The following is a 57,671-nucleotide window of genomic DNA, read 5'->3' as shown; positions in this document are numbered from 1 at the left end:
TGATCGTCATGAAAAAGAGCATTACATTTTTTGTGCTTTGGCAAAAAACATGCGACGTCCAATTTTAGGAACTCCATTGGCATCGTAATAGGCTTTGAGTATAAATTTAAAATTTGCTTTAAATAATGCCAATTCAATATTTCGATTGAAATGGCAGCCATCTGCAATCACCTTTTGTAAGGGAGTAAAAATATCTTGCAGTTTTTTTAAGGTGTTGTTGTCATTATATTGAACGTGTTCAACTAAATGCAGTGTGCCCTCTGGTTTTAAGACCCGATAAATTTCTGAGATCGCTTGGTCTAAATCGGTAATGCTACACATTGTCCATGTGCTGACAATATTATCAAGTGAGGCATCAGCAAAAGGCAGTTTTTCCGCACTGGCTTGAATGTGTTGAACTTGAAAAGGGGCCTTTTGAACACTTTGGTGTGCCAATTGATACACATCAGAATTGGGTTCAAGCGCATATAATTTATCAATGTTTTGATAAAAAGGAAGGTTTAATCCAGTGCCAAAGCCAATTTCAAGTACTTCACCTTGAAGATTTGAAAGAAGTTGATGCCGACTTTGCATCAAGCTTGGGGTCTGCATGATTTGATTGAGTAGATGGGGGAAAATATGTTGTTGGTAAAATTTATAGATCATCAGTTAAACTTTTTTTAATTGTAGTGCTTTGATTCTAACTAAAAATATACGCAGAATATAAGACAAAAAAGTGACGAAATTTCTGTATTTTGTTACTTAATCTTGATTTTATTATAAGATTTTAAGTCCATACTAAAATCAGATGAAATATTGACTCGATGATTTTGGAGGGATCTATGACCAAAAGATTAATTTTTGCTGCTTTATGCGCATTTACTGCCTTACATGCCAGTGCGAATCCATCGGCTGAATACAATATTGCCAAAGGCTTAGCACCGAGTGTGAAAGATCAGAAAATTTCAGTCTTAGAGCCATTTCAAGGTGAGTTTCGGATTTTAGGTTCAAAAGAATATTTTTCTGATGAACAGGCCAAGTTTTCACCGATTGATTATGCCGTCACTCGTGGTTTATTTACCGAACCTGAAATTGCTCGTCAAATTTCAATTAACCAATATGATCGTTACTTAAACTGGAAAATGGCACGTACTCCTGTTCCACCTCAGTTGGCGACTCAATTGGTCAGTAATATGCATATTATTCCTGCTAATCCTGAAATTGCTAAAGAAATTAAAAAAGTACGCCGTGGTGACTTAGTTCGTTTAAACGGTGATTTAGTTCAAGTGAATGACAAGAATTTAGTATGGACATCTGCTTTAAACTGGAACGGTGTTGGAGATGGTGCATGTAAGTTGATTCGTGTGCATTCAATTCAATGGATTGAAAAACAAAATATTTAAATAGATATTGAGAAAAATAGAGACTGTTTAAAAGATTGCTGTAATTATAAGCAGAACTAAATCAAACCAATGAGATAGATTGATGAAAATTTTTGCCAGTATTGCCGTGATTCTATTGGGCGTAGGCTTATCTGCTTGCCACAATCCAAGTTCAACTGTGATGGCTAAAACTCATGTCTATACATTAAAGCAAAAGTGTCCAGCTTTAATGGAAATGAAAGTGGGTGAAAGCTTAGTATTTAATGCATCAGAGAATCCGAGTACTGGTTATCAGTGGCAACTGGCTCAGCCTTTAAAAATTTTTAAAACCGAAGAGACTTTTCTACAGAAAGATGCAGAGAATGGTGCTGTTGGAGAGGGAGGAATAAAAACCTTCCAATTTACCGCCGAAAAACCTGGCCAAGATTTGATTGAATTGGTACATGTACGTTCTTGGGAATCGTCTAAGCAGCCTGATCAGCGGTGGCAATGTCGAATCCGAGTTTCCTAAATTTATCTATATCAAAGGCTTTGATAATAAATAAGACTTTGTATTCAGGTTCGCTATTTAAAATGCCAGATTTTAAGATATCATCTAATTTTTGCGTAGCTAAAATCTTTTGTGGGCTTGAATGGAATACTCGGATTAGCCAGTTTAGAGGTAGCATTAATACTACCTCTTGCCATTTCAGAATAATGCTTGGTTTTTAGGATTGTTTCTGGTTCTTTTCTTTCCAATGATTTAATTGCTCTTGTGCCGTAAATAGGTCCCCCATACCTTTTACTGCATCAGATGGCTGTTTCAGTTCACCATCAGGTGACTGTTTTTTCTCAGCATAAACTTTGGCTTGATTTTCCCAATATTGGTATAGCAAACCTTGGATATAGCGTCCTTGCTGAGTTTTCAAATCTAAATCTTTTAACATATTGAGTGAAGATCGAATGCTATCCTGTTTCAGTTGCTGCGTTATTTCAGCGCTGAGCTTACCTTCAACTGCTCTCTTTTGTAGATCAGCTTCTAATTCATTGTTCATTTCATTAAATTTTTGATCGTATTCAGTTAGCAGGGTAATATCATGCGCATCATCGGGTGTTGCTGGAAACTCTTGGATCGGTCTAGTTTTGAGCTGATCTAAAACTTTGGGTGAGGCATCTGTCGCTTGATGATTATTATGACTTTGTTCGGGCTTTGGTGTACATGCAGTCATGAGGAAGGTGACAAACAGTACGCTAGTCAACAGCACAGGATTTGATAATCTATTCATGAAAAACATTCTCCAATGGGTGATTTAATTTTTAATCTTTCTAAAGTGATAAGCATAGGTGACATAAGGGAACTCAATCTGATCTTGAGGGGATTTACCCGTATGTTCAAAAATAATCTGTTCAAATTGCTGCTGTAACTTTAACTGTTCAGCTTGTGGCATTGCAGCGATAAAACTGGTGGACAGTAAGCGCTTACTGACCACATCTTCCACTGTTCCTTTTTGCAGTTGAGAAAAGAGTTTGACACTTTCTAACCGAAATAAAAATTGATGTTCAAAGACTTTTTTCCATGCGCCGCTATGATAGCGTGGGGTATCGCCTTCATATGAAGCGAGCAGATCTGCCAATGCTTTGACCCAGCTCACCTCCTCATCACGTTGGTTCCAAATTAGACCCAAATGTCCTTCTGGTTTTAGAATATGGTGAATTTCATTTAAGCTTTCAATCGTGGCAAACCAGTGAAAGGATTGAGCACACAAAACTGCATCTATACTTTCTGAAGGGAGTGGAATATTGTCACTAGATGCGTGTAGCACTTGTACATCAGGATGTACTATCTTCAATTGTTCGAGCATTTCTGCAATGGGTTCGATGGCAATGCTATGCGGTGTCACTTGTTCTAGATAAGTAAGGAACTTGCCTGTGCCTGCGCCTAAGTCCACCACGCTAGATTGGGGCGTAAGTTGAAGTTCGTCTTTTAACCAAGCGATGATCTGCGGTGGATAGTCTGGACGGACTTGTTGATACAATTCAGCAGCAGAGCTGAAGCCTTTTTGTGCAGCAGGATGTAAGGAATGTGTCATATTTTGCGCTTTTCTATCTGTGTGCAGTATCTATAAAATATGACACTTGATGCGATGAATAGGCAAGTTATCTATTTGTTTAATTTTTGTACTAAATATGAGAGAGCCTATGTCTCGGTGTTGCAATGGATAAGCAGATAATTTTTGAAGATGAACAAATCAGAGTCATTTATTTAAAAGGTAACTCTGATACTTTAGTGTTGTCTTTTGGTGATTTAATCTCCCGTGCCAAAGGTCTCTCGATTAATGCTGAAAAATCATTAAGTAAATATGATTACAGCGTGGTCGGAATTATGCCAAAAGAAAAATCATGGTTTCCTGCATCAAGTATGGCGGCACTATTACCCCAGCTACAACCAATTTTAGCGCAATATCAACGCATTGTTGGCTATGGTGGTTCAATGGGGGGCTATGCAGCTATAAAATATTCAAAGCTTTTTAATATGCAGCGTGTTGTGGCGATGGTACCACAATATTCGATCGATCCAAATGAAGTAGAAGATCGTCGTTATACTGATTTTTATGATGCAAAACTGAATGCTGATATGCGTATTCAAGCGCAGGATATTGCATCGGAATGTGAATATATCATTGTTTATGATCCATATTTTGAAAATGATAAGGAACATTACTTAAAGATTAAACCGCTTATTCCCCAGTTACACACGTTACATCTTCCGTATACTGGTCATGATGCGATTGCTGTTTTGGCAAGTTCATCTTTATTACATGATTTTATTGAACATCCATACGATCAAACCTATTTTTATAAGCAAATACGTGAGGTGAAAAAGAACAGTAAGTTTTATTATCGCAGCGTGATTGCACATTTATTAGGAACGCATAATGAAGCTTTGGGAAAAATTTTAAAAACGATTGATTTACAATTGGATAGTAGTTTTTTTGATGCCAGTTTAAAGCAAACTATTACCCGAATTTTATTGACCAATAAACGGGTAGATGAGCAAGATCTGAAAAAATTAGGGATTCAGGTTAATTTACCCTTTGAAAATAAAACCCAGCTACAAGATTGTTTTGGTAATGTGTTAGTTTTCAATGTAATCACTCAAAAACTTGAAAGTTATGATCAACAAGTAATTGATATAAATGGTAAATACATTATTCCCTTACATGTTGAAAATAGTGGCTTGGCACAAGTGGAAATTAAAAAGCAGACGTATTTAATTTGTATGAATGACCGCCGTGTTACCAAATTATTTAAAAAAGATGATGCACTCTCTTTGGATATGAATCCGATCATTATTAAGAAGTGTGCTGATTTTTATGTCTTAAGTTATAAAAATTTATATATGAGTTGTGATGTGCAGGGCAATTGTAGTTTTGAGACAGATTCACTGCAAGACACTGAAAAGTTTGTTGTTATTTAAGTATAGGTTCGTTTGTGAGCAGTGTAGTTGGGATTGAAAAAATTTCGCCGTGATCAGTAATAGGGATAAAACATGAGAGCTGTCTTTTTAGATTATCAATCTTTAGATAAAAATGACTTGGACTTTAGTCAGCTAAAAGCAGCATGTGATGAGCTGGTACTTTATCCATCTACCGCAAGTGAACAGGTTTTAGAACGTATTCAAGCTGTCGATGTGGTGATTAGCAATAAAGTTGTGCTCAATGCCGAAATTATTCAACAGTGTCCAAATTTAAAACTGATTTTGATTTCAGCCACTGGAACCAATAACGTTGATTTAAAACAAGCACAGCAGCAAGGGATCATCGTCAGTAATTGTCAGGGTTATGGTACAGCAGCTGTGGCACAACATACACTGTCGTTGATGTTGGCTTTGGCAAATTCTTTGTTGCAATATAATCAAGCCGTGAAACAAGGGGCATGGAATAAATCATCCAGTTTCTGTTTGCTAGATTTCCCTATCATTGAGCTATCGGGTAAGACTTTAGGCATTCTGGGTTATGGAGAGCTGGGTAAAGCGGTCGCAAAATTGGCCAAAGCATTTGGGATGAACGTTTTGGTTGGAGCATTACCACATCGCTCCATTGATGCAACACGTATACCATTTGATGAGCTTTTATCACAAGTCGATTTTCTCAGTTTACATTGTCCCTTGAGCGATGAAACACGTGATTTAATTGCAGCTAAAGAATTTACTGCTATGAAAAAGTCTGCGTTCTTAGTCAACTGTGCTCGTGGCGGTATTGTCAATGAACAAGCGCTAGCAGATGCTTTACGCCAAGGGGAAATTGCTGGAGCTGCCACAGATGTACTCAGCGTTGAGCCACCGCAACAAGGCAATCTTCTACTGTCTGAGGATATACCTAACTTAATTATTACCCCACATAGTGCGTGGGGTAGTGTGGAAGCTCGGCAAAGAATGCTGAATCAGTTGGTTGAAAATATACAAGCCTTTAAACAAGGGCAGCCGATACGACGAGTAAGCTAAAAAAATCCCACCGCTCGGTGGGATTTTTTTACTGAATTAACGCGGAATATCTGCTGAAACCCCATCTTGCATCATCGCTTGCTTTGAGCTGTTGTTATTGTTTGGTGGAGCTTGTTGGGTGATTGTAGGCGCTGTAACAGCATTTTTTGCTGGTATTGTAGTATCTTCCGAGCTTGACGTTTGACTTAAGTGGTTACGTTGAATGGGTACACTACCACCACTTGTACCAATCAGCACATCTTTGGTTTCATTGACCTTCTTTACTGCCGTATCGATGCCTTTTCGGGTAGTATCCTTTGCAATTTCTGCCTGTTCAGTAGTGTAGTTCTTCGTATTGTCCCAAGTCTTATCTACTTTGGGTTTAATTTTATGAATCCCTTTTTCTGTGGCTGCTCCGACTTTTTCAGCAGTATTTTGAATTTTTTCACCAGTTTTATACGCTAATACCCTAAAAATATTCGGGTTATCGCCGTAGGGTTGAGATTTTATTTCATTTGCTGTTTGAGCATATAGAGAGGGTGCTGCCACAATTGCTGTTGTAATACAGAAAGTTTTAATCATATTCATTATGGGTTTTCACCTTCATTTTGTGTAGCGATGTATTGGCTATATAACTTTAAGCCCATCATACGTTTAAAAGTATTTTTATAATTGATTTCGTCAGTAAATTGATACAGCAAATTATCAAAATGAAACAAAGCTGAAAGATTATGAAGAAAAATATTCATAATCTTTCTTCTTCCTATCATATTGTGTACTTTAGGTCGCTGGTGGTATCACCTATATTAATCACATTGTTTTAGATTTGAAGCTTTAAAGTGATTTTTGAGTGCATTGAAATTGCTTTGTTGCACTGGATTTTGCACATTAAAAATAGTTTGTTTGGTTTCAATTGTGGCATTTACATTTGAAACTGCTGAAATCAGTTGATCACCTTTAAAGATCCAATGTTCAGTGGCTTTTCCTGTTTGGAAGTTGCCAATGAATTCAATGACACAGTTATCTTTCTGCTTAATGAGGCGAGCAAGATTGTCGTTGGTTTTTGGTTCAGCAGATATGTTTCTGTATTGTTCTAAAATGATGGATATATTTGGGTTAGTTAGTGTAGTTGAGCAGGCAGTGAGCGCTAAAGTTACAACAGAAACAAATAGTATATTTTTTTTCATTTTAGTCTTTAAATAAAATAATAAGTTATTAAGAAGTATAAATGACCTAATTTATATGTTCTGTCAAAAAATCATGCAGATATAGATATTAAGGTAAGTAGTAAGAATCTATTAATCGCTTACTTAATACAGATGAAGAGCGAATAAAAAAACCCGCTTTAAAGCGGGTTTTTAAAAAATAGGAGCTTAGTGTTGTAACACTGAAATATCCGCCACACTGGTAAACAAGCCACGCAATTGCGCCAATATACGTAAACGATTGGCTTTCAATTCTGCATCATCAGCCATCACCATAACGCCTTCAAAGAAAGCATCAATTGGTGCACGTAAAGCAGCAAGCATAGACAATGCTTCTGTGTAGTTCTTCGTATCAAGCAGCGGTTGAACGACAGGCGTTACTTTAGCAAGTTCAGCGAATAATGCTTTTTCAGCATCTTCAACCAAGTTTGCTTCAACCACAGCACCCGTTGGTTCAGCTTCTTTCGCAAGAATATTGGCAACACGTTTGTTGGCAGCAGCAAGCGCAGCAGCTTCAGGTAATGCACGGAAGTGATTCACCGCAGTTACACGCTTATCAAAATCTAAAGGAGATTTTGGTGACAATGCTTGAACCGCTTGAATCACATCAACTGCAACACCTTGGTCTTCATATTTGGCACGGTAACGACCTTCAAGGAATGCAACAGCATCCGCTAAAGTTTTCGCATGATCCGCAACCACATCACCATAAGCATTCAATGCAAGCGTAATTAATTTTTCAATCGACACGTCAAGATTGTTTTCAGTCACTAAACGTAAAATACCAATTGCAGAACGACGTAATGCAAATGGATCTTTAGAACCTGTCGGTGCTTGGCCAATACCGAAAATACCAGTGAGCGTATCTAAACGGTCTGCAAGGGCAATGGTTGTACCTGTTTTGGTTTTCGGTAAAACATCACCTGCAAACTTCGGTAAATACTGCTCGCCTAAAGCTTCTGATACTTCATGGTTCTCACCTTCAAGACGAGCGTAATATGTACCCGCAATGCCTTGAAGTTCAGGGAACTCACCCACCAATTCCGAAGTTAAGTCGCATTTTGCAAGTAACGCTGCTTTTTCAGCATCAGCAGGGTTTGCACCAGTGATTGCAGACAAAGCCACAGCGAGTTTTGCAATACGTTCAGACTTGTTCCACAGCGTCCCAAGTTGCGCTTGGAAAACCATATTTGCCAATTTTTCTTTACGAGATGCAAGCGGTTGCTTTTGATCTTGTAAAAAGAAGAATTCAGCATCAGACAAACGAGGACGTACAACTTTCTCATTTCCTTCAATAATTTGAGCAGGATCTTTAGACTCAATATTAGAAACGGTAATGAAGTAAGGTTGTAATTTATTCTCTGCATTCACTAAGCAGAAATACTTTTGGTTATCCTGCATGGTGGTGATTAACGCTTCTTGCGGCACAGCAAGGAAACGTTCTTCAAAGCTGGCACGAAGCGCAACAGGCCATTCTACCAAGGCAGTTACTTCATCACGAAGATCAGCAGGCACAATCGCAATCGCATTGACTTCATCAGCTAATGCTTTGACTTGACCATCAATAATAGTTTGACGCTCTTCAAAATTTGCAATCACATACGCTACTTTTAACTTCGCTAAGTATTCATCTGCATGCGTTAAAGTAATGGCTTCAGGCGCATGGAAACGATGACCAAAAGTCACATTACCCGCTTTATGATCCTGAATAGTTGCATCAACAACATCATTGTCTTTCAACAACACCACCCATTTTACAGGACGAACAAATTCAGTACGGCTTGCCGCTGAACGCATACGTTTCGCAATAGGTAGGTTGTCTAAAGCAGTTTGTAAAATTTGTGGCAATAAAACGTCTAAGCTTTGACCTTCAACATCTTTTAAGAAACAAACTTTTTCAACTTTACCTGCTTGGAATGTGGTTACTTGATCAGCTGTGATGCCTTGACCACGCATAAAGCCTTCTAGGGCACGTGTAGGTTTGCTTTCCGCATCATAAGCTGCTTGTAGCGCAGGGCCGTCAAAACGTTTCTGTGTATCAGGCTGAGCGCCATCCACATTGACAATTTTTAAAGCCAAACGACGCGGTGCTGCATAAGCTTCGATTGAATCGAATGCAAGACCTGCATCTTTTAAGCCTTTAACCGTTTCAGCTTGCAGCGCATCACGTAATTTTTTTAAGCTTTTTGGTGGAAGTTCTTCACAGCCCAATTCGAACAAAACGGTATGTTTAGACATTATTTGCTCTCCTTGTTGGCTTCTTTCGCTTCTGCTTCAACTTGTGCTTTTAACTGCGCTAAGACTTCATCACGCAGTTCAGGCTCTGCCATTGGGAAGCCAAGCTTGGCACGTGCAGCCACATAACTTTGTGCAATAGAACGTGCCAAAGTACGCACACGTAAAATATAACGCTGACGTTCAGTCACAGAAATTGCACCACGTGCATCGAGTAAGTTAAAGCTATGTGATGCTTTAATCACTTGTTCGTATGCAGGCAATGGAAGTTCGGCTGCAATTAAACGGCTTGCTTCGGCTTCGTAAAAGTCGAACAATTCAAACATTTTTTCAACGTTGGCATATTCGAAGTTATACGTTGATTGTTCAACTTCATTTTGGTGGAATACATCGCCATAGGTGACTGTACCGAATTGACCTTTTGTCCAAACCAAATCGTAAACTGAATCTACACCTTGTAAGTACATCGCAAGACGTTCAAGACCATAGGTGATTTCACCTGTCACTGGATAGCATTCAATACCGCCGACTTGCTGGAAGTAGGTGAACTGTGTCACTTCCATACCGTTGAGCCAAACTTCCCAACCTAAGCCCCAAGCACCGAGCGTTGGAGATTCCCAGTTGTCTTCAACAAAACGAATGTCGTGTACAAGAGTATCAATCCCAATGGCTTTTAAAGAGTCTAAATACAGTTGTTGGATGTTGGCTGGGTTTGGCTTTAATACCACTTGAAATTGGTAGTAGTGTTGCAAGCGGTTCGGGTTTTCACCATAACGACCGTCTTTAGGACGACGAGAAGGTTGTACATAAGCCGCGTTCCACGTTTCTGGCCCTAATGCACGTAGGAAGGTTGCCGTGTGGAATGTTCCCGCACCCATTTCCATATCGTAAGGTTGTAAAATGACACAACCTTGTTCAGCCCAGTAATTTTGTAAGGCAAGAATTAAGCCTTGAAATGTATCAATATGCGATATGGCGCGACTCATGCAGAATCCACTATAAGTATTAGAAAAATTGGCTCTAAGTATAAGGATTTTGCAGGAGAGTGGCAAAGGTTCTCTAGAAAATAGATAGCAGTTAAATCTAACTGTTTTAGACTGATGAAAAATTATTTTTGAGTATTATAGTTTAGTAAAATTAGGTGCAAATTTTAGAAGTTTGATATCTCTCTAAGTGATAATCTTTTTTATGATTAATGAAAATATTTGGCTATACCTGGTTTAGATTTAAGCTTTTTTTTGCATTTAGTAGTGTTTAAGGTTTTCAAAATTTTCCAATCATAACACCCAACAAATAACACTGTGCAGTAGAAAGAATGAGCTGTAAATATTTACCACTAACTAATAGCATTGGTAATCTGTTATTAAAAATTAGATGTGTAAGGATAGTCACTGATTAATTCTAAGATAGGGAATAAATACATCTTATGGCAACATCAACGTATAATGAGCACTTCTTGAGTGCGTAAAAGTGAAAGGCTTACTGTGTTTCATACTAAACTTGAATGGCTAAATACCTTAAAACCTAATTTTAAAGTGTTACCGCTAAAGGAGAGAATCCTCTGTGGTCTTGGTGCATTACTTGGTTTAATTCTATCTTCTTTGATTAGTTGGTATGTACTGGGGGACTTCAATGCATGGTATATCGCACCCATGGGGGCATCATCAGTATTGTTGTTTGCTGTACCTGCAAGTCCTTTAGCACAACCATGGAATATGGTGGTCGGGAATATCATTGCAGGTATTATTGGTGTGACTTGTGCGCTGTATATCTCGAATTTTACAGTCGCTTTTAGTATTGCAGTAGCCCTATCTATCTTTCTAATGATGACGACAGACTCATTGCATCCCCCAAGTGGGGCAGTGGCTATTACTGCGGTATTGGGTGGAACATCCGTACATGAGTTGGGATACGTTTTTATTTTTTATCCCGTCTTACTGAATTCAGTTTTACTTTTGATTGTGGCTATTATTTTTAACCGTTTGCTTGGAAAACAATATCCACAAATCGCACAACTGAATACACGCTCTAAAGACCCAACACCAACGCAGAAAGTCACCATTCAACCGCAAGATATTCAAGATGTTCTAGAGCATCAGACAGAGCTTTTGGATATTAGTGAATATGACCTACAGAAAATTATCTTAGAAGCACAAGATAAAGCCAACGCACGTATAGTGAGTGCATACTTGTGTCAGGATATTATGAGTAAGGATGTCATTAGTTTGCATGAACAAGATAATATTCACGATGCGCTCGCTAAATTTAAACGGGTTAATTTAATGAGTTTACCTGTTGTGAATATTGAGAATGAATTGGTCGGTACTTTAGCGTTATATGATGTTGTAGAGTGGTTTAAACGTGCAGCTGACCCACATACATCATGGGAACACTTGGTTCAGCAGATTATGAATCGTCAGGTAGTTACAGTGAGACCTTCACAAATGATTCAAGATTTAGTGCCATATTTTGTAGAGAAATCGTTTAACTATATTCCAGTAGTTGAGCAGCATAAATTAGTCGGTATTATTAGCCGTGCCGATATGATTGCAGCGTTACAACAACAGCTAAATCGCATCTGAAAATACAGATTTTAAGCATAAAAAAAGCTACGACAAATTAGGGAGAGTATGTCGTAGCATAAAATTGTTAGTCAATTTTAATAAAAATACTTAACGCGACTGTCTTTGATCTTCATAGATATTCTTAATAGGCTGTTGATAGCCTGTTGGCGCATTTAGCTGTAGTTCTTGCTTAGGAATTAATAACCACAAGATCAAATACACTAAGATCCCAGGAAATGCAGCACTCATACAAGAAACCACAATAAAAATAATGCGCAGTAATGTCACATTCCAACCAAAACGTTCAGCAATACCGCCCATAACACCGGCGATCATATTATGTCGGTTAGAACGATATAAACCAGAATTGGCCATTAAACTCTCCTTAAATAAAATTATGAGATCTATCTACTTCTGTTACTTCTGTATAGAAATAATCTTGCTACAACACAGTATATGGTGGGTATTACTACATTTTTAAAGCTATATCGTCACATAAAATTGCAAAAATCATATCTCCAGCATAAATGAATAAAATTAAAGCATTTTAGATAGAAGTATTAGTATTCTTTATCATTTAGAGTTGAAGATGTATTTTTTTTATACTTTTGTAAAAAAGTTCTAACTTTAGTATTTTGTCAGTGAGGAACACCCTAATATATAGCCAGTATTTGCTTGAAGATGAAGTTTCATTTTGCATGGTTATTCGCTTATGTTTTTAATGTTGGGTCGAGTGGGTTCATTACGGATCGGGTGTTTGAGTCTATGTCTCAGTTTTTTATTGAGTGCGTGTGGTCAACAACAGCAAGATTTTACAATGGATTCAGAACCTAGTGATGACGATAGCCAAACCAGTACCGCCACACTTCAAGCTGATCAAGAGTCTATCGTTTCAGGCACATTTGATGAGGGTGAGGATCAAGGGAAAAAACTCACAGATGTGGCAGGACAGGCAAGTATTCCCATGCTAGGAAATCAACGCTCCAGTCATAAATCATCTCAGCTATCAGAACAGCAACTTAAGTATGTCGGGCGCTACAGTACTCAAATTAATTGTAGTGATCATTTTGTCGATTGTGAAAAAGGTACAGTTGAATATATCTTAAATTTATTACCCGATGGAACAGCACACCGAACCATTGTATATTCGGGGCGGATGCATTTAGATACAGATAATCAAGGCAATACGATTCAACCTTATCGAAAAGATACTTGGTCATATGAAAACAATGAAATTGTTATCCATTTGGCTGAGGGAGCAGAGTTTTATTATACGATCGATGAGCAACAAAATTTAGTGATGAATTTGGAGAAGATCTTAGAATCAAACAAGCGAAAAAATCATGTCTTTGCGAATAAAGATTCAATACCTGATCAGGCTTATGTTTTGATGAAATCAAAGAGTTGATTTCAATAATGACTTAATAAAACCACTGTGAAGTATTTTAGAGTATTTCATTAATCTCAATGAACCAGTTAGAACTGAACTATGATGATGGATTGTTTTGATTTAGAGATCAGTGATTTAATATTCAAGATGCTTACAATTGGGGAAATTAGAGTATCCCTCTGAATGCTTTAAAAGACTTTTTCTACTTATTAGTATATTGAGCGTTGCCAAGAGATGATGCATATTATTTTCTATAATAAAAAAGCCTATCAAAAAATGATAGGCTTTTTTAAGAATCTTGGTGGGTCGTCCGCGATTCGAACGCGGGACCAACGGATTAAAAGTCCGCTGCTCTACCAGCTGAGCTAACGACCCATAGGGGTTTCAAAATACAAGATGGTGGGTCGTCCGCGATTCGAACGCGGGACCAACGGATTAAAAGTCCGCTGCTCTACCAGCTGAGCTAACGACCCATCTCGTTTTGATGTTGCGTATTTTAGCAAGATCTCAACGAAGCGCAAGTGGAAATTAATAAAAATTAAAACGTTTGCTTATAAATGCGGCAAAATTGCCACATTTAGTCAAAAAATAAGCAAAAGTCAGTTAAAAACGATATTTATAAGCTTCGATGTTGTCACAAATTTCTGTATTTACGTCACTATATGCGATTGCGCCTGGCAATAAAACCAGCAAACGATCAGAAGTTTTCGTTGGATCGAAGCTTTCTTCTTTCAATTTATTCTTTTGATATTTAAATGTTCCTGTAGTTTCGACGGTTTTTTGAACACGCAAGAAGACTGGAATAGCATAGGCAGGTAAATGCTTTTTAAATTCGATCACCATGTTGCCTAAATCTTGTTCATTCAGTGCATTACCATTATGCAAGGTAATGGCTGCCATGCCTGCACGACCATTAGTGTTCGGGATTTCAACCCCATAGACCACTGCTTCTGCGATTTTTGGATATTCGCTGACAATATTTTCTACTTCCGTCGTCGAGACATTTTCGCCCTTCCAGCGGAAAGTATCACCGAGGCGATCAACAAATTGAGCATGCCGGAAACCAATATCACGAACCAGATCACCGGTAATAAAGTAAGAATCGCCTTTCTTGAACACGTCTTTCATGATCACGGATTTGTTTTTTTCAGAATCGGTATAGCCATCAAAAGGTGAGCGGCTGGTAATTTTCCCAATCAACAGACCAATGCCGCCTTTCTTCACTTTAATACAATCGCCATTTGAATCTCGAATCGCTTCATTTTTTTCTTTATCAAACTCAACGATGGCATAAGGTGTTGGAGAGAAGCCGACTGTATTATCAAAGTTAAAAATATTGCTAAAACCGACATTCCCTTCACTCGATGCGTACAGTTCTAAAATTTCTTCGATTCCAAAACGCTCTTTAAATTTTCCCCAAATATTCGGACGCATACCATTGCCAATCATTTTGGTGACACGATGAGCACGGTCGAGGTCAGATGATGGTGCATCCATTAAATAGCGGCAAAGCTCTCCAACATAACCAATCGCAGAGGCATTAAATTTTTGCACATCTGACCAAAATGCCGAGGTTGAAAATTTACGTCGTAGCGCAAGGGTACTGCCTCCTGCAATCACACCACACCAACAGACCACCATTCCAGTTGCATGGTAAAGCGGTAGGGTGCAATACATCACGTCATCTTCACTTAAGTTCAGGATGTGACCGTAGGTGCCGTATGCAAGTGTCCAGCGACTATTACTAAAAATAACGGCTTTCGGTAAACCCGTTGTTCCTGAGGTATAAATATAGAATAAACCGTCTTTACCTTTGACTTTATGCGTGGTTGGTACATTAAATTTTGGGAACTGAATGATTTTTTCAGCGAGGTTAATATAGCCCTGTGGCGCTGTACCGACATCTTTACGGGTAATTTGATCTGCAAACCAAAAGAAACGATCTTCCGTAATATTTAAATCCTGACGTATTTCGTCAACTGCGTTACGGCATTCTTCACCGGCAATAATGGCAACAGATTTGACTAAGTTAACGCTATGTGCGAGTACTTTTCCTGTTTGAGAGGTATTCACCAGTGCAGAAGTTGCCCCAATTTTAGCCAGTGCAATGACTGTGGCTAAAAGTTCTGAACGATTTTCAATCATGACCGCAATCACATCACCCTTGCAGACTCCAAGAGACAAGTAATAGTGAGCAATTTGATTGGCCCAGTCATTCAGCTCTTGATAAGTATAGCGTTGCTCTTCAAATAACAGTGCATTGCCATGAGGATTGCGTTTTACTGCTTTTTCAAAGGCTAATGCTAAGCCCGTGGGTGTATTTGGGGTACGAAGATAGGCTTGTTTCAGACCTGTGAGTAGATTAGGAACTTTATTGAGGAATTTAGGTAGTCGTGTAACTACATCAGCAATACCAATTAAATCGGTTTGTAGCATTTGGCTCATATTAATCCTATTTTTTTTCGTAATCCGATAAGGTTTATTTGTTCGTAATTTACTTGGCAATGGGGCTGTAGATCATGTCTAGTCAGTTCAAATTAAGCCAGCAAGAGATGTCATATCCATAATCTCTCATTTACTGTTGTCTTTTTATAATCTTAGCTCTAGTGCAATCAACCTAATCTGACAAAAGTATTAAAAATTTTAATTAAAATAACAAAAAAACCTAGCCACCGGAATGACTAGGTTTTTAATTTTAGCTGCAGTTATGCAACTTATTCAGCAGTAGTCGCTTTCTTTGGAGGGCGACCACGTGGACGGCGTGGACGGGCAGGTTTCTCATCCGTATCTACTTGGCTGTCTGTAACATCTTCTTGAGCTGTCTCCAAAGCTAAGTCATCTTGAGCTTCAGTTTTGACCATATTTTTAACAGCTTTCGTGACTTCTTTTGTTGGTGTACTAATGACTTGTTCAATAGTAACGGGCTCAACGATCGTTTCTGTCACGACTTTAGCTTCAAGAGCTGTAGCAGGCTTACTTTCCACTGTTTGTGTTTCTACAGAGGTAGGTGCAACAGATTGCTCCGTTACAATTGCATCAGCAGTGACTTCTGTTGGTGTTTCTACAGTTGCTTGCTCTGTAACTTGAACTGTCTCAGCCTGAACTTGTTTTGCTTGTACAAAAGCTTGTTCAGCTGCAAGTTTCGCTAAGCGACGACGTTCACGTGGGTCGTTGGCAACACGGTTGTCAGATACCGGCGGTGGTGGTGTTAGATCTAACACAGGTGCTGGTTCTGCTTCAGGTGCTGGTTTCGATACAACAGCATCACGTGTAACAGGTTTTTTCTCAGCCTCAGCAGCAACAGGTTTAACAGTGAGTGTTGCAGCAAACTCTTCAGTAAACTTCACCAGTGCACGGTTAAATGTTGGAATTAAACCAAACTGCTCAATGAGGACTGAACAATCTTCACCATACACATGGCGAATTAAACTACCTACGCTATATTGCGCTAATGTAGGTACTTGTGATGGAGTGAGTTTAGGCACTTCAGTTTTTACTGGAGTTACTTCACGTTGCTGGCGACGACGTTGACGCGGATCATTGTTCGCACGTTGCACAGGTTGTTGAGGCTCTTGTTGCACGACTACTTCAGCGGGTTGAGTCGCTTCAGTAACATCTACTTTCACTGATTTTTCAACTGGAGTTTTCTCAACAGGCGGTGTCACAACAGGTGCAACATTGGCTGGTGGTGTTACTACAGGTGTTGGAGTATTTAATGCCAAAATTTCGCTTTGTGCATTATCGATATTTACTACAAGCGCAGTAGTCATTGTTTCTTGACGAGGAGCATCAATCACATCAACTTTAACGGTTTGAGTATTTTCAACTGGACGTTGTTCAACTGGAGTAGCCACTTGATTTTGTGGTTGCTCATTCAATACGCTTGGATCGCGATGACGATTTGGGCGATTTGGGCGCTGCTGACTGTTGCGGTCACGACGTGGAACAGCTTGTTCAGCTTGAGCTTCAAATTGTGGCTCACGCTGTTGTTCTTGGCGCTGTTCATGACGTTGTCTAGGTTGACGTTGCTTTTGTTCACGTTGCTCTTGGCGCTGTTCATGACGTGAAACTTGGACAACTTCTTCATGGACTTGATGCTGTTGTACAGGCTCTGGTACAGCTACAGGCTCACGTTGTTCTTTCGGTTTGTTGGTATTATTGCGCTTTTTGTTATTGCGCTGCATTTTTTCATCACGTTCAATATTTTTTTCAACATATTCACGTGGTTCTTGTTTGGTCGCAGCTTGGCCGATATAAGCATTGTTTGCGACTACAGGTGCATGCGGTGCAACAACTTCAGTGCGAACAGCTGGGACCGGTGTAGCCATTTGACCATGTTGACCACGGCTAACAGCACCGCCATTAATCATTTGTTCAATGGCAGCAGCTGCATTATTGGCACTACGCGATTGATCAACCGTCTTTGCTTGCTTTTGTACAAACAAATTTTCTAACCATGCACATGGACTAGAAGACGGCGTTGCAATTTGTGCTTGAACAGTAGGTTGCGGCTGAGCATTTTGTTGAGCAGTCGGCTGTTTTTGCTGTTGCTTATTATTTTGAGTAGCAGCTTTTTGATTCGCTTGCTGATTATGTTCTTCTTCTAAATGCCAATCGGAAGATTCATAACCTAACTCTTTTTCACTTAAACGAGTTGCTTCAGTGCGTTCATAGCTTGTTGGTGCAAAACCTTCAGGGTTATAAGATATTTCATAATGCGGTGTTTCTAAATGTGGGTGTGGTAATACCGTCACACGGACATTTGAAGTTTGTTCTAAATAAACAAGGCTATGACGTTTTTCATTCAATAAAAATGCAGCAATTTCAACTGGCACTTCAACTTGAACTTCACCTTGACGTTCACGTAACGCAATCTCTTCTACTTTACGCATAATTGAAAGAGAAAGAGAACGTAGGTCACGAACCATACCCGTACCATGACAGCGTGGGCAGACATAACCAGTAGCTTCTTCTAATGATGGACGTAAGCGTTGACGGCTCATTTCCATTAAACCAAAGCGTGACAATTGACCGAATTGGATGCGGGCACGGTCACTTTGAGTTGCTTCACGAAGTTTAGCTTCAACCATACGTTGGTTGCGTTCTTTAGTCATATCGATAAAGTCAATTACGACTAAACCACCGATATCACGTAACCGCAATTGACGTGCAATTTCTTCAGCCGCTTCTAAGTTAGTACTCAACGCTGTTTCTTCAACATCATGACCACGCGTCGATTTCGCTGAGTTAATATCAATTGATACTAATGCTTCAGTTTGATCAATCACGATTGAACCGCCAGAAGGAAGTTTAACTTCACGTTCATAAGCAGTTTGAATTTGACTCTCAATACCAAAATGGGCAAATAGAGGCTCATTTAAAGTATACGTTTTTAATTTGTCTAATTGGCTTGGCATTACCGCTTTAACGAAGTTATATGCTTCGCCATAGGCTTGTTCATTATCGATTAAAATTTCTGCAACATCGTCACGTAAATAATCACGGATCGCGCGCGTTACTACACCAGCTTCTTGGTGAACCAACATTGGAGATGGGCCAGAACTTGCTGTGGTTTGAATTTGAGCCCAAAGGTCCAATAGATGTTGCAAGTCAAGTTGTAATTCTTCTTGAGAGCGACCAATACCTGCTGTACGAACAATCACGCTCATACCGCGCGGTGTATTTAAAGACGCTAACATTTCTTTCAATTCTTCACGAACTGAACCTGAAATTTGACGGCTGATACCACCACCTTTCGGGTTGTTTGGCATCAATACTAAATAACGACCAGCTAAAGAGATATAGGTTGAAAGGGCAGCGCCTTTATTGCCACGTTCTTCTTTTTCAACTTGTACCAAAAGCTCGGTGCCTTCAGTAATGAGTTCGCGAATATTTGAAGTCTGGCGCGGATCTGCTTTGTAGTAGGTATTGGCAATTTCGCGCATCGACAAGAAGCCTTGACGACCTGCACCATATTCTACAAAGACTGCTTCTAAAGAGGGTTCTACGCGGGTCACATGACCTTTATAGATATTGGCTTTCTTTTGTTCACGGGTACGGTTTTCTAAATCGAAATCGTACAGACGGTGACCAGTAATAAGTGCAACGCGAACTTCTTCGGCATGGGTTGCATTGATCAACATACGTTTCATGGGGGTAACACCTAATAGTGATCCACACCAACAACTCGCTTATTCTAACTAGTAAAGCGAACATCAAACTGAGTTGAATCAAGGCTTAAAGTATGTATACATAAACATGCTTTAAACGATTTACCTGTCACCTATCTATCTATTGAAAGAGGATTTGGGTTTGATACCGGTATTGATGTTGGCAATCCTACTTTAATTATTAAATTCATCATTAAACAATTAAAGTCTTCAAGTTTTCACTGGTACTTCAAAGTGGTGCATTGGATGACTGAATTTCATCGTCTTTCACTGTCACCTTGTTCGAAGATTTGCTCCTCTAACTGAGATAGAGCATCTTGATACGGAATTATCATCGTATCTTTACAATCGGTGCAGTTCCAATGCCTCAAACACTTAAGTCCTGAATTACACTTGCAAGCGACTTGTCTGATGTGTATCAGTTTATGTTTAAAAACCAACGTCTAGGTTGGCGACATATATTTTTAAACAAACCGATTTTTGTACTAAAGTACAATTAAACGCAACAGTTTGTCTTTTTGCCGATATAATAAAGCCTTCGGCGTCGGCATATTCTTTTAGGACCATTCCGAGATTTTGGTGAACATTTAGATTCGGTTTTAATTTCAAAAGTTTTTGAAATGCCTAAAATAAATTTCACTTACGGTGGTATCCGTGCGCTGACTATAGCAAACCTTAGATCATCTGCCTATGGGCTATACTGCTATTTTGTATAAAAAGTATAGCTTAAGTGATCATTTTTTAATCAAATTTAGTATTTTTTAGGTCTTAGTAACTGTATGAATTCTACGCAAGAATGGCAAGATGTCACTTGGTTTGAAGTGGATGAACATCAAGTGGGTCAACGCATCGATAATTTTCTCTTTAGTCGACTAAAAGGTGTGCCAAAAAGCCGCATTTATCGTCTGATGCGAGAAGGTCAGGTACGTGTCAATAAAAAGCGGATAAAAGCTGAAACTAAGCTTGCCCTTGCCGACCAAATTCGTGTTGCACCGATCCGTTATGAGCCTAAGGATGAAACTCCAGCACCAGTATCAGATAAAGTTGCCAATAGCTTACTGAGCCGTGTGGTATATGAAGATGAAGGTTTAATGGTGGTAAATAAGCCTTCAGGAATCGCAGTGCATGGGGGCAGTGGTGTGGCGTATGGTTTGATTGAAGCCTTACGTGCTGCAACAGGCAAAAAATATTTAGAATTGATTCATCGTATTGACCGTGATACTTCAGGTTTAGTGATGATTAGTAAAAAACGCAGCACTTTAAAAACGTTGCAAGATTTTCTGCGAGAGCACAAAATTAAAAAAACCTATGCTGCTATTGTAAAAGGGCAGGTGAGTTTAGATAAACAATTGATTGATGCACCATTACATCGTTATGAATTGGCCAATGGCGAACGTCGAGTATGTGTGTCAAAAGAAGGTAAAGACAGTAAAACTCAGTGGAATGTTGCTGAGCGTTTCCGTCATGGAACTCTAGTTTATGCTTCGCCACTTTCAGGTCGGACACATCAAATTCGTGTACATGGTTTAAGCATTGGACATCCTTTAATTGGTGATGACAAATATGGTCATGCAACTGAGTATAAAGGGCCTGCTGCGCGTCGTTTAAGTTTACATGCGATGCGTTTAGAGATTCCTGGTTATCCAATGATTGAAGCACCATTACCTGAAGATATGCAAAATTTGGTCGCCCAATTGCGTGCCCAATCTAAATAACTGGATTTAGATTGGGATGAGTTGCTCAGACTTAATAAACATCTGGGTTGTTGAGATGCTATGGTTCAGCAGTGAAATTGATGTAACTGTCTTTGAGTTGTCCAATTAAGTGCTGTAATTTACTTGAGCGGTCAGCTTTAGTTGAATTAACGTATTGGAGTAAAGAGAACAAAATGAAGAAAGCTGTAGAGTTAATCATTTTTGATTGGGATGGTACGTTATTTAATTCAGTCGGGCAGATCGTCGCGAGTTTGCAATTTGCAGCACAGCAGTTTCAACAACCCTTAACCCATGATGCAGCAAAAAGTATTATTGGTTTGGGTTTACCTGAAGTGATGCAAGTACTCTTTCCTCAAGTCCCATCTTTACATCCGCAATTATTAGAATGTTATGCAGATCATTATGTTGCAAACTCTAAAGGCGATGTGTGGTTTGACGGTGTGGCCGAGTTACTCTCAGATTTGAAAAATCAGGATGTTAAGTTAGCCGTGGCCACCGGTAAAAGTCGTCGTGGTTTGGATCGAGTGTTGAATCAAACCAATAGTCATGATTTATTTGAGATTACCCGTGCTGCAAGTGAAACCAAATCCAAGCCAGATCCACTGATGCTTGCTGAAATTTTAGCATTTACTGGTGTTAAAGCCGAGCAAGCGCTTATGGTCGGTGATACTTCATATGACTTAGAGATGGCGCAAAATATTGCAATGCCAAGAATCGGGGTGAGTTATGGTGTACATACGCCACAGGTATTACAACAGTTTAATCCACTGATGATTGCAGATGATGTATCGAGCTTGCATGATTTTTTAAATCATCAAGTAAAGTTGAAAGAAGCCATTTAAGCGAATTGTGATTTGATTCAAAGGGAGTAATTTTAAATGGCTCCCTTTTTTTATTCATATTTATTTTTAAATTTGTGCTTGCGATACTAACTCATAATAAACGTTGCAGCCACATTGATACAAATCGCTAAAATTGTCGTATTAAATCCATAAGCCAGTAGAATATGTACGGTATTTAAAATTCGCATGGATCTGGTGGTCACAGAAACATCAGCAGTTTGCGCCGATGTTCCACAGATATAACTAAAATAGATAAATTCAGGATAAGTTGGTTTAGGCGTTTTAGGGAAATCTAAGCCACCATCTTGATGATTAGCAACAGCCAAATAAAAATCATGTGCATAATGAATCGCAAAAACGGTATGCATAAAAAACCATGCCAAAATGATGGTCAGAATAGACAGACTCAGATGAGCGAATCTAATACTGGGGTTCGATGGTAAATGAGCTAGTTCGACTAAAATGGCAATAAAACACATGACTAAGGTGAGAATTACAAGTAATAGAATAATCCACTTACTGGCATCTTGCTGCTGTGCTCGTTTTAAGATGTGCTGATGATGAGTGGTCCATAATATTCGTATGGTCATCATGAGATAACAAAATACTGCAATATTCCAACTTAATAACAGAATGCTAGACCAGTGCCAATTGGTAAAAATATTGATGATGATATATAGCAAAGCAGTGAGTAAAAAGGTAATAAAGAAAAAGGGGCGAGATTGAATACCTGTTCTTATTCGATGAAAAGTCTGTACTGGCATACGGAGCTCCACTTTTACTTCTTATGATGAGTATTTACATATAGGTTAGACGGAATTTACAGCACTTATTCGATTTTGGCTGTATGAGACCTGCTTAAATATAGTTAGGTTAAAATATAAAAAATATTTGCAAAGGTCGTGTATTGTTGGCTTAAAAATAAAATTAATTTTGATGATTGAAAATACTGATTCTTATAGGGGGGAAAAGGATTGTCCCGTAATACTGCATCAAATTCAATTTTAAATTCTTTCAGATGTAAATTATAGCCAGTCAAGATTATCTACTATTCGATTTTCATCATTAAGGCTATTTGTTTTTATCATCTGTAATTTTTTGTACATGCTCGTTATATTATGGTGTATTCACTTATATTTCATAACTTCAGTATCATGATAATCAAGATCATTTATTGCTTCTGGTTTACGTCTTAAATGTAAGATTGGGAAAGGGTTGCCTTCTGCATCTAATTCAGAGCGAGCAAATTGACGAAACCCATATTGTTGATAAAAAGCCAACGCTTTAACATTTTGCTCATTCACATCCACTTCATGAATGCCCAAAGAGACGGCATGCTGGATTAATGTTGCTTCAATGCCTTGATGAAAATATTGTGGAGCGATAAAAAGCATCTCAATTTTGTCATATGCAAGACCAATAAAGCCGACAATTTTTTGTTCACGTTCCACATGAAACAGTTGGACATGATCAAAATAATGATGCTTGATGATGAGTTCTTGGATTTGCAAAATTTGTTGTTCGTTGAGGAAGTCATGAGTTGCACGGATAGATTTTTCCCAGATATTGAGCAACTGATGATGTTGTGTTGATAATGTCTTTTTTATATGAGCTGGAATGGACTTCATGAACGACTCGCGCAACTGTGAAAAGCAACAAAAAATAAAGAAAAATCACATGCTGTTTCGCTAATATGAACGAAGATGAGTATAAAAATCAAATCCAAGTATTTGGCTCAAAAAAATAGGACAATAAATGTCAGATTCAAACAAAATTGTCATATATGCAGCACTTTTGGGTAATTTGGCGATTGCCTTGGTTAAATTTATTGCCGCATATTTAACCAATAGTTCAGCCATGTTCAGTGAGGCTGTACATTCGGTGGTGGACACATTGAATGAACTATTATTGTTATATGGTTTGCGGAAGTCTCAACAAGCTGCAGATTATCAACATCCTTTTGGCTATGGGCGTGAATTATATTTTTGGGCATTTATTGTAGCTTTACTCGTTTTTGCACTTGGTGCTGTAGTTTCTATTTATCAAGGAGTTCAGCATATTCGACAACCAGAGGCAACATTATCACCCACATTGAATTATATGGTTTTAGGATTTGCCTTATTCTGTGAAGGAGGCTCATGGTTGGTCGCTTTAAAATCCTTTAAGAAGAGTAAAGGTAAAATGGGTTATTTTGAAGCTTTTAGACGCAGTAAAGATCCGACTACATTTACCGTGTTATTCGAAGATTCTGCTGCATTAATTGGTTTATTGATTGCATTACTGGGTATCTATTTATCACATGCATTGAATATGCCAGTATTGGATGGTGTCGCATCGTTGTTGATTGGTGTAGTTTTAGCGATTTCAGCTTTACTTTTAGGTCAAGAAACCAAAGGATTACTCTTAGGTGAAACGGCCGATCCACAATTGCGTCAAAATGCATTAGCAATTGCTCAAAATGATCCTGCTGTATTATCCGCTAATGGTATTTTGACTGAGCAAATGGGAGCACATCAGGTCATTGCATCGCTAAGTCTAGAGTTTAAAGATAATTTAACCTCAGATGATATTGAACTGTGTGTAAATAGACTAGAATCAGAAATTAAAGCAATTCATCCTGAAATTGTAGCGTTATTTATCAAACCGCAAACTCAGCAGGTATGGAGTAAAAGAATGAAAGGACGTTTAGAGTCATAATGTCGAAAGATACTGAAATTGATCGTGCTGAACAACAGAGCATTGAAAAGTCTGGCATTCAGCAAACAAAAACAAATGATCGATCACATTTACATTATCATTTAAAAGTAGAGGAATGTTTGTCCCATACTTGGTGCAAACCCGTGTTTAAGCGTGTGGTTTCCAATCATCATAATGGTGAGCATTTTTTCAATGAAATACGTAAACCTGAAGGACGAGGTCGTTGGGATTTACTCAAGTGGTTGAGCACGCGGAAATCTTATACTTGGGCTGTTGATACAGCCAAAGAATCTGCTGATTTTTATGCAACTAAATTGGCTTTACCCCAAAATCGCCCACATGCAGATCCCAATGATTGGCAAGTGTGGTTTGTGAGTCATGCCACAGTTTTATTACAAATCGGTCCGTATAACTTTTTAACTGATCCTGTATGGGCCGAACATGTCAGTCCTAAACAAGGCCGTGGCCCGAAACGTGTCATGCCTGCTGGAATTGCTTTAGAAGATTTACCACAAATTCATGCAGTTTTACTTAGTCATAACCATTATGATCATATGGATTTGGCCTCACTGAGGTGGCTACATAATAAATTTGCAATGCCGATTTATACTGGTTTAGGCAATGCCTATTATTTACCGAAAACATTCCATGTGATTGAAATGGATTGGTGGCAATCGGCACTTTTCAAAGATCTTAAAATTGTGTATACCCCTGCACAGCATGGTTCTGGTCGTGGTTTGCGTGATCAAAATGCCGCATTGTGGGGCGGCTTTTCGATATTATCGCAACACGGTCATTTGTTTTTTGCTGGAGATACAGGCTATTCACCACATTTTAAAGCGATTCATAAACGCTTTGGTGCGCCACGTATCGCACTGCTTCCCATTGGTGCCTATGAACCTAGAGTATTAATGCATTATATGCATATGAATCCACAAGATGCTTTTCAAGCACATTTAGACTTACATGCCAAACGTTCATTGGCCATTCATTACCGTACTTTCCAATTAACCGATGAAAGTCGTGAACAGCCTGAGTTGGATTTACAAAAAGCCATGAAACATTCCTCGAAGTTAATGAATCCATTTTATTGTATTCGAGAAGGTCGCAAGTTGATTATTTAGGGTATTGGGGTGTTTGAACTAAGGATAAGAAGATGAGAAAAATAATATTAACCAGCTTAGTAATGAGTTTTACGATTGCACCTCTCGAAGCGAAATCAGTGACGGCATCTGTGAATGAAAATTTTCAGGATGTTGCTATTGATTGTACAGGGAGCTGTGAATCAACAGTTGCAGATGCAATAAATCCAGTTTCTTCATCGGACTATGCTAAGAGTATTAAGCCTATGCATGAAAAATATACTTTAGATGCTGGGGATGAATGGGAAGGTATTTATAGTAATGCCAATGCACAATTTTTTGAAAGCGCAATGACGCAGAATGATGGCATTCAATATGTCGGTGCATGGATTAAACGGGTAGATCAGAAGAAAAAACAGCAACACATTAATTATTATCAAGTGTTGTGCACAGATCAAACTTTTACTCTTTTAGAGCAATTTCAAAGTAAAGATGATCAAAAATATACGACCGTCAACAACGTCGATCATTATCGACAAGCTCAAACTTTTAGTAAAGCTGGAGAGGAGCTGCCTATTTTTAAAAAGCTGTGTAAAAATCGAGAAGACTTTGTTAAAGCTTGGGGATTATGATTGATCCAGCTCAGTTTGGACTCTGATGAGTTGCAGTGCCACGATTGAAAGTGCAGCCATTGCTAGATTCATGACAAAAGGATTAAAAGTATGGCTAAAATAAAGTGGGTCAGTCAATATAATTAAAAGACTCAAACTAATCATAGCTAAGATATTAAAATAATGAAGTATTTTTCTATTTTAAATATGAAAAATAATAAACCAAAGATAATTTCAGCATAACCAGAAAGTTGAATCATCAATAGTATTGTGATGTCATCAAAGCCCTGAATCCTCCAGATACGTTGTTCATCCATCGCCTGATAAAGTACTTTAGGAATCAGTCTTTGGTAAATCTATAAAACTACTAAATTTAGATTGATGGTCAAAAGTGGTTTTCGAGTCGTTTGATTAATGCCCACGAACAGTCTCTTCTAAAACATGTTGCTTATTTTCAGCCGATCGGAGTTGGCAATAATCTGTTTTACCCAATAGTTGGTACAGATTTAGTGCCACCTGCCGATAAAGAAAATCGCGTATCAATCGTGGCATTAAATAGCCAGCACCTATCAAACAAAAAGGCAATCCTAAATGTTGCATAACCTTCAGTAGCGCCATCGATTCTATATATTTTTGACCATCTTTAATCACCACCATGGTGGTGTAATCTGTGGTCGACATCCCGTAATATTTTAAGATAGCTTGACCTAAGGCGGATTGAACCGAGGCGAATTTGAATTTTGCAGCTTTCTCATATTGAATGAGGAATTTTACCTAGCCATTACAAATGATACAGCTCGCATCAAATAAAATGATGTCGTGTTGTTGAATGATGTCTTCTATTTTAAGTTGTATATTTGACTCTCTGCTGGAGTTTACTTAAATATAAATGGTTTTACAGCTAAATAAAAACCACCTTAAGGTGGTTTTTATTTAGCCAACTCACAGTTTAAAGTAAACTTGGTAGACCTTGGGCAGGATCTGTTGCACGAGCAGCTTGAGCATTTGCTACGCTCATCCCTAAAGCCTTGGCTACACCTTCACCATAAGCAGGATCACATGCGTAGCAGTTACGAATATGGCGGTACTTAATAAAGTCCAAAGCATCACCCATTGCCGCAGCGGTATTATTAAATAAGGCTTGTTGTTGTTCTGGCTTCATAAGTTGGAATAAGGCTCGCGGTTGACTAAAGTAATCTGAGTCATCTTGACGGTAATCCCAGTAATCAGCATCGCCATTGATTTTTAAAGCGGGTTCTTTATATTGAGCTTGTTCTTGCCATTGATGAAAACTATTTGGTTCATAGTGTGGTAGACCGCCATAATTGTCATCTGAACGACCAATACCATCACGATGGTTGGAATGAACTGGGCAACGTGCAGCATTGACTGGAATTTGTTGATAGTTCGTCCCTAGGCGATAACGTTGCGCATCAGCATAGTTAAATAAGCGTGCTTGCAACATTCGGTCTGGAGAAACACTAATACCAGGTACTAAATTACTAGGTGCAAATGCAGATTGTTCGACATCAAGATAAAAGTTTTCAGGGTTTTTATTTAGCTCAAACTCACCCACTTCAATCAGAGGATAATCTCCATGTGGCCAAACTTTAGTTAAATCAAATGGATGATACGGTACTTTCTCTGCATCAGTTTCTGGCATGATTTGCACGTACATTTTCCATTTTGGAAAATCACCCCGTTCAATGGCATTGAATAGATCACGCTGATTACTTTCACGGTCTTTGGCAACCACTGCTTCTGCCTCGGCATCCGTTATATTTTCAATTCCTTGTTGAGTCCGGAAATGGAATTTCACCCAAAAGCGCTCGTTAGCTGCATTAATCAAGCTATATGTATGGCTACTAAAGCCATGCATATGACGGAATGATTTTGGAATACCACGGTCAGACATCACAATAGTAACTTGGTGTAAGGCTTCAGGTAGTAACGTCCAGAAATCCCAGTTATTGGTTGCACTACGTAGATTGGTTTTAGGGTCTCGTTTTACTGCTTTGTTTAAATCTGGAAACTTGCGAGGATCTCGAAAGAAAAAAACTGGAGTATTATTGCCGACCATGTCCCAGTTGCCTTCTTCAGTATAAAACTTTAAGGCAAAACCACGAATATCACGTTCAGCATCAGCTGCACCACGCTCACCAGCAACTGTGGTAAAACGGGCAAACATTTCTGTTTTTTTACCAATTTCGGAGAAGATTTTTGCACGACTATATGGTCGAATATCATGTGTTACTGTGAAAGTACCGAAAGCACCAGAACCTTTGGCATGCATACGGCGTTCAGGAATAACCTCACGAACGAAGTTGGCCAATTTTTCATTGAGCCATAAATCTTGAGCAAGTAGGGGGCCACGTGCGCCTGCCGTCAAACTATTTTGGTTGTCGACCACTGGGGCACCAAAATCAGTAGTTAGGTGGGTCATAGGACATTTTTTTGGATCTTGACTCATTATACTTCTCCATTTTTATTGTCACATCAGTAATAAGAAGTGTATTGCTCTAATACAGTTAACACGACTTTAAAAACATGACATTAACCGTTTTGTTAATTCACTTTACAGCTGAATTGTTAAAATAGATTGATTCTCAAAACTTATAAAATAATTCGAGAATCTATCTCAAGGGTATAATATTTTGGGGTTTAAATTGATCTATGATCAATCTAGATGGATATTCCTTAAAACTCAAATGGATTTAAATTGTTTTTATAAGTGGAATATTCGATTGAGTATAAAGTTGACTCTGAGTTACCTTATATTTTTTGAGTTTTTAGAATAAAAAATTGAATCATTTCGAGCATATCTTGATATAAATTTTTCCAATTTTGAAAATCTGAATTGACTAAAAGTGTTTGAGAAATAAATCCATAACTGATTCGATGAATATTTAAGCTTAAATTTGACTCAGTCGATTGAGTAAAAGCAGACAAGGCTTGATTCCACGATTGGATCATTAATGCATAGTGTTTTTGATAAGCTTTGGGGCTGGAAATTTGTCGTTCAAGTAAAAAAAGTTGGGCCCAAATTTTTTGTTCAGATTGAATGTCTGATATCTGCGCTTGAAGTAAATATTCAATTAAATTTTGCAGGCTTTCTCTGTTGATTGGTGTCTGACTCACATCCATCATCCATAACGTCGCCTGCTGCTTTATCGTATTCGCGTTATTTTTGATATATTGATGAATCGTCAGTGCAATCAAGTCCTCTTTTTTACTGAAATATTCGTAAAACGTACCTAAGCCAACTCCTGCAATATCCGTTATTTCTCGAATCGTAATTTCAGTACTGTCTTTTTCTTTTAAAAGCTGAACAAAGCTTTCAATTAAAGCCTCTTGAGTTAGTCTAGCCCTTGATTGTTGTGGTTTTCGCCGAACTTTAATCTGAGATAACGACATATGTGAACCCGAACACCCACTATTCAATTTTCTTCTATACTGAAGTGAAAGGGCGAAAAGAACAAGACTAAATAGGACTTCAACATGAATCTGCAAAATACGTGGGCAACACATCAAATTTCGAATCAAATTGATGAATTGAAAAATTATAATTTGTTTGAAACCGATCAGGTTTTACAGGAAATTTTGGCTCGCTATGGTAGTCAAGAGCAGCAAGTCCTCAGCAAGTTTGCAGAACGAGTCGGTTCATCTGAATATTATGATTATGCAGAGCTAGCTAATCGGCACACACCAGAATTACATAATTTTGATGCGCGTGGTCGCCGGATTGATTACCTAGAATTTCATCCAGCTTGGCATCAATGGATGCGGCTCAATCGGCAATATGGCGTACATGCTTATCCATTTTTAAAGACTCACGCTACATCAATTTGGGTTGATTGGGCGGCTAGATTTTTTCTAAGCGGTCAAGTGGAGTGTGGCAACTTATGTCCGAATGCGATGACTTTAGGCAGTATCCCACTGATTCAGCATGAATCTGAATTATGGGCAAAGATTGGCTCAAAACTTCTTTCAACTGAATATGATGAGCGTGATATTCCAATTAGTCAGAAAAAGTCGATTTGGTTAGGTATGGGCATGACTGAGAAGCAGGGGGGGTCAGATGTTCGAGCCAATGAAACCTTTGCCCAACCAATTTCGGCATCAGGTCGGGGGGAAGAGTATCTGATTACTGGGCATAAATGGTTTTTCTCGGCACCAATGTCAGATGCACATCTGGTGGTTGCCAAAACTGAACAAGATGGTTTGGCGTGCTTTTATGTGCCACGTTGGCTTGATGATGGAACCAAAAATAATATTCATATCCAGCGGCTTAAAGATAAGGTGGGGAATAGAAGTAATTCAAGTTCAGAAGTTGAATTTAAAGCGGCTTGGGGCATCATGATAGGTGAAGCAGGGCGTGGTATCCCGACCATTATTGAAATGGCAAATTACACTCGGCTGACCTGTTCTGTAGGTTCAAGTGCTATGTTACGTCAGGCATTGGTGCAGTGTATTGCTTACACGCGTCAACGCAAAGCTTTTGGTAAGCACTTGGCTGAACAGCCTTTAATGCAAGCAGTGCTGGTTGATTTAGCTTTGGAAACAGAAGCAGCGATGCAGTTGAGTTTTCATCTGGCACATTGTTATGAAGTAGAGAGTGAGCTTGCTCAAGCTTGGAAACGTATTATGACGCCAGCTGCTAAATTCTGGATTTGTAAACGAACTGTGGAACTGGCTGGTGAAGCCATGGAGGTCTTCGGTGGTAATGGTTATGTTGACACTGGGATTATGGCTCGAATATTTAAAGAAGCCCCAGTCAATACCATCTGGGAAGGTTCGGGCAATGTGATGTGTTTGGATGTACTGCGTGCCATTCAGCGAGATCGAGATTCAATTGAACTTCTGTTTAAATCATTTGCTGAAATCGCGGTCGATCATCCTGTTTTACAGAATGAGTTACAATCCCTATTCAAATTATTTAGCAGTTTGAACTCAGATGATATGCAATTTATGGCACGTAATTTAGTGAGCCGATTGGTCATCTTGGCTCAAGCTATTTTATTAAAACAGTATGCTCCGGAATTCGTGAGCAATGCCTTTATTGAAACTCGATATAGTGCTTTTCATGGACGAGTTGTTGGTATTGTTGATTTTAGATCAGTAGATGTGGATAAACTATTACAACGGGCACTGATACTGGATACATAATTTTTGATATGGGATAAAAGGAATAGCTTGATTGCCACAGTATTTGATACAAAAATTCTGAAAAATGTAAGGATAACAGCTGAAAAATCATAAAGTAATTGAAAATATACTGATTTTTTATTTGTATCATTTGCATTTAATAATGCATCTATGGTGATGCAGTCATGTGTTAAATGATGGATTTATGTAATGAAAGCCGATTCCATAATATTTTATGATATTTTTAAAAATTAATTTTCATGTGATTTAAGAATGAAAAAAATAGTTTTTAGTATGGGGCTGTCTTTAACTATTCTGACAGGTTGTATGTCAATCTCTCAAAAAAACGACAGTAACATGGATAATGCTAATTTGCTTGCAGTAGAGTTTGTGGGGAATGGCACTTTCACTGTACCTAAGCAGCAAGGAACAGTTAGTTTATATGCGGTAGAGAGCCAGATGGCTGATGTACCCGCAACCTTAATTTTGCAGAAACATATTCAAGTTTCTCAGGTTCCATTTATGGTTGACTTTGAATTGCCAGCTAATCATAAGAAAAAAATTCAACCTCCTGTAAGCGATAATGCTGAAATAACATATTATGTAACATGGGAGTCTGATGGAAAAAACAAGGGCAATCAAGGTGCTATAGCCATTGACTATAATCGTAAATTCCCTCAAGTTACACTCGGAAGTGGCCAACAAAAAATTTACCTCCGTGATGTAAAATAACTTGATATTTTTATAAGAACTCATGTTTGTTTAAGATCGATTTTGTGTAAAAATGATGCATGAATGTAAAAAATTAAATGCCTAAAAATGGCTTGAATTTTGAACTAAAAGGCGTAACATTACGCCTTACAGAAAATATCTATAAGTGAAAACCCAAAGCCTGAAGGTGAAGAATATGGCAAAACCAAAGCAGCAACTTGAAGTGGTTGTACATAATTTTGTAGCGAAACACATGTATGAAGTGAATAAAAGCCAAGTATTTGTAGATCGAAAGAAAAATGCAAAACGTGGTTATGACAAACATAAAAAAGGGCGATATTCCGAAGATTATCGCCCTTTTTTATGTGCTTTAATTTTTGCTTAAAAGCGTCTTTTTGATCTTCACTTTTTACATATTCACAATTCGATTTGATTTCACCATATCCGCTAGACCATGATGTTTAAAATAATATTCCATCCAACTTTTCACCATCAGTGGATTACTCATTTCGACCACTTCTGCTAATAACTTTTGTGCATCTGTCATGGGGACATGACAAATCGCTTTACGGACTCTTAAAATATTACTTGAGCTCATGGATAAAGTATTAAAGCCCATCGCCATCAGTAGAATTGCTGAAAGTGGATCACCCGCCATTTCACCACAAATACTAATTGGTTTTTCATATTTGTGACATTCTTGCACTAAGCGCGTTAAAGCTCTTAAAACCGCTGGGTGGAAGTGAGAATACACATTCGATACCCGTGGATTATTTCGATCGACAGCCAATAAATACTGAATTAAGTCATTTGAGCCAACCGAAAAGAAATCGACTAATTCTGCAAACTCACCAATTTGTAGCAGTACACTTGGTACTTCGACCATAATACCGATTTTAGGTTTATGAATTTTAACCTGTTCTTCTTCTTGTACCGCAATCCAGTCACGCTCTAATAAGTAAAGTGCTTCTTCAACTTCACTAATGCTCGAGACCATTGGCAGTAAAATATGTAAGTTATTGAGGCCAATACTGGCTTTGAGCATTGCTCGAATTTGTGAAGAAAAAATTTCAGGATGATCAAGGGTAAATCGAATCCCACGCCATCCTAGCGCAGAATTTTCTTCTTCAATTGCAAAGTAAGGTAAGTCTTTATCGGCACCAATATCGAGTGTTCGCATCACTACAGGTTTATTTGCAAAGTGGCTAAGTTGCTGGCGATAGATGGCACGTTGTTCTTCTTCACCTGGGAAGCGGTCACGTAACATAAAAGGGATTTCAGAGCGATACAGCCCGACACCTTTTGCACCACGTTGTATGCCACGAACGACATCAATCATTAAGCCTGTATTGACGTAAAGTTTAACTACAACGCCGTCAGGTGTAATTGATTCCTTGGTTTCATACTGTTTTAAATCTTTGGCGATTTGCTCTTCTTCTTTTTGAATCTCTTTATAGCGCTGACGTAAACGGCGCGGTGGGTTGATAAATACCCGACCTTGGTAGGCATCGACAATCATTTCCGCATCATCCAGCGTATTCACTGGAAGTTCGGTGACACCCACCACAGTGGGAATGCCCAATGCACGAGCCACAATCACCATATGTGAATTGGCTGCACCTTCAGAAGTCACAATAGCTGCGATTTTATCAACGGGTAGTTCCACCAAGGCAGCGGTACTGATTTCTTCTCCAATGAGAATACTATCGGCGCTGAGCTCTTTATGGCTAGTATCACCTTCTTGTAATGAAGCTAAAATACGGCGACCTAGATCTTTCAGATCAGAAACACGTTCACGTAAATAATCATCTTCCATCTGAGCAAAAAGGGCAATATGACGGTCAATGACGCGTCTAACGGAACCTTGTGCCCAATTACCATCACGAATTAATTCTTTAATTTCAGCGGGTAGGGCATTTTCATCCAACATTCGAAGGAACACACTAAATAAGGCACGCTCTTCGGACATGAGTGAGTCTTGCATTTTTTCATCAAGTGATTGAATTTCATTTCTAACAGATTCAATGGCTTGATCAAGTAATTCTAATTCTTCACTAATGTCATCTACTTCACGATCAGGTACGGCCGCCAAGTCTGCTGGAGGATACAGAATGAAAGCACGACCTAAAGCAATCCCGCCCGCGCCAGATGAACCTTGGAAGGTTTTATAGTTTGGAGAAGTACTTGGCTTACGGAAGACATCAATATTCCCGACAGCATGTGCATGTGCAATCACACCAGACAGCTGAGCGCAAAGCGTGACTAAAAAGGATTCCGCTGCTTCACTAAAATCTTGGGGTTCTGTATTTTGTACGACAAGTACCCCCATCACTTTTCGGCGATACATCACAGGTACACCGAGGAATGAGTTATAGATTTCTTCACCTGTTTCAGGGAAGTAAGCAAAGCGTTCATGCTTAAAGGCATTGTCTAAGTTAACAATTTCTTCACGTTGTCCGACTAAACCGACTAGACCTTCGCCTAACTGTAAAGAGACATTACCGACAGATTCAGGGTTTAAGCCTTTGGTTGCCATGAGAACGTAACGTTGATTACGTTCATCTAATAAATAAATAGAGCAGACATCTACATGCATGGCTTCAGAGATCTGGTTAACCATAATCTCTAATGAATCATGCAAACTGACGGACGAATTAATCTCTTGGACAATGCGTCTTAAGGTGTCTAGTTGCATGTTCGACATGAATCTGCACTCCTATTTATATGAATAACAAAGTTGGAACATTATTTATAACAGCACTGTTTTGAAAAATCATTCATATTCTGATGAGTTTTTAGGTCATTGCTGTGGTAAATGCATACACAATTCCAACATGGCAGCCCTGTAAACATCACGTTTGAAATTTACGACTTGTCCAAGTGGATACCAATAACTGACCCACTGCCATTGATCAAACTCTGGCGGATCAGATAAGTTCAACTGAATATTCTTGGTTGAACCCACAAGTTTTAATAAAAACCATTTTTGCTTTTGTCCAATACAAATCGGATCTGAATCAGATCGGATGTATCGAAGTGGCAAACGATAATGTAGCCAGCCCTTGGTTTGTGCAATTATTTTGACATGTTCTGGTAAGAGTCCAACTTCTTCTCGGAGTTCTCTATACAGTGCTTGCTCAGGGGTTTCTCCAAACTGGATGCCCCCTTGAGGAAATTGCCATGCATTGTGCCCAATGCGTTTTGCCCATAAAACCTGTCCATTATCATTTGCCAAAATGATCCCGACGTTGGGTCGGAAACCTTCTGAATCGATCATTTGGCTACCTAAAATATTATCAATATCGTTGACTTTGAATTCGGGGACAGTCACTCTTAGTCCAACTCGAATTAAGATCAAAGTAAAAAGTTTTAAAATTGCTATGATCTTAACGAATTTCTATCGACAAGCGGAGATAGATTTACAATTTTTTTCTTAAATTTCAGTTTGAACGAGTATTTTCATGAAATTGGCGTTATTCGACTTAGATCACACATTATTAAATACAGATTCTGACCATTCTTGGGGAGAATTTTTAGTCAATGAGCGCTTGGTTGATCCTGTCCATCATCGTGCAATGAACGACAAATTTTATGAAGATTATAAAGCAGGGCAACTTGACCCGATTGCCTATAATGAGTTTGTATTTGAGTTTTTAACCCAACATGACGCCACCTATCTGACTGAGTTGCATCAATTATTTATGCATAAAGTCATTCGACCACAAATGCGCCCAGCTGGTTTTTTAGCAATCAAAAGACATCAAGATTTAGGACATGAAATAGTCGGTATTACGGCTACTTCAGATTTTATTACCGCGCCTATTTTTCGTGAATTTGGTATTACTGAAATTATTGCGACCAATGCCGAAGTTCAAGCTGGAAAATATACAGGTAAGGTCGCTGGTTTAGCATGTTATCAAAAGGGTAAGTTGGCACGTTTAGATCAATGGCTAAATGGTCGTGAAGTAAACGAATCGTGGGCCTATTCAGATTCAATTAATGATCGTTTTTTATTGGAATACGCAGACCATGCGATTGCTGTGAATCCAGATGATCGTTTAGAAGTATTGGCCAAAGAACTTAATTGGGATATCCAAGACTGGTCAATTTAAATAAGAGTATTATAAAATAGCACTTTATGTGCTGTTTTTTTGTAGGTGCATCACTACACATCAATAGAGAATGGACTGATCAAAAGCCATCTTTGTAAAGTTTTTTATCAGGTATTCGCTTTCATCTTCACTTTTAATTTGAAAGTGTTATGTTGTTGATGAAAATTAAAAATTGCTGGAGAACAACAATGAATAGTGTACGTCCTAGAATGACCCATTTATTTGAACAATTAGGCTTAGATTCAAGTGAGGAGGCAATTGCCAAATTTATTGAAACACATCAGTTGGGTGCAGATATGCTTATGGTTCAAGCCGATTTCTGGACAGATGCACAACGTCAATTTTTAGAAGAAAAAATCAAGTCTGATGGTGAATGGGCGATTGTAGTAGATCAGTTGAATGAAGCGTTACATGAAGATTCATTGAAGTAATTTAGGCTTTTAAAGCCATTTTGACCTTAAACAGCATCTTCGGATGCTGTTTCTTATGTTAAAAATAATTGAATTAAATGTTTTTCTAATAAAATGATTACAGAAGAAAAAGGCCAACAATATGAATCACAATGAAACGGTGCCCCTTTCACCTTTTCCATTAGCAGAAACAGGATCATCTGGAGCGACAAAAGAAGAACTTTATGCTGTATTTATAGGCAATAAGTATCAGCGATATTACCAAGAAAAATTTCAAGGATTAGAAGCTGTTAAGTCTAAAGGAGGGTTTAATATCTCAGCATTTTTTTTAGGGCCAATATGGTTGTTTTACCGAAAAATGTATGTTTATGGCTCTATTTATTTTGGGTTTATAATACTTACAGGCATTATGACAACGATGTTTAATGTAGCTGAATCTGTTGACCGTGGCATTTCGATGGGACTTGCAGTCGCTATGGGGCTAGGTGGAAATGGCTTATATAATTTTTTTATTGATAAAAAAATCAACTCTCCAAATATAACAATAACTGAAGTGAAAAAAAGAGGCGGAACGAATTCAATCGCTGCTTGCTTGGTATTACTGATGGTGGTAGCACTCGTGAGTTTGGGGATCTATTTAGAAGTTTAAAATCATTGATTCCAAATAACCAGTTTTGATTATTTGGAATAGGAGGTTGCTTATATTTATTTCATCATCTGAATGAGTTCTAAAACTGCACGTGACTGAGTACGAGCAGGATGCCAAACCATACCCAGTTGACGATTCATATCAGAATGAATATCTAATTGTTTTAAATCTTGATTTAATAAAGTTTTTGGTAAAACTGACCAGCCTAATCCAATCGAAACTAACATCCGAATCGATTCAAGCGGGTTGTTACTCATGGTAATTTTAGGTTTTAAACCCTTTTTCTCAAATTCAGCTAAAGTGATTTGGCTAGTATAGGTTTGGGTCGCAGGGAGTAGGCTTGGATACTCAATGAGATCTTCAAGTTTCAGGTTCTGTCTTTGTGCTAAAGGATGGAAGGGTGCCACGACAAAAACCAAAGGATCATTCCAAATGGTGATGTAGCTGAGGCGTTCATCACCTTGTGGCGGTAAAGTTAAAAAAGCCAATTCTAAATCGCCAGCCAGCACTTGTTCATGTGCTTGTTCAGAATCGACAAAATGTACATCTAAAGTCACTTCGGGAAATTGCTGCACATATTTGGTTAAATGACGCGGTAAATGGTGTAAGCCAATATGGTGGCTCGTACCAATTTTAAGTTTACCTTGCACCTGACCTTGTTCATGACTCAGGGTATGGTGAATATCACCTAGTTCATTTAGCCAATTTTTGACTTTAGGCAACAGCGAATGTGAAGCATGGGTGGCTTGAACACCACGGCCCGCGGATTCAAACAGTTTCACACCAAAATAATCTTCTAAGCTATGAATTCGTTTAGTTACCGCAGGTTGGGTAATAAACAGTAAATCTGCTGCCTGAGAAATAGAACCAGTTTCCATAACTTTTACAAATGCTTCGAAGGCTGCGAGATTCATAGGTATTCCATATATAACGAATTTTTATGCTTAATTCATTATTTAGAAAAATTACGAATAAATCAAAACAAAAATGTTATAAATCCAAATATAATTATGTGTATCTAATTTATCAGCAAATTTTTCTATAATTATCAGAATTTGAATGCACTGATAAGCTGCAATTTAAAGTTTTTAATACGCATTCAAAAGGTAAGTTAAAAGCATGCTTGTTGGATACATAGTAGCTAAGTTGCCGTTTACATCATCTTATTAAAGTTAAGATTTCTCGAACCTTTCTCGTTTGTTTCAGCTTGATTCAGTAACATACTAGAGAAATGATTGAGTCATTAATAGGTTGATGATTTTATTGTTGTCTGATCAATTTTTATAAATTTGATTCTCATAATATATTTTTTATACTTTTCCTTAGTAAAACTTCATACTTATCGGCTCATCTATCCTCAAATTGTTTAATTTTTTTGTCCAAGTTCAAATATTAGCGATTTAAGTACTAGTGCAGAAATTTCATATTATTATATCGTACAGCAGTTGCTGAGGAAGGTGGTGATAAGTTCCTCCCCTCACAACTTATGCTTATTGTTTAACTATACTTTGGTTGATTGAATGGGATCGGCAGCTTTAAGGTCTTTTTTATTCCAGATTTTTTCATGGAAGAAAAATGCAAAGGCTTGAATAGTGGGTTCGAGTAAACTTAAAGTAATCGCCATCCATAAATTTCCAGTCACGAAATAAGCGACAACCATCGCAACAGTAATATGCATAATGTAATAACTAAATGTTTTATTTAATGTTCTTTGATTGGAATTTAAGAAATTTTGAATATGAACCATGATGATCACCATTTTGCCTGAATTTATTAAATGATAATCATTATTATTTATAAAGTAAAATAGGAATTAAATTTTATGATCATCGTTTTTGTAAATAATAAGAAAGTGTTGTGAAAATTGAGAATAATTAATTCCAAAAAGTTTTTAAACTAATAAAAATGATAAATTAGATTTATGTAAAATCAGGGTTATAATTGGGCTAAATTAAGAATTACCCCAGTCCAGTGGAGCACATCGACATGGCAGGCGAGACCCAAAAAGCAAAAACATTGTATGATAAATTATGGGATGACCATCTAGTAAAACAACGAGATGATGGTTCAGCTTTACTTTATATCGACCGTCATTTATTACATGAAGTAACGTCACCTCAAGCTTTTGAAGGTTTACAGCTTGCACAACGTCAACCTTGGCGTTTAAGTGCCAACGTTGCAACTCCAGATCATAATGTGCCAACTTCGCAAAAAGAGCGTGCACAAGGAATCGCTGGGATTGAAGATGAAACGTCTCGGATTCAAGTGCAAACTTTAGATGATAACTGTGAAGCTTTTAATATTGTTGAATTTAAAATTAATGACATTCGTCAAGGGATTGCACATGTAGTGGGTCCTGAACAAGGTTTGACTTTGCCGGGTATGACTGTGGTGTGTGGTGATTCGCATACAGCAACGCATGGTGCATTTGGTTGTTTGGCGCATGGGATTGGAACATCCGAAGTTGAGCATGTATTGGCAACTCAATGCTTAGTTCAAAAGAAAATGAAGAACATGTTGGTTCGTGTTGACGGTAAGTTAGGTCAAGGCGTGACATCGAAAGACGTTGTATTGGCAATTATCGGAAAAATCGGCACGGCAGGCGGTACAGGTCATGCAATTGAATTTGGTGGTCAAGTCTTCCAAGATATGTCGATTGAAGGTCGTATGACCGTGTGTAATATGGCAATTGAAGGTGGTGCACGTGTTGGTATGGTCGCTGTCGATGACAAAACCATTGACTATGTGAAAGATCGCCCTTATGCGCCAACAGGTACAGAGTGGGATGCCGCAGTTGAATATTGGAATACTTTGGTTTCTGATGAAGGCGCACATTTCGATATCGTTGTAGTATTACAAGGTGAAGAGATTGAACCACAAGTATCTTGGGGAACTTCGCCTGAGATGGTGATTCCTGTAACTCAAGCGGTTCCGACTTTGGAACAAGCCAAAGATGACGTACAACGCAATGATTGGACACGTGCTTATAGCTATATGGGCTTAGAAGCAGGTCAAGCATTGGCAGATATTCAATTAGACCGTGTGTTTATTGGTTCTTGTACGAACTCACGTATTGAAGATATCCGTGCTGCTGCGGAAGTTGCTCAAGGCAAAAAAGTGGCATCTACCATTAAACAAGCGATGGTGGTTCCGGGTTCTGGTTTAGTGAAAGCGCAAGCGGAAGCGGAAGGTTTAGACAAAATCTTAATCGAAGCAGGTTTTGAATGGCGCGAACCAGGTTGTTCAATGTGTTTAGCCATGAATGCAGATAAGTTACAACCTGGTGAGCATTGTGCTTCAACCTCGAACCGTAACTTTGAAGGTCGTCAGGGCAATGGTGGGCGTACGCATTTAGTTAGCCCAGCTATGGCGGCTGCGGCTGCAATAGCGGGTCACTTTGTTGATGTTCGTTCATTCTAATTGGGCTAATAGGAGCAAATCATGAGAGCTTATACTGTTGAACAAGGCATTGTGGCACCCTTAGACCGTGCCAATGTGGATACCGATTTAATTATTCCAAAACAGTTTTTGAAATCGATTAAACGTACTGGTTTTGGCGAAAATTTATTTGATGAATTACGTTATTTAGATGAGGGGTATTTAGGTTTAGATAATTCCAAGCGTCCAAAGAATAAGGACTTTGTGTTAAATCAACCTCGTTATCAAGCTGCATCTGTATTGATTACTCGTCAAAATTTTGGTTGTGGCTCAAGTCGTGAACATGCGCCATGGGCATTAAATGAATATGGTTTTCATACCATTATTGCACCCAGTTTTGCCGATATTTTCTTTAACAATTGTTTTAAGAATGGAATGTTGCCAGTGATTTTGGCAGAAGAAATTGTTGATCAACTTTTCAAAGAATGTACTGGGAGTGAAGGTTATCAGTTAACGATTGATTTAGATGCCCAAGAAGTACGAACTCCGAAGGGGGAAGCATTTAAATTTGAAGTTGATCCATTTCGTAAGCATTGTTTATTGAATGGTTTGGATGATATTGGTTTAACGTTACAAGTTGCCGATGATATTCGTGCTTATGAAGAAAAAACCAAGCAATCTCGTCCTTGGGTATTTCAAGAAATTCGTGGTTAATTTGACTCGATAGATAACTCAGTAGTATCAAAGCCCAACTCTTGATAATATCTAAGTAGAATAATATTAGACATTTTGCTGAGGTTGGGCTCGAACTATGGTCAAGGTTTTTGGTCAGCTTGCTGTATTAAGTTTGGTTTTGGCATTTTTAAGTGCTTGCCAAAGCATTGATACAACACGCATTAAAAATGTAGAAGAAACGGCTACAACTAAATCAAATGCATTGATTTATTGCATCGGTACCGAAAATTGTGAATTTGAGCGTTTAGATAATATTCAAATTGTTGATGCACAAAATCATAAATTGAGTCGTAGAGCGATTAAGCATGGTTTAGTTCGGTTACAGACGCAATCTTTGCAGCAACCAAATGCGTTGTATTTGTCTGTTCCAGAAGGGCAACATGAATTGGTGATTCGTTTTTATCCAATTTCAAATGCACAAGCGGAAAGGCTGCATGTGATTCATCAGTTTAAGGCCAAACAGAACTATAGCTTTAAGATGTACCGTGAGCGGAGTAAGCGTCAGGGAAGTCTATTGAATGTGTCTGCACCAGATCCTTTGTGTGTAGATTTACTTCAAGAAAAGAAAGTTATTCGTCGGTTTTGTCGTCCTTATGATGTAGTTACAGGTGTTAGCGAGTTTGTAGAGCAGAAAAATTAATTTCACACAGTGGTTGAACTACTGTTTATTTTAAAAATGGATAGGTAAATGTCTAAACAAATTTTGATTTTGGCTGGTGATGGAATTGGTCCAGAAATTGTTGCTGCTGCAGAAAAAGTATTAACCTGTGTCAATGAAAAATTTAATTTAGGTCTAATCTGGGAACAGGGGTTATTGGGCGGTGCTGCAATTGATGCATATGGCGAACCTTACCCAGCAATCACATCTGAACAAGCTAAAAAAGCAGATGCTATCTTACTTGGTGCAGTGGGTGGCCCGAAGTGGGATACGATTGAGCGTTCAATTCGCCCTGAACGTGGCTTATTAAAAATTCGTAGTGAACTAAATTTATTTGCAAATTTACGCCCAGCAATTCTTTATCCACAATTAGCAGATGCTTCAAGTTTAAAACCAGAAATTGTCTCTGGTTTAGATATTTTGATTGTACGTGAATTGACTGGGGGGATTTATTTCGGCCAACCTCGTGGGATTCGTGAACTTGAAAATGGTGAAAAACAAGGGTTTAACACCGATGTTTATGCCGAATCGGAAATTAAGCGTATTGCAAAAGTAGCATTTGAAATGGCGAGCCTTCGTGGCGGTAAAGTATGTTCGGTTGATAAAGCCAATGTCCTTGAAGTGACTGAGCTTTGGAGGCAAACCGTTACGGCATTAAAAGAAGAGCAATATCCGAATATTAATTTATCACATATGTATGTCGATAATGCTGCAATGCAATTGGTCCGCCAACCGAAACAGTTTGATGTAATTGTGACAGGTAATTTATTTGGAGACATCTTATCAGATGAAGCCGCTATGTTAACTGGTTCAATTGGTATGTTGCCATCTGCATCTTTGGATGAAAAAGGCAAAGGCATGTATGAGCCTTGTCATGGTTCAGCACCTGATATTGCGGGTCAAAATATTGCTAATCCACTGGCTACTATTCTGTCAGTTGCAATGATGCTTCGTTATACTTTCCGTGAAGAAGTTGCAGCACAGGCAATCGAAGATGCTGTCGGTCAAGTTTTAGATCAAGGTCTACGCACTGGAGATATTATGTCTGCAGGTATGCAACAAGTTGGGACGTCTGAGATGGGTGATGCAGTGGTTACCGCACTGTCTTGATTTGATGGATTAAAAAACGCGGCCTAGGCTGCGTTTTTTTACGGGCTTTAAGGCGGTTTAGCAGGCTTTACCTTGGTAATCTATAGATTCTGCAATACCATTTTTGAGATTAAAGATGACTTTACAGCTGAAGTTAACATCATAATGTTCTGCTGCCGTTGTATCATACCTGATCATAGGGCCACCCATCGCATTGTTACCAATAGTGGCATTACTGCCAGCAACAGGAATAGTAATTGGTCTTAAAATGGTATAAATGAGTTGATTATCTGTTGCTATCGCTTTGTTGGTTGTTTGATAGCCCATAGCTTTTAAATTGAGCTGTTGCTGAATTTGCTGACTTGACTGTCCAATAAAAGTGTGAAGATAGCGATCTAGATCTTGTTCACGAGATTGTGTGGTCTGACATCCAATGCAGAATAAAACTGAAGAAAAAGTCATCAGATAAGCCAGTTGTTTGAAATTTTGAGTCATTGTTTCACTTCCTATAATATTTATTGGGGGTGACAACAATTCATATTTTAGTTGATTTGTTGTATTTAGAATGTTTTTTAAATGATAAATCAGATTACTGGTCATTATTTTAAAGTATAAAAAAGATTGAAATGAAGAAAAATAATCTTGCTGTTGAGTGTATTCAAGCCTGATGTATAAAATTTTTCACAACAACATTCATTCTAATAGCGAGTATTAGGTAAATACTAGTGATAAACCCAAATAGATTTTAGATGTGCTTAAAAATTAAAGTAGAAAAAATCAATTAAAGCATTGTAAATCCATTGGATGTACCTGTGATGTGTTTGGTCATGTAAATAGAGTGAGATATTACTTCGTATGTTTCGTGCATAATATTAGTTAATAATAAAAGCTATTGATGTGAATGGTTTAAGTTATTAAAAATATAGAGATAAAAAAAGCCACTAAAAAAGTGGCTTTTTGCTTACACTAAAACTTAGCGTGCGCGGTATGTAATACGACCCTTCGTTAAATCGTAAGGAGTCATTTCTACCTTAACACTGTCGCCAGTTAAAATACGAATATAATGTTTACGCATTTTACCAGAGATGTGGGCAATCACTTCGTGACCGTTTTCTAGACGTACACGGAACATAGTATTAGGAAGCGTCTCGGTGACAACGCCTTCGAACTCGATGAGTTCCTCTTTATTGGCCATAGCCTACCTGGTGATCAAATTGGGAAGGGGCAAATTATAGGCAATTTTTTTGCAAAAAACAAGATGGTTAAGCATTTGTAGGTGCTAGATGTGTCCTAATTAAGCGAACAAATCATTAAACAATTTCTACAAAATAATGTGGATAGTTGTTGTCAGTTTAGCCAATCGACTGTAATCTAAAAAATATGTTTTTAAGTATAAATGAATAACATACAAGGAAGGGCACTACGTGAGTCAGCTAACTGATGCTTCGGTTGTTTTACGATTAGGCTATCAAGCGATTCGTCGTGCGGGATTGCCGACAGAAGAAATATTAACAAAAGCAGGTGTGGCCTTAAATCAGGTCGACCAAAATGCACGCACACCATTGAATGCACAGTATGCATTTTGGATGGCTGCGCAAGAGGTGAGTAAGAACCCTGATATCGGTTTATATTTAGGTGAACATCTACCTTTGTACCGAGGCCAAGTAATTGAACACTTGTTTATTTCGAGTGAAAACTTTGGTGAGGGATTGAAACGTGCTTTGGCCTATCAACGCTTGATTAGTGATGCCTTTGATGCAAAATTAATTGTAGAGGAGGATGGTCGCTGTTATTTAAGCAATGGTGAGCAACCTTGGGCAGATAATATCGTCAATCGACATTTTTCAGAGTGCGCACTTTCAGGGATTTTAAGATTTTTTAAATTTATCACTGAAGGGCGATTTGAACCGATTTATATCGATTTCAATTTCAATGAAGGGGCTGCGGATGATGAATATTTTCGTGTTTATGAATGCCCTGTTAGCTTAGGGCAAAAAGAAACACGGTTATATTTTGATGCAACGATCCTCGATTATCCTTTGTGGCAAGCTGAACCTGAACTGTTACAACTGCATGAACAACTGGCAATTGAAAAACTTCAGGAACTGGCGCGTTATGATTTAGTCGGTGAAGTACGCCGTGCGATTGGTTCTACTTTAGAAAGTGGTGAAACGACACTAGAAACTGTGGCAGCGCAATTGAGTATTACACCACGCCGTTTAAGAACTCAGTTGAGTGAAGCGAATACCAGTTTTCAGCAAATTCTTTCAGACTATCGTTGTCGTTTGGCCAAAAAACTTTTAGCCAATACCAGCGAGAGTGTTGAGCGAATTGTATATTTGACTGGCTTCTCTGAACCGAGTACTTTCTATCGCGCCTTTAAACGCTGGACCAATGAAACACCCGTGGAATATAGAAAGCGTAAGCAGCGTTAATTATATTTAAAATTAAAAAATGCCAGTAATTATATGCTGGCATTTTTATAATCGATGATGATGGATTTACATCTAGAGTTCATTTTACTCAGGCATATTGAGCCAATGTGGACCTAAAGGTGCTTTAGGTAAATCAAATTGTTCAGGATAATGTGCCTGAATAAAATATAAACCATCTGGTGGGGCCGTAATGCCTGCAGCTTTACGATTTTGTGCAGCAAATATCGCATCGATATGCTCAAGATCATATAGACCTTGTCCGATCTCTAATAGACACCCCATGATATTACGCACCATGTGATGTAAGAAGCCATCAGCCTGAATATCTAAAACCAAATAACAACCATGACGAATCAAACGACAATGGCTGACATGGCGAACAGGTTGGTTAGATTGACAAGCTGCCGCACGGAAACTTTCAAAATTATGTGTTCCTTCAAATTTTTTTGCAGCTTCAATCATTTTATCCGCATCTAAATCGTAATAAGCATGCGTGACTTGTTTATGCAATAACGCTGGGCGATTTGGCGAGTTGTAGACCACATAACGATAACGACGGGATTGTGCCTTAAAGCGGGCATGGAAGTCGTTATCGATGGGTTTAATCCATTGGATTGCAATATCTTTCGGAAGCTGACTATTTGCACCCATTAACCAGCCTTTAATCGGGCGAATTGCATTGGTGTCAAAATGTGCCACCATATTGGTTGCATGTACACCAGCATCGGTACGACCTGCACCATGTAAAATAATCGGTTCATCAGCAATTTTGCTGAGTACTGTTTCCAATGTTTCTTGAATAGTACGCACGCCAGCTTGTTGAGTTTGCCAACCTTTATACCGAATGCCACAAAACTCAATACCAATTGCAAAACGTTGCATAAAAACCTCTATGTGGATTGCGCATACCAATGGTCGTACCATTGTTCAGAAGAGGGGTATTGTAAATAAATTTTCAAAATTTTGGCATAAAGATCTGCCTGACTAAGTGCATCACTGACTAAAATTTGAGATTCTTGAATCCATTGGCTGACTGCATAGCGTTGATCGAGTCCGCCAAATGGGACTTGTGAAGATAAAATAACAATACAGCCATGCTGTTTTAGCTTTTGTAAGAGCGTAATAATTTCCTTATTCACCGCTAAATTACCGACACCATAAGCCTGTAGAATTAAAAAATGGGGTGGTGATGTGAGTAAGTGCTGTAAATTTTGGCTAAATTGCTGTTGCTCAATTGGGAGTAACATTAGATTTATGATATTTAAGTTTTTGGCTTTTTCTAGATGGGATAATTGAATCGGCGTGCTGGTATCTATATTTGAAGGTATGGGATGATCCAATTTCAAGCCACAGAAAGCATCTAGAGCTGTGCTATGGACTTTGACTGCTGTACGAGCATGAAAGACCTGATGGTAAAAAGATAAGTAAACACCAGTGGGGACTTTGAGCACCTGATCTAATGCCGTATTTAAATTATCAATCGCATCGGTAAATTCTCGAGTATTATCACCCTGAACATTCAGTAATGGATATTGGCTTCCAGTCAGGATGACAGAACACGATTGTTGTAAAAACTGTGCAAGGATGGCAGCCGCATAACTTAACGTATCGGTACCATGAATCACGACAAAATGTTGATAGTCTTGTTGCTGTAAGCTTTGAATGTATTGTGCTAATTTCAACCAGTCTATGGCTGTACAGGCACTACTATCTTTTACACTGGGAGCTTTGAAGCAGTCTATTTTTTGACTTAAGGGAAGAATGTGCTTGAGTTGTGGCAAGAACTGTTCTTCAGGCATCGGTGCTAATGGTTCGCCGACACAACCAAAAGTTCCACCCATATAGATTAAAGCGATTTTTTTCATAAGTATAAAAAAGCAGCCAAGAATGACTGCTTTATCTTAGAGCGAATAGTTTTAAGATGCTATGCGATTCAGTAAATTTTGTGATTGAGTACGTTGTTCAGTGGAATATTGATGTGCATCTTGATTTAGCAATTGATGCGCAGATGCATAAGCACCCAATTCGATATACTGTTCAGCTAACTCTAAATTTAATTGCATTTCATTGACTTGAGTTAACTCAGGGAAAGACTGAGCTAATGGATCATGACTTTCCGTGCTCGACTCGATTATCTGAGCTTTTTCAAAGTGTAATGGTTCTGCAATGACTGGGGTTTCAATGGAGAGTACAGTGGACTCTAACTCCAAAGCTAAACTGCTTTGAGACTCTGTTGTAGGTATTTCAAATTTGAATTCAAAATCAGGAATTTGGGGAGTCGCTACTTCTACCTGCTTGACAGCTGGAGCAATAGATTCAGCAAAATCAAGCTTAAAGTCATTCTGAATTTCAGTGTTTTCAGAGATAACTGATTCGAGCGGTGTGTGTATTGTTGTTTCAGCTTTTGGGCTGAGATCGAAACTAAAATCTAAAGGTTGAATCTCTGTTTTTTGAATAGGTTCATCGATGTGAGTCGTCGGAGGCACGTCAACTGCTGTTGTGTCTGACGGAGTCGTAAAAGTGAATTCTAGTGGCTTGATTTCCACTGGAGATTCTACTTCTTTTTGAGGCGTTTCTTCTGCGATGGTAGCTACAGATTCATTTACAAATGAGAATTCTAAGGGTGCAGGTTCATCAATAGGCTGAGGCGTATTCAATACATCTGGCACTTGTTCTGTACTTGGCTGAGTTGAATTCGTATCAACCAAGGCATCAAAAGCGGCATGATTTTTGACTGCTTGAGGCGCAGGCTTCGTTTCAGTAATCGGTAGTGTGAATTCAATCGTGTCTTGAGCTTTAGTTTCTTCCGCATAGATTTTTTGTTTAGCTTCTGCTTGCTGAGCAATATCCTCTAAACCTAAAGAGCGGACATGATTCACCAGTTGATCAATTGCAAATTCATCTTTATGTGCTAAATGTACATCTAAAAGATAAAGATAAAGTTGATGTTGTGAATTATCTTGATTGAGTGATTGGTTAATTTTAGCTTCTGCAGAGAAAAAGTTCTTTTCACGAATTAACTGCTCAATATTTTCTTTTAACTCTGCAGTTAAAGGTGTCGTTTTTTTCTGAACAACAATCTCATTCTTAACCACTTGAGTATTTGATGCTTGTCTTTGTGATGATCGAGCAGTTCTCGCTGCATTTTTTTTAGTTGTCTTTTTAGCACTTTCCTTGCCTTTTTCGTTATTTGCACTTTCTCGTTTTTTTAGAACGATCAGGACGACCAATAACAATACAAAAGGAATCACGTACAACATATTTTAACCCCTTCATTGAGACCAATGAACTTTATTTATTCAAAATTTTACAGATTAGTGTGTTGGCTTTTTCGCAAGATTTTGCTGTTGCAATTGTTGCTGTAATTGCGCAAGCCGTGCATTTAGTAGTTGAATTCGCTGATCTTTTTGCTGTAAAGCCAACGTGAGTTTAGATACATTCTTCTGTAATTTAACTGTTTTTTCTCGAGCTGTCATAACTTTTAGTGACAATTCTGAAGATGTTGGGTTGGTTTGAGTTTCTTTTTTCGCGCTGCCGTGTGCAGAATCTTGTTCATTTCCAGCAACTAAACTCATTTCTGCCTGATTCAGTTTATATTTTTCTTTACCTGATTGTCTTTGTGTTACGGGTGCTGAAAGTGCGACATCTTTTTTACTGGATTGTGTGTTTTTATAGCCTGCAGCTAAGTTTAGTGCGACACCTTGACGCATGCGGTTGATATCACCTTGGATAAAAGCATGTGCATTGTTGGCTTTAATTTGCTGCATCACTTGGGGGATACTTTGGTTACTTTGAGCTGCGATACGAGATGCAATTTTCCATAAGGATTCATTGGCTTGGACAACATGTTTATTGGATTCAGTATTTTTTTGATCCATTACTTTTTTGGGATTTTGTTTAGCTTGATCTGCATCTACTTTATTATTTTTTGATACAACAGAATCTGGTTTATCATCTGCTTGTTTAATTTTTTGAGTTGTTATTTGCTTTGATGCTGTACTTTGGTTTTGAGATTCGAGTGATGCTGCAATTTGAGCTTTTTCGGTAGTTGGAGTTGGTACGTTATTGGTTGCTAGTATTGGCGGAGCAACAATACTGACAGCTAACGGAGTTTGTATGTTGGGTGATGCTGATGTTATCGGATTGACCTTTACCGTTGCTGTGTCAGGTTGAGCATGGTATTGCATACTGGTAGGTAAATTGAGAGCAATATCTTTTTCACTGACAATAATTTGAGGTGTAAGTGGTTTTTCATGGTTAGATGCTGTAACCAGATTAGTGTCTGTTTTTGTTCTGACGAAGGGCGTTTTTATTTGTTGAATACGGGTTGCATTGCCTTCTTTAATTTTTAATAAAATATTGAGTTCTGATTCAATCACTGGTCGTGAAGAAGTAATGACAATCACTCCAGAGCCATCGGCAGAACGACGTGTAAAAAAATTTAAATGCCCTGGAGGTTGATGGGTAATCCCCATTGCCATTAAATCTTCAGGATCTGCAAGACTAACATCAATTCTAGAATTTGGATCAGCGTGACTAAACTTCATTTCAGCATAAAGTAATTCACCTGTGCCTGAATGAATTTGAACTGGATCAAGTGTAATTGCATACAAAGATTGCGTAGAAAGAATCGTTAAAATGGCAATTTTTAATTTGTTATATACAGTCATCTCTATCCATAGCTCAGATGAAGTTCAGGTCAGTAAAAGTATACAATACCTAGCTGTTATACAAATGTAAATTTTTAACCAAACAGTTACAAAAAAAAGCCGATCTTATGTGATCGGCTTTTCATTTTCACGACTGAAATTACTTAAATATTTTTATATTCAATCAAAATACGTAACATACGACGTAAAGGTTCAGCAGCACCCCAAAGTAGCTGGTCACCGACGGTGAAAGCGCCAAGGTACTCTTTACCCATATTCAGTTTACGTAAACGACCGACGGGTACAGATAACGTTCCTGTTACAGCGACAGGGGTAAGGTCAATCATCGATGCTTCACGGGTATTTGGAACAACTTTAGCCCATGGGTTTGATTGACGAATCATATCTTCGATTTCATCTAGCGGTACATCTTTCTTAAGCTTCAAAGTTAAAGCTTGAGAATGACAACGCATTGCCCCAATACGCACACAATGACCATCGATCGGAACGATTTGTTGATTACCTAAAATTTTATTGGTTTCAACTTGCGCTTTCCATTCCTCTTTCGACTGGCCGTTATCTAACTGTTTGTCGATATAAGGAATGAGCGAACCGGCTAAAGGCACACCGAAGTTTGCAGATGGAAAGCCTTCACCACGTTGAAGTGATGCAATTTTAGAGTCAATGTCTAAAATTGGGGATTTTGGATCATCAAGCAAATCTTTGGTATTGTTATATAAATAACCCATCCCAGTGATCAGTTCACGCATGTTTTGCGCACCCGCACCAGAAGCTGCTTGATACGTCATAGACGTTGCCCATTCCACTAAGTTATTTTGGAATAAACCGCCAAGACCCATCAACATTAACGATACGGTACAGTTTCCACCTACAAATGTTTTAGTACCATTGACTAAACCATCTTTAATGACGTTCATGTTGACTGGATCTAATACAATAATCGCATCATCATCCATACGCAGAGTAGACGCAGCATCAATCCAGTAACCGTTCCAGTCTTCCGCTTTTAATTTAGGGAAAACGTCAGAGGTATAATCACCACCTTGGCAGGTAATAATGACATCCATTTGCTTCAGACTATTAATGTCTGTTGCATCCATAAGTGCTGGGGCAGTCTTACCACCGAAAGCAGGGGCTTCACCACCTGCATTACTGGTAGAAAAATAGAATGGCTCAAAATGAGCAAAATCATTCTCTTCAACCATACGTTGCATCAGGACAGAACCAACCATCCCACGCCAACCGACCAGACCTACTTTCATGTCATTTTGCCTCGGTGAGTTAAAAATTAAAAAGGGGTTTGAGTGTATCAAAAGAGCGCACAACTGCAAGTGCTACACAATCAAAACAGCAATTATATTGTGCAATATATCTTGTTCATGTTACATGCAAAATTGATATAAATTTATGAATCATCAAAAAATTAAGAATATATGAGAATGCCATAATGATCTGGATTGAAATATTAGCTGCTGTGGTGATTTTGCTGAGTTTCTGGTCGCTGATTCCACGGGATGAATGGTGGTTTCGTGGTGCAGATTTCCCGCGCTTGCAAATTTTGGTTCTTGGATTAATTGCCTTGGTTTTATTGATTATTTGGGATCAGCCATGGGATATCTGGCGTGAAATTATTTTTATCGGTTTGATTGCTGCACTGGCTTATCAACTTAAAATGGTGCTGCCTTATACTTTTTTATGGAAAAAACAGGTCAAGCAGGTACGTCACGCTCAGTTGAACCCTGATCAGCAGATTGCATTGATTGTTTCTAATGTACTCACCCCAAATCAACAATATCACTTGCTGATTGAGCAGATTCAACAACACCAACCTGATTTAGTGTTGACCTTAGAGTCAGATCAAAAATGGCAAAATGAATTGTCAGTCATTGAAAAAGATTATCCATATTGCGTACAAGTGCCCTTAGATAATTTATATGGAATGCATTTATATAGCCGCTTGGAATTAAAAAATACCGAAGTTAAATTTATTTTAAGTGATGAGATCCCATCTATCCATACCACTATAATTTTACCTTCTGGTCAACCAGTACAACTCTATTGTTTGCATCCGAAACCACCTAGTCCAACTGAAGCAAAAGATTCAACATTACGTGATGCAGAATTGTTGATGGTTGGCGATCAAATTAAAGATTTGGATCAAAGTTGCATTGTGATAGGGGATTTAAATGACGTGGCGTGGTCTCGGACGACACGCCTGTTTCAACGGATCAGCGGTTTGTTGGATCCTCGGGTAGGACGTCATTATATCAATACTTTTCATGCAGATTATCCACTATTGAGGTGGTCGCTAGATCATGTATTTCATAGTACTGATTTTGCTCTAGTAGAAATGAAACGTTTACCGCATATTGGATCGGATCATTTTCCAGTATATGTTGTTTTACAGACGGATCATATTTTTGATCAACTACAAGAAGAGCTAGAACAAACCGATGCAGATGAGCACGAGGCACAGGAAGCAATTCAAGAAGGAATTGAGCAAGCAGAAAGAGAAGAAAAAATAGTGACAGATGAAATTGCACAGGATTATAAAAAATAGAATGAAGGTACCTGTTAGCTAATCAGTTGTTGTTGAGTGGTAACATGTAGGAAATGGCTTACATTGATTTAGGCCTATTGCGAATAGTTCTTTTTTCTAATTACACTTAAACTTGATATATCAGCATAGGGAGTTGAGAAAGGAAATTCTCATTAAGGAAGACGACGCTGATGGACTAAACATCATGGACATGATGATGCAATGGATAGCCCAAATAATAAAAAAGATTTGAAAGCACAACCTCATAAACCCGAGTTTTGCAGGATGCAGAACTCGGGTTATGCTTATCTACAATAGTCAAAATAAGAAAATAAAAATAAATGTGCTGTGATGTATATTGAATTGAAATTTTTTACATATTTTGAAAAATGTTAACTCATATAATTAACATTGAATTAATGTTAAAAACCAATTTTCTGTATGCAAAGGAGAAAACGAGGAATGTTGTTGTAATAGCTCGATATCAAATTCAGCGGTATTGCTATATTTATTTAACCAATGACGAGTCAAAGCATATTCTTGTTTGACTACCGCAGCATAGGCAAGGAATAAATAAATATCACCATTTTCGTTGACCGTTAACGGTTTTAAAATTTGCTGTGTAATGAGCGCAAAACGACGCTCTTTAGTGATTTCAAAATACACCATATAGGCTTTTGCCAAGTGCAATGATAAATTCAAATATAAAGGCATTGGCATTTCTTCGTATTCACAACGCGCTTGTTCTAAAAGTACAATTGCTTCCTGAAGAAAATGTAGTTGTTCTTGACGTAAATGACTGAGGGTAGTCAGTTGTAAACGTAAATCTGCACGTTCTAGGGCAAGTTCAGGCGTATTGTTTGTCAAATACAATTGATCTGTTTCACCAATACGCGCGATAACTTGTTGTGTATTTTCAAACATTAGCCGATACCTCATTCATGAATGCACAGTATATGCGGTTGAAAATTCAAATTTAAAGGGAAATACAACATCCTATTTTTAGAATGATGATTCCATTTATGATGTTCGCATAAATGTTTTAAAGAATATGATTACTGCTTCTTAGCCATGCTGTAATAGATAAGCGTTGCTGTTTGGACTGAATCACTTCATGTAATAAATCACTTTGGAAGAGTGCAATTCGATTAGGTTTGGGTTGGATATTATGCCATTGCTGATTTTTATCTTGTAAGTGTAACTCTCCGCCCCAGTCTGCTTGCCAAGCTTCATGCAGATAATAAACTGTTGAAATCATGCGATCATTTTTCTTTTGAGGATTATCGCGATGTAATGCGTAAAATTCTCCAGCGTTATAACAGGCAAAATGTGCTTCAACTTCTTTTATGCCTAAATAAAAGTAGCGATTGAGCTGCTGGGAAAGTGCTTTTAATGTGTCAATATGTTGTTGGGCGTATTCTAAATCGTCATTAATCCATAAAATATGATCATTTCTAATTTGACTAACGACACCACTTTGCACAGCCGCATCTCTAAAGCGAGTTAAGTTGTCAGTACACTCTTTGACTAGTGCATCGAGATAGTTATGAGAATAAGCATCGTCAATAATAGCAAAACCTTGTTGATCTAAATCTTCCAGAATTTGATCCATATTCCAAGACTTTGGGAGAAATATCGCTTCCATAAAACCTCATAACTTCAACAAAATAAAAAACAGTCTTATCTTAGAACAATCGATGGACAGTGAAGAATATTTTTTTCGTGCTAAAATGTCCGTTGAACTCAGGAATTAATCGAAACATGAATTACCGTCACCATTTCCATGCGGGCAATTTTGCCGATGTCATGAAACATGTGTTATTGCTCCAGCTTTTGACACGACTTAATGCCAAAGATAAACCGTATCACTATATAGATACACATGGTGGTGCGGGTAAATACGATTTATCAACTGCTGCCGCACAAAAGTCTGGCGAGTTTTTAAATGGTATTCATCGTTTAGTTAAATTGGATGATTCTATTACGCGTCAAGCACCAGAAGGGATCAAACAATATCTGAAAATTGTTGAAGCGATGCGTGCTGGCTCAGGTAAAGGGGCTTACCCAGGTTCACCATGGTTTGCACTTGAAGGCATGCGTAATATCGATCAAGCCACGATTTTTGAAATGCAAAAAGAAGTGTTTCAAGAGTTATATTTTAATATTCGTGATCGTCGTGCTGGTTTGCATGAGCGTAATGCATATGAAGGTTTATTTGGTGTCATTCCACCGAAAGAAAAACGTGGTCTGGTGATGATTGATCCACCTTACGAATTAGAGCGTAAGGACTTTCCACAATTGGTTGAGTTGTTGACTGTTGCACACAAAAAATGGCCGACAGGTGTTTTTGCTGTTTGGTATCCAATTAAAGATCGTGCCATGATTGAACGTTTTGAGAAAAAAATGATCAAAACTGGGATCCGCCGTCAATTGGTATGTGAAATTTGTGTATGGCCAGATGACACTCCAGTCGGCTTGAATGGTTGTGGCTTATTAGTGATCAATCCGCCTTGGAAGTTCTCTGAAGATGCAGATGAAGCATTACAATGGTTATTCCCACATTTACGCATGACTGAAAATGGTGGGCATGCAGCAGTTCGTTGGTTAGTGGGCGAATAAATTCTGCTTGAATGAAGTAGAGATATGGCTACAGTTAGGATCTAAAAATGACAAATATAAATAAACCTGAAAGCGAATCTTCGGTACGTGATGAGCGTGGTTTTGATGGCATCACATTTGAAGTCGAAGAAGAGGAGCATACCCATGAAGGGCGTAAGGTGAAACGTCGAGGAATCTATCTGTGGCCAAATTTAATCACGACAGCAGCACTGTTGTCAGGGTTTTATTCAATCATTGCCAGTATGAATGGCGATTTTAATCAAGCCATTTATGCTATTTTTCTAGCAGCTTTATTGGACGGTCTGGATGGGCGTGTTGCACGAGCCATTGGTGCACAAAGTGCATTTGGCGAGCAATACGATTCACTATCGGACTTGTTGGCTTTTGGTGTTGCCCCAGCCATTTTAATGTATAGCTGGAGTCTACATGATCTTGGACGTATTGGTTTAGCTGCATGTTTTGTCTATACCGCATGTGCTGCATTTCGTTTAGCACGTTTTAATGTGCAAATTGCCGTGGTGGATAAACGCTATTTTATAGGTGTGGCTAGTCCTTTAGCAGCGATCATGATTATTTCATTGGTTTGGGTTGGACGAGATTTTCCGTATATTTTTGATCTTAGTGATATCGCCATTCAAATCATCAATGCAGTGATTATTATTTCTGTTGGTTTGTTGATGATTTCTAATATTAAGTACTATTCATTTAAGCAAGTGGATCGTAAGCGAGTCCCTTTTGCTGTGTTACCAATCGCAGTATTTATTTTTGCAGCTATCACTTATAACATTCCAGTGGGTATTTTAGTAATTTCGATTATTTATGCATTGTCTGGCTTTGTGACGACGTTCCTTGCTCGAAATACAACAGCGTAAGAGATAGAGATTATATTTATAGAATAAAAAAAGGAGCTTGATATGCAATTGTTAATGAATTTAGTTGATGAATCTAAACAATTGAACCAAGCTCAGTTCCCGTTAAAGCTTGGTTATCATGGGCCCAAAGGACGGTTTAAAATTATTCATCAAGGATTGATGATCCCTAATCTCCCTGCACCATTATATTATTTAAATTTCTTAACGATTATTGGGCAGCCCAATATCCCAATGATTCGTAATCCATATGCGATTCATACTACGGCTTTAGATACTGCTATGGTGATTAGTAGCAGTAGTCCACATATGCTGGGACATTTTAAACATTATTCAATACAGCAGGATTGTCAGTTCACTGAAGGGGATTATCACTTCGGTGGCAAAGAGCGCTTACAGGGTTCATTCCCATATTTTCGTTTAACACGAGAGGATGATGAACTTGCAATCGATTTAAATATCTATGTCAAACCCATCATTTCACATTTTACTAAACTAAGATTAGGTGTGTTTGATCATTGGTCTTTACTTTGCCAATGCAAAGGTCAAGTCAAATATAAAGGTCAAGTTTATGCAATAGATCAAATGGGATCCTTTGAGTACGCTAGAGCCATGAATATTCCATATTTACCGCTTTGTTTTTTTACCTATCAAATTATTAATTTAAAAGACAAGCGTCAATTACTCTTAGCTCAAATTAGAAATAACTTTAATCAGATTGTGCAGTCTCGTATTTATCTTCGAGATGAAAGTACCTGTACAGCAGTCATGTTTGATGACGGTGTTTATTTCAAAGTACATCGCGTTTACCCAAAAGTGACGACGCCGAACCAACAAGATATGTATTTACCACGAGAATTTGAGTGGTGCTTTAGCAATGCCGATACGACTATTCAAATTCATGCACAAAGCCGCGGTGATTTTAAATTTGGCTTGGCTGCAGGATATGTAGGAAGCTTTACCTATCAATTAAAAATCAATGATTATTCTGAGGAGGGAAGTGCTGGCTACTGTGAATACATTGATTGTCGACCTTTAAGGTGGCAAGAAAAGAAAAATGAAGGTAAGAAAACAAAAAAAATAGCGCAAATGACCCCGAATTACGTTAAAAAATAGAATAAAAATGCAGTTTTTTAGCGAAATGGTAGAAAAAACCACCATTTGAATAAATTAATTAAAGAAAGGGGTTGCGTAGGAAATTTTTTCCCCTATAATGCGTATCCATCGGCGGTGATGTTAAACAAAACCTCTGATAAATCAATAAGTTGATTGAGTTGTTAAGATTTCTGAATGAGATTTTAAAGTTTGATTAAAAAAT

The 57,671-nt window shown here is 38.3% G+C and carries 55 protein-coding genes, 2 tRNA genes and 1 pseudogene; 26 read left to right on the top strand and 32 right to left on the bottom strand.

Annotated elements, in window-relative coordinates:
- Positions 1 to 21 precede the first annotated feature (21 nt).
- On the bottom strand, positions 22 to 645 hold the full coding sequence (locus tag B9T27_RS12395) for a class I SAM-dependent methyltransferase (RefSeq protein ID WP_086207129.1): 624 nt from the start codon (positions 643 to 645) through the stop codon (positions 22 to 24).
- 176 nt (positions 646 to 821) lie between these two features.
- Here B9T27_RS12395 and B9T27_RS12390 point away from each other — a divergent pair, with 176 nt between their 5' ends.
- Positions 822 to 1,382 carry a hypothetical protein gene (locus B9T27_RS12390; protein WP_086207128.1) on the top strand — a complete coding sequence of 187 codons (561 nt, stop codon included), beginning with the start codon at positions 822 to 824 and terminating at the stop codon, positions 1,380 to 1,382.
- 82 nt (positions 1,383 to 1,464) lie between these two features.
- Positions 1,465 to 1,872, top strand: a complete 408-nt coding sequence (locus B9T27_RS12385; RefSeq protein ID WP_086207127.1) for a protease inhibitor I42 family protein — start codon at positions 1,465 to 1,467, stop codon at positions 1,870 to 1,872.
- Between the two features lie 196 nt (positions 1,873 to 2,068).
- Here B9T27_RS12385 and B9T27_RS12380 read toward each other — a convergent pair whose 3' ends face one another.
- Positions 2,069 to 2,626 carry a hypothetical protein gene (locus tag B9T27_RS12380; protein WP_086207126.1) on the bottom strand — a complete coding sequence of 186 codons (558 nt, stop codon included), beginning with the start codon at positions 2,624 to 2,626 and terminating at the stop codon, positions 2,069 to 2,071.
- 24 nt (positions 2,627 to 2,650) lie between these two features.
- A complete protein-coding gene (locus B9T27_RS12375) occupies positions 2,651 to 3,430 on the bottom strand; it encodes a class I SAM-dependent methyltransferase (protein WP_086207125.1) in 780 nt (259 codons plus the stop codon).
- Positions 3,431 to 3,555: 125 nt separating this feature from the next.
- On the opposite strand from B9T27_RS12375, the gene B9T27_RS12370 reads away from it, so the two are divergent.
- Positions 3,556 to 4,818 carry a hypothetical protein gene (locus B9T27_RS12370; RefSeq protein WP_086207124.1) on the top strand — a complete coding sequence of 421 codons (1,263 nt, stop codon included), beginning with the start codon at positions 3,556 to 3,558 and terminating at the stop codon, positions 4,816 to 4,818.
- Between the two features lie 72 nt (positions 4,819 to 4,890).
- Positions 4,891 to 5,844 (top strand): 2-hydroxyacid dehydrogenase, encoded by a 954-nt coding sequence (locus B9T27_RS12365; RefSeq protein WP_086207123.1) that lies wholly within the window; start codon positions 4,891 to 4,893, stop codon positions 5,842 to 5,844.
- Between the two features lie 36 nt (positions 5,845 to 5,880).
- Here the strand turns inward: B9T27_RS12365 and B9T27_RS12360 are convergent, their stop codons facing one another.
- The 5 genes from B9T27_RS12360 to glyQ all read right to left on the bottom strand — a co-directional run bounded on the left by B9T27_RS12360 (position 5,881) and on the right by glyQ (position 10,249).
- Complete coding sequence (locus B9T27_RS12360; RefSeq protein WP_086207122.1) at positions 5,881 to 6,411, bottom strand: hypothetical protein; 531 nt, start codon at positions 6,409 to 6,411, stop codon at positions 5,881 to 5,883.
- On the bottom strand, positions 6,411 to 6,572 hold the full coding sequence (locus B9T27_RS14925; RefSeq protein WP_171263396.1) for a hypothetical protein: 162 nt from the start codon (positions 6,570 to 6,572) through the stop codon (positions 6,411 to 6,413). Before B9T27_RS14925 ends, B9T27_RS12360 begins: the two co-directional genes overlap by 1 nt.
- Before the next feature lie 57 nt (positions 6,573 to 6,629).
- Positions 6,630 to 7,010: a hypothetical protein gene (locus B9T27_RS12355; RefSeq protein WP_086207121.1), complete on the bottom strand. Its 381-nt coding sequence runs from the start codon at positions 7,008 to 7,010 to the stop codon at positions 6,630 to 6,632.
- A 186-nt stretch (positions 7,011 to 7,196) separates the two neighbouring features.
- A complete protein-coding gene (gene glyS, locus B9T27_RS12350; protein WP_086207120.1) occupies positions 7,197 to 9,266 on the bottom strand; it encodes a glycine--tRNA ligase subunit beta in 2,070 nt (689 codons plus the stop codon).
- Positions 9,266 to 10,249: a glycine--tRNA ligase subunit alpha gene (glyQ, locus tag B9T27_RS12345; RefSeq protein WP_086207119.1), complete on the bottom strand. Its 984-nt coding sequence runs from the start codon at positions 10,247 to 10,249 to the stop codon at positions 9,266 to 9,268. Before glyQ ends, glyS begins: the two co-directional genes overlap by 1 nt.
- 498 nt (positions 10,250 to 10,747) lie before the next feature.
- On the opposite strand from glyQ, the gene B9T27_RS12340 reads away from it, so the two are divergent.
- The gene (locus B9T27_RS12340; RefSeq protein ID WP_086207219.1) at positions 10,748 to 11,845 is read left to right on the top strand and encodes an HPP family protein; all 1,098 of its coding nucleotides are present in this window, start codon (positions 10,748 to 10,750) and stop codon (positions 11,843 to 11,845) included.
- 90 nt (positions 11,846 to 11,935) lie between these two features.
- Here the strand turns inward: B9T27_RS12340 and B9T27_RS12335 are convergent, their stop codons facing one another.
- On the bottom strand, positions 11,936 to 12,202 hold the full coding sequence (locus B9T27_RS12335) for a PspC domain-containing protein (RefSeq protein ID WP_086207118.1): 267 nt from the start codon (positions 12,200 to 12,202) through the stop codon (positions 11,936 to 11,938).
- 337 nt (positions 12,203 to 12,539) lie between these two features.
- Between B9T27_RS12335 and B9T27_RS12330 the strand changes: the two genes are divergently transcribed.
- The gene (locus B9T27_RS12330) at positions 12,540 to 13,235 is read left to right on the top strand and encodes a hypothetical protein (protein WP_086207117.1); all 696 of its coding nucleotides are present in this window, start codon (positions 12,540 to 12,542) and stop codon (positions 13,233 to 13,235) included.
- Between the two features lie 281 nt (positions 13,236 to 13,516).
- Here B9T27_RS12330 and B9T27_RS12325 read toward each other — a convergent pair.
- The 4 genes from B9T27_RS12325 to B9T27_RS12310 all read right to left on the bottom strand — a co-directional run bounded on the left by B9T27_RS12325 (position 13,517) and on the right by B9T27_RS12310 (position 19,369).
- Positions 13,517 to 13,592: transfer RNA gene (locus B9T27_RS12325), tRNA-Lys, on the bottom strand.
- 22 nt (positions 13,593 to 13,614) lie between these two features.
- Positions 13,615 to 13,690: transfer RNA gene (locus B9T27_RS12320), tRNA-Lys, on the bottom strand.
- 130 nt (positions 13,691 to 13,820) lie between these two features.
- Complete coding sequence (locus tag B9T27_RS12315; protein ID WP_086207116.1) at positions 13,821 to 15,662, bottom strand: long-chain-acyl-CoA synthetase; 1,842 nt, start codon at positions 15,660 to 15,662, stop codon at positions 13,821 to 13,823.
- A 269-nt stretch (positions 15,663 to 15,931) separates the two neighbouring features.
- Positions 15,932 to 19,369: an Rne/Rng family ribonuclease gene (locus B9T27_RS12310; RefSeq protein ID WP_086207115.1), complete on the bottom strand. Its 3,438-nt coding sequence runs from the start codon at positions 19,367 to 19,369 to the stop codon at positions 15,932 to 15,934.
- A gap of 797 nt (positions 19,370 to 20,166) precedes the next feature.
- Here B9T27_RS12310 and B9T27_RS12300 point away from each other — a divergent pair.
- Positions 20,167 to 21,102: an RluA family pseudouridine synthase gene (locus tag B9T27_RS12300; protein ID WP_086207114.1), complete on the top strand. Its 936-nt coding sequence runs from the start codon at positions 20,167 to 20,169 to the stop codon at positions 21,100 to 21,102.
- Between the two features lie 173 nt (positions 21,103 to 21,275).
- On the top strand, positions 21,276 to 21,944 hold the full coding sequence (locus tag B9T27_RS12295) for an HAD-IA family hydrolase (protein WP_086207113.1): 669 nt from the start codon (positions 21,276 to 21,278) through the stop codon (positions 21,942 to 21,944).
- Positions 21,945 to 22,030: 86 nt separating this feature from the next.
- Here B9T27_RS12295 and B9T27_RS12290 read toward each other — a convergent pair whose 3' ends face one another.
- A complete protein-coding gene (locus B9T27_RS12290) occupies positions 22,031 to 22,708 on the bottom strand; it encodes a DUF1345 domain-containing protein (RefSeq protein WP_086207112.1) in 678 nt (225 codons plus the stop codon).
- A gap of 363 nt (positions 22,709 to 23,071) precedes the next feature.
- Entirely contained in the window at positions 23,072 to 23,572 is a 501-nt protein-coding gene (locus tag B9T27_RS12285) for a GNAT family N-acetyltransferase (protein WP_086207111.1), read from the bottom strand.
- Positions 23,573 to 23,699: 127 nt separating this feature from the next.
- Between B9T27_RS12285 and B9T27_RS12280 the strand changes: the two genes are divergently transcribed.
- The 3 genes from B9T27_RS12280 to B9T27_RS12270 are packed head-to-tail and all read left to right on the top strand — an operon-like array spanning position 23,700 to position 26,355.
- Positions 23,700 to 24,641, top strand: a complete 942-nt coding sequence (locus tag B9T27_RS12280) for a cation diffusion facilitator family transporter (protein ID WP_086207110.1) — start codon at positions 23,700 to 23,702, stop codon at positions 24,639 to 24,641.
- Entirely contained in the window at positions 24,641 to 25,765 is a 1,125-nt protein-coding gene (locus B9T27_RS12275; protein ID WP_086207109.1) for an MBL fold metallo-hydrolase, read from the top strand. Before B9T27_RS12280 ends, B9T27_RS12275 begins: the two co-directional genes overlap by 1 nt.
- Positions 25,766 to 25,797: 32 nt before the next feature.
- The gene (locus B9T27_RS12270; protein WP_086207108.1) at positions 25,798 to 26,355 is read left to right on the top strand and encodes a hypothetical protein; all 558 of its coding nucleotides are present in this window, start codon (positions 25,798 to 25,800) and stop codon (positions 26,353 to 26,355) included.
- Here B9T27_RS12270 and B9T27_RS15095 read toward each other — a convergent pair.
- The 4 genes and pseudogenes from B9T27_RS15095 to B9T27_RS12250 all read right to left on the bottom strand — a co-directional run bounded on the left by B9T27_RS15095 (position 26,350) and on the right by B9T27_RS12250 (position 29,748).
- Positions 26,350 to 26,499 carry a hypothetical protein gene (locus B9T27_RS15095; RefSeq protein WP_265733425.1) on the bottom strand — a complete coding sequence of 50 codons (150 nt, stop codon included), beginning with the start codon at positions 26,497 to 26,499 and terminating at the stop codon, positions 26,350 to 26,352. The genes B9T27_RS12270 and B9T27_RS15095 overlap by 6 nt on opposite strands.
- Positions 26,500 to 26,745: 246 nt before the next feature.
- Positions 26,746 to 27,189: pseudogene (locus B9T27_RS12260) on the bottom strand (thiol-disulfide oxidoreductase DCC family protein).
- Between the two features lie 94 nt (positions 27,190 to 27,283).
- Complete coding sequence (locus B9T27_RS12255) at positions 27,284 to 28,804, bottom strand: catalase (protein ID WP_086207107.1); 1,521 nt, start codon at positions 28,802 to 28,804, stop codon at positions 27,284 to 27,286.
- 302 nt (positions 28,805 to 29,106) lie between these two features.
- Positions 29,107 to 29,748, bottom strand: coding sequence for a TetR/AcrR family transcriptional regulator (locus B9T27_RS12250; protein ID WP_086207106.1), 642 nt, complete (start codon positions 29,746 to 29,748; stop codon positions 29,107 to 29,109).
- 84 nt (positions 29,749 to 29,832) lie between these two features.
- Here B9T27_RS12250 and B9T27_RS12245 point away from each other — a divergent pair, with 84 nt between their 5' ends.
- The 3 genes from B9T27_RS12245 (at position 29,833) to B9T27_RS12235 (ending at position 32,575) form a co-directional block, all read left to right on the top strand.
- Positions 29,833 to 31,500, top strand: a complete 1,668-nt coding sequence (locus B9T27_RS12245) for an acyl-CoA dehydrogenase family protein (protein WP_086207105.1) — start codon at positions 29,833 to 29,835, stop codon at positions 31,498 to 31,500.
- A gap of 252 nt (positions 31,501 to 31,752) precedes the next feature.
- Positions 31,753 to 32,211, top strand: a complete 459-nt coding sequence (locus tag B9T27_RS12240) for a hypothetical protein (protein WP_086207104.1) — start codon at positions 31,753 to 31,755, stop codon at positions 32,209 to 32,211.
- 175 nt (positions 32,212 to 32,386) lie between these two features.
- Positions 32,387 to 32,575: a hypothetical protein gene (locus tag B9T27_RS12235; RefSeq protein WP_086207103.1), complete on the top strand. Its 189-nt coding sequence runs from the start codon at positions 32,387 to 32,389 to the stop codon at positions 32,573 to 32,575.
- Between the two features lie 24 nt (positions 32,576 to 32,599).
- Here the strand turns inward: B9T27_RS12235 and ptsP are convergent, their stop codons facing one another.
- Complete coding sequence (ptsP, locus tag B9T27_RS12230) at positions 32,600 to 34,894, bottom strand: phosphoenolpyruvate--protein phosphotransferase (RefSeq protein WP_086207102.1); 2,295 nt, start codon at positions 34,892 to 34,894, stop codon at positions 32,600 to 32,602.
- A gap of 96 nt (positions 34,895 to 34,990) precedes the next feature.
- On the bottom strand, positions 34,991 to 35,467 hold the full coding sequence (locus B9T27_RS12225; RefSeq protein ID WP_086207218.1) for an RNA pyrophosphohydrolase: 477 nt from the start codon (positions 35,465 to 35,467) through the stop codon (positions 34,991 to 34,993).
- A 184-nt stretch (positions 35,468 to 35,651) separates the two neighbouring features.
- Between B9T27_RS12225 and B9T27_RS12220 the strand changes: the two genes are divergently transcribed.
- The 3 genes from B9T27_RS12220 to B9T27_RS12210 all read left to right on the top strand — a co-directional run bounded on the left by B9T27_RS12220 (position 35,652) and on the right by B9T27_RS12210 (position 37,361).
- Positions 35,652 to 36,302, top strand: a complete 651-nt coding sequence (locus tag B9T27_RS12220; RefSeq protein WP_086207101.1) for an HAD family hydrolase — start codon at positions 35,652 to 35,654, stop codon at positions 36,300 to 36,302.
- A gap of 188 nt (positions 36,303 to 36,490) precedes the next feature.
- Positions 36,491 to 36,733, top strand: a complete 243-nt coding sequence (locus B9T27_RS12215; RefSeq protein WP_086207100.1) for a DUF2789 domain-containing protein — start codon at positions 36,491 to 36,493, stop codon at positions 36,731 to 36,733.
- 121 nt (positions 36,734 to 36,854) lie between these two features.
- The gene (locus tag B9T27_RS12210; RefSeq protein WP_086207099.1) at positions 36,855 to 37,361 is read left to right on the top strand and encodes a DUF2628 domain-containing protein; all 507 of its coding nucleotides are present in this window, start codon (positions 36,855 to 36,857) and stop codon (positions 37,359 to 37,361) included.
- Between the two features lie 56 nt (positions 37,362 to 37,417).
- On the opposite strand, the gene B9T27_RS12205 is transcribed toward B9T27_RS12210, so the two are convergent.
- Both B9T27_RS12205 and B9T27_RS12200 read right to left on the bottom strand, forming a co-directional pair.
- Positions 37,418 to 38,275 (bottom strand): LysR family transcriptional regulator, encoded by an 858-nt coding sequence (locus B9T27_RS12205; RefSeq protein ID WP_086207098.1) that lies wholly within the window; start codon positions 38,273 to 38,275, stop codon positions 37,418 to 37,420.
- 587 nt (positions 38,276 to 38,862) lie between these two features.
- The gene (locus tag B9T27_RS12200; RefSeq protein ID WP_086207097.1) at positions 38,863 to 39,108 is read right to left on the bottom strand and encodes a DUF2061 domain-containing protein; all 246 of its coding nucleotides are present in this window, start codon (positions 39,106 to 39,108) and stop codon (positions 38,863 to 38,865) included.
- Positions 39,109 to 39,347: 239 nt separating this feature from the next.
- Between B9T27_RS12200 and leuC the strand changes: the two genes are divergently transcribed.
- The 4 genes from leuC (at position 39,348) to leuB (ending at position 43,242) form a co-directional block, all read left to right on the top strand.
- The gene (gene leuC, locus B9T27_RS12195) at positions 39,348 to 40,781 is read left to right on the top strand and encodes a 3-isopropylmalate dehydratase large subunit (RefSeq protein WP_086207096.1); all 1,434 of its coding nucleotides are present in this window, start codon (positions 39,348 to 39,350) and stop codon (positions 40,779 to 40,781) included.
- A gap of 21 nt (positions 40,782 to 40,802) precedes the next feature.
- Entirely contained in the window at positions 40,803 to 41,453 is a 651-nt protein-coding gene (gene leuD / locus B9T27_RS12190) for a 3-isopropylmalate dehydratase small subunit (protein WP_086207095.1), read from the top strand.
- Between the two features lie 97 nt (positions 41,454 to 41,550).
- On the top strand, positions 41,551 to 42,114 hold the full coding sequence (locus B9T27_RS12185; protein WP_086207094.1) for a hypothetical protein: 564 nt from the start codon (positions 41,551 to 41,553) through the stop codon (positions 42,112 to 42,114).
- Positions 42,115 to 42,162: 48 nt separating this feature from the next.
- The gene (leuB, locus tag B9T27_RS12180) at positions 42,163 to 43,242 is read left to right on the top strand and encodes a 3-isopropylmalate dehydrogenase (RefSeq protein WP_086207093.1); all 1,080 of its coding nucleotides are present in this window, start codon (positions 42,163 to 42,165) and stop codon (positions 43,240 to 43,242) included.
- Between the two features lie 57 nt (positions 43,243 to 43,299).
- Here the strand turns inward: leuB and B9T27_RS12175 are convergent, their stop codons facing one another.
- Both B9T27_RS12175 and infA read right to left on the bottom strand, forming a co-directional pair.
- The gene (locus B9T27_RS12175; protein ID WP_228146215.1) at positions 43,300 to 43,716 is read right to left on the bottom strand and encodes a hypothetical protein; all 417 of its coding nucleotides are present in this window, start codon (positions 43,714 to 43,716) and stop codon (positions 43,300 to 43,302) included.
- 478 nt (positions 43,717 to 44,194) lie between these two features.
- Positions 44,195 to 44,416 carry a translation initiation factor IF-1 gene (gene infA, locus B9T27_RS12170; protein ID WP_001284370.1) on the bottom strand — a complete coding sequence of 74 codons (222 nt, stop codon included), beginning with the start codon at positions 44,414 to 44,416 and terminating at the stop codon, positions 44,195 to 44,197.
- A gap of 229 nt (positions 44,417 to 44,645) precedes the next feature.
- Between infA and B9T27_RS12165 the strand changes: the two genes are divergently transcribed.
- On the top strand, positions 44,646 to 45,656 hold the full coding sequence (locus B9T27_RS12165; RefSeq protein WP_086207092.1) for an AraC family transcriptional regulator: 1,011 nt from the start codon (positions 44,646 to 44,648) through the stop codon (positions 45,654 to 45,656).
- An 84-nt stretch (positions 45,657 to 45,740) separates the two neighbouring features.
- Here B9T27_RS12165 and truA read toward each other — a convergent pair whose 3' ends face one another.
- From truA to asd, 5 genes are all read right to left on the bottom strand, one after another.
- A complete protein-coding gene (truA, locus tag B9T27_RS12160; protein WP_086207091.1) occupies positions 45,741 to 46,538 on the bottom strand; it encodes a tRNA pseudouridine(38-40) synthase TruA in 798 nt (265 codons plus the stop codon).
- An 8-nt stretch (positions 46,539 to 46,546) separates the two neighbouring features.
- A complete protein-coding gene (locus tag B9T27_RS12155) occupies positions 46,547 to 47,521 on the bottom strand; it encodes an asparaginase (protein WP_086207090.1) in 975 nt (324 codons plus the stop codon).
- 51 nt (positions 47,522 to 47,572) lie between these two features.
- Positions 47,573 to 48,916: a hypothetical protein gene (locus B9T27_RS12150; protein WP_086207089.1), complete on the bottom strand. Its 1,344-nt coding sequence runs from the start codon at positions 48,914 to 48,916 to the stop codon at positions 47,573 to 47,575.
- 54 nt (positions 48,917 to 48,970) lie between these two features.
- Positions 48,971 to 50,326, bottom strand: a complete 1,356-nt coding sequence (locus B9T27_RS12145) for a FimV/HubP family polar landmark protein (protein WP_086207088.1) — start codon at positions 50,324 to 50,326, stop codon at positions 48,971 to 48,973.
- 143 nt (positions 50,327 to 50,469) lie between these two features.
- Entirely contained in the window at positions 50,470 to 51,588 is a 1,119-nt protein-coding gene (gene asd, locus B9T27_RS12140; protein ID WP_086207087.1) for an aspartate-semialdehyde dehydrogenase, read from the bottom strand.
- A 185-nt stretch (positions 51,589 to 51,773) separates the two neighbouring features.
- Between asd and B9T27_RS12135 the strand changes: the two genes are divergently transcribed.
- On the top strand, positions 51,774 to 52,886 hold the full coding sequence (locus B9T27_RS12135; RefSeq protein WP_086207086.1) for an endonuclease/exonuclease/phosphatase family protein: 1,113 nt from the start codon (positions 51,774 to 51,776) through the stop codon (positions 52,884 to 52,886).
- 384 nt (positions 52,887 to 53,270) lie between these two features.
- Here B9T27_RS12135 and B9T27_RS12130 read toward each other — a convergent pair whose 3' ends face one another.
- Entirely contained in the window at positions 53,271 to 53,789 is a 519-nt protein-coding gene (locus tag B9T27_RS12130) for a hypothetical protein (RefSeq protein ID WP_086207085.1), read from the bottom strand.
- Positions 53,790 to 53,907: 118 nt separating this feature from the next.
- Positions 53,908 to 54,510 (bottom strand): 2OG-Fe(II) oxygenase, encoded by a 603-nt coding sequence (locus B9T27_RS12125; protein ID WP_086207084.1) that lies wholly within the window; start codon positions 54,508 to 54,510, stop codon positions 53,908 to 53,910.
- 116 nt (positions 54,511 to 54,626) lie between these two features.
- On the opposite strand from B9T27_RS12125, the gene B9T27_RS12120 reads away from it, so the two are divergent.
- Genes B9T27_RS12120 through B9T27_RS12110 form a run of 3 tightly spaced genes read left to right on the top strand, consistent with a single transcriptional unit; the run spans position 54,627 to position 57,469 of the window.
- On the top strand, positions 54,627 to 55,484 hold the full coding sequence (locus B9T27_RS12120; RefSeq protein ID WP_086207083.1) for a 23S rRNA (adenine(2030)-N(6))-methyltransferase RlmJ: 858 nt from the start codon (positions 54,627 to 54,629) through the stop codon (positions 55,482 to 55,484).
- Positions 55,485 to 55,531: 47 nt separating this feature from the next.
- On the top strand, positions 55,532 to 56,356 hold the full coding sequence (gene pssA / locus B9T27_RS12115) for a CDP-diacylglycerol--serine O-phosphatidyltransferase (protein WP_086207082.1): 825 nt from the start codon (positions 55,532 to 55,534) through the stop codon (positions 56,354 to 56,356).
- Between the two features lie 42 nt (positions 56,357 to 56,398).
- Positions 56,399 to 57,469: a DUF6670 family protein gene (locus B9T27_RS12110; RefSeq protein ID WP_086207081.1), complete on the top strand. Its 1,071-nt coding sequence runs from the start codon at positions 56,399 to 56,401 to the stop codon at positions 57,467 to 57,469.
- The last annotated feature ends 202 nt before the right edge of the window (positions 57,470 to 57,671 follow it).

The sequence above is a fragment of the Acinetobacter sp. ANC 4648 genome (genome assembly GCF_002135345.1).
In the GTDB taxonomy this organism is placed as follows: domain Bacteria; phylum Pseudomonadota; class Gammaproteobacteria; order Pseudomonadales; family Moraxellaceae; genus Acinetobacter.
This window is presented reverse-complemented; position numbering and strand designations above follow the sequence as displayed.

Bases quoted from the DNA above. Each gene is read 5' to 3' on its own strand.
- B9T27_RS12330 (WP_086207117.1), top strand. From the start codon at position 12,540: ATGTTTTTAATGTTGGGTCGAGTGGGTTCATTACGGATCGGGTGTTTG.
- leuC (WP_086207096.1), top strand. From the start codon at position 39,348: ATGGCAGGCGAGACCCAAAAAGCAAAAACATTGTATGATAAATTATGG.
- B9T27_RS12255 (WP_086207107.1), bottom strand. From the start codon at position 28,804: ATGAGTCAAGATCCAAAAAAATGTCCTATGACCCACCTAACTACTGAT.
- B9T27_RS12150 (WP_086207089.1), bottom strand. From the start codon at position 48,916: ATGTTGTACGTGATTCCTTTTGTATTGTTATTGGTCGTCCTGATCGTT.
- B9T27_RS12250 (WP_086207106.1), bottom strand. From the start codon at position 29,748: ATGTCGTTATCTCAGATTAAAGTTCGGCGAAAACCACAACAATCAAGG.
- B9T27_RS12220 (WP_086207101.1), top strand. From the start codon at position 35,652: ATGAAATTGGCGTTATTCGACTTAGATCACACATTATTAAATACAGAT.
- B9T27_RS12395 (WP_086207129.1), bottom strand. From the start codon at position 645: ATGATCTATAAATTTTACCAACAACATATTTTCCCCCATCTACTCAAT.
- B9T27_RS12145 (WP_086207088.1), bottom strand. From the start codon at position 50,326: ATGACTGTATATAACAAATTAAAAATTGCCATTTTAACGATTCTTTCT.
- B9T27_RS12280 (WP_086207110.1), top strand. From the start codon at position 23,700: ATGTCAGATTCAAACAAAATTGTCATATATGCAGCACTTTTGGGTAAT.
- B9T27_RS12275 (WP_086207109.1), top strand. From the start codon at position 24,641: ATGTCGAAAGATACTGAAATTGATCGTGCTGAACAACAGAGCATTGAA.
- leuD (WP_086207095.1), top strand. From the start codon at position 40,803: ATGAGAGCTTATACTGTTGAACAAGGCATTGTGGCACCCTTAGACCGT.
- glyQ (WP_086207119.1), bottom strand. From the start codon at position 10,249: ATGAGTCGCGCCATATCGCATATTGATACATTTCAAGGCTTAATTCTT.
- B9T27_RS12300 (WP_086207114.1), top strand. From the start codon at position 20,167: ATGAATTCTACGCAAGAATGGCAAGATGTCACTTGGTTTGAAGTGGAT.
- B9T27_RS12120 (WP_086207083.1), top strand. From the start codon at position 54,627: ATGAATTACCGTCACCATTTCCATGCGGGCAATTTTGCCGATGTCATG.
- B9T27_RS12135 (WP_086207086.1), top strand. From the start codon at position 51,774: ATGATCTGGATTGAAATATTAGCTGCTGTGGTGATTTTGCTGAGTTTC.
- B9T27_RS12205 (WP_086207098.1), bottom strand. From the start codon at position 38,275: ATGAATCTCGCAGCCTTCGAAGCATTTGTAAAAGTTATGGAAACTGGT.
- truA (WP_086207091.1), bottom strand. From the start codon at position 46,538: ATGCAACGTTTTGCAATTGGTATTGAGTTTTGTGGCATTCGGTATAAA.
- B9T27_RS12385 (WP_086207127.1), top strand. From the start codon at position 1,465: ATGAAAATTTTTGCCAGTATTGCCGTGATTCTATTGGGCGTAGGCTTA.
- B9T27_RS12240 (WP_086207104.1), top strand. From the start codon at position 31,753: ATGAAAAAAATAGTTTTTAGTATGGGGCTGTCTTTAACTATTCTGACA.
- B9T27_RS12245 (WP_086207105.1), top strand. From the start codon at position 29,833: ATGAATCTGCAAAATACGTGGGCAACACATCAAATTTCGAATCAAATT.
- B9T27_RS12235 (WP_086207103.1), top strand. From the start codon at position 32,387: ATGGCAAAACCAAAGCAGCAACTTGAAGTGGTTGTACATAATTTTGTA.
- B9T27_RS12380 (WP_086207126.1), bottom strand. From the start codon at position 2,626: ATGAATAGATTATCAAATCCTGTGCTGTTGACTAGCGTACTGTTTGTC.
- B9T27_RS12110 (WP_086207081.1), top strand. From the start codon at position 56,399: ATGCAATTGTTAATGAATTTAGTTGATGAATCTAAACAATTGAACCAA.
- B9T27_RS12355 (WP_086207121.1), bottom strand. From the start codon at position 7,010: ATGAAAAAAAATATACTATTTGTTTCTGTTGTAACTTTAGCGCTCACT.
- B9T27_RS14925 (WP_171263396.1), bottom strand. From the start codon at position 6,572: ATGAATATTTTTCTTCATAATCTTTCAGCTTTGTTTCATTTTGATAAT.
- B9T27_RS12315 (WP_086207116.1), bottom strand. From the start codon at position 15,662: ATGAGCCAAATGCTACAAACCGATTTAATTGGTATTGCTGATGTAGTT.
- B9T27_RS12185 (WP_086207094.1), top strand. From the start codon at position 41,551: ATGGTCAAGGTTTTTGGTCAGCTTGCTGTATTAAGTTTGGTTTTGGCA.
- ptsP (WP_086207102.1), bottom strand. From the start codon at position 34,894: ATGTCGAACATGCAACTAGACACCTTAAGACGCATTGTCCAAGAGATT.
- B9T27_RS12335 (WP_086207118.1), bottom strand. From the start codon at position 12,202: ATGGCCAATTCTGGTTTATATCGTTCTAACCGACATAATATGATCGCC.
- B9T27_RS12390 (WP_086207128.1), top strand. From the start codon at position 822: ATGACCAAAAGATTAATTTTTGCTGCTTTATGCGCATTTACTGCCTTA.
- B9T27_RS12295 (WP_086207113.1), top strand. From the start codon at position 21,276: ATGAAGAAAGCTGTAGAGTTAATCATTTTTGATTGGGATGGTACGTTA.
- infA (WP_001284370.1), bottom strand. From the start codon at position 44,416: ATGGCCAATAAAGAGGAACTCATCGAGTTCGAAGGCGTTGTCACCGAG.
- B9T27_RS12290 (WP_086207112.1), bottom strand. From the start codon at position 22,708: ATGCCAGTACAGACTTTTCATCGAATAAGAACAGGTATTCAATCTCGC.
- glyS (WP_086207120.1), bottom strand. From the start codon at position 9,266: ATGTCTAAACATACCGTTTTGTTCGAATTGGGCTGTGAAGAACTTCCA.
- leuB (WP_086207093.1), top strand. From the start codon at position 42,163: ATGTCTAAACAAATTTTGATTTTGGCTGGTGATGGAATTGGTCCAGAA.
- asd (WP_086207087.1), bottom strand. From the start codon at position 51,588: ATGAAAGTAGGTCTGGTCGGTTGGCGTGGGATGGTTGGTTCTGTCCTG.
- B9T27_RS15095 (WP_265733425.1), bottom strand. From the start codon at position 26,499: ATGATTAGTTTGAGTCTTTTAATTATATTGACTGACCCACTTTATTTT.
- B9T27_RS12210 (WP_086207099.1), top strand. From the start codon at position 36,855: ATGAATCACAATGAAACGGTGCCCCTTTCACCTTTTCCATTAGCAGAA.
- pssA (WP_086207082.1), top strand. From the start codon at position 55,532: ATGACAAATATAAATAAACCTGAAAGCGAATCTTCGGTACGTGATGAG.
- B9T27_RS12130 (WP_086207085.1), bottom strand. From the start codon at position 53,789: ATGTTTGAAAATACACAACAAGTTATCGCGCGTATTGGTGAAACAGAT.
- B9T27_RS12125 (WP_086207084.1), bottom strand. From the start codon at position 54,510: ATGGAAGCGATATTTCTCCCAAAGTCTTGGAATATGGATCAAATTCTG.
- B9T27_RS12270 (WP_086207108.1), top strand. From the start codon at position 25,798: ATGAGAAAAATAATATTAACCAGCTTAGTAATGAGTTTTACGATTGCA.
- B9T27_RS12215 (WP_086207100.1), top strand. From the start codon at position 36,491: ATGAATAGTGTACGTCCTAGAATGACCCATTTATTTGAACAATTAGGC.
- B9T27_RS12200 (WP_086207097.1), bottom strand. From the start codon at position 39,108: ATGGTTCATATTCAAAATTTCTTAAATTCCAATCAAAGAACATTAAAT.
- B9T27_RS12285 (WP_086207111.1), bottom strand. From the start codon at position 23,572: ATGAAGTCCATTCCAGCTCATATAAAAAAGACATTATCAACACAACAT.
- B9T27_RS12370 (WP_086207124.1), top strand. From the start codon at position 3,556: ATGGATAAGCAGATAATTTTTGAAGATGAACAAATCAGAGTCATTTAT.
- B9T27_RS12360 (WP_086207122.1), bottom strand. From the start codon at position 6,411: ATGAATATGATTAAAACTTTCTGTATTACAACAGCAATTGTGGCAGCA.
- B9T27_RS12175 (WP_228146215.1), bottom strand. From the start codon at position 43,716: ATGACTCAAAATTTCAAACAACTGGCTTATCTGATGACTTTTTCTTCA.
- B9T27_RS12310 (WP_086207115.1), bottom strand. From the start codon at position 19,369: ATGAAACGTATGTTGATCAATGCAACCCATGCCGAAGAAGTTCGCGTT.
- B9T27_RS12375 (WP_086207125.1), bottom strand. From the start codon at position 3,430: ATGACACATTCCTTACATCCTGCTGCACAAAAAGGCTTCAGCTCTGCT.
- B9T27_RS12225 (WP_086207218.1), bottom strand. From the start codon at position 35,467: ATGATCGATTCAGAAGGTTTCCGACCCAACGTCGGGATCATTTTGGCA.
- B9T27_RS12155 (WP_086207090.1), bottom strand. From the start codon at position 47,521: ATGAAAAAAATCGCTTTAATCTATATGGGTGGAACTTTTGGTTGTGTC.
- B9T27_RS12365 (WP_086207123.1), top strand. From the start codon at position 4,891: ATGAGAGCTGTCTTTTTAGATTATCAATCTTTAGATAAAAATGACTTG.